The sequence below is a fragment of the Hydrogenophaga sp. RAC07 genome, from assembly GCF_001713375.1.
In the GTDB taxonomy this organism is placed as follows: domain Bacteria; phylum Pseudomonadota; class Gammaproteobacteria; order Burkholderiales; family Burkholderiaceae_C; genus Hydrogenophaga.
This window is the reverse complement of the sequence record NZ_CP016449.1, coordinates 3149651-3206105: the sequence shown is the minus strand read 5'-3', so window position 1 is coordinate 3206105 and position 56455 is coordinate 3149651. Positions and strand designations below refer to the sequence as shown.

The window sequence follows — 56455 nt, the reverse complement described above, 5'->3', positions numbered from 1 at the left end:
AAGACCAGGCCGCACGCTTTCATGGGCAGGTGTCGGCCAAGGACGGTGGCGACGACGAGGCCATGCACTTCGACGCCGACTACATCCGCGCGCTCGAATACGGCATGCCGCCGGCCGGTGGCTGTGGCATCGGCATTGACCGTTTGATGATGTTGCTGACCGACAGCGCCAGCATCCGCGACGTGATCTTGTTCCCCGCGCTGAGACGCGAGCACTGAGCCCCCACGCTCCCCCGCTGCGCGAGGTCCGCTGCCCCCCACGGGGGCTGATTCGCCTTGGGAGCGGCCCGGCGGCGAATCGTCGCACCGATCAGAAGTTGAGCTTCAGGATGGTCCTGCGGCCGTCCTGACGCAGTGCGTCCAGGCCGCTGCCCAGCCAGTCCAGGTGGGCCTGGGCGTTGCTCTCCAGGTCGGCGCCGCTGGCCGCGTCGGGCAGCAGGGCCAGCACCACCTTGAACTTGAGGGTCGTGCCCACCGGCAACTGATTGGAGGGACGAAGCCCCCCCGCCACGATGCTGGTGGCGGCGGCCACCACCTGCGCTTCGCGCACCGGTCCTTCCATCAGAAGTGCCAGCGTGCTGTCGTTGACGCGGCCCGCGGTGTCCACGTCGCGTGCCACCGATCGCAGCAGCGAACCCGTGAGCACCAGGGCCCGGTCGGCCACCTCGCGACCGTGGGTCTCGGCAAACCAGCCGTGGTTGTCCAGGTCGATCAGCAGCAGTGCGCTGTGGTGCTGGTAGCGCTGCGCGCGCACCAGGCTCTCGTGCAGGCGCAGCATGAAGTTGTGGCGGTTGGTCAGGCCGGTGAGCGGTTCGGTCAGTGCCAGTGCGCGTGCCCGTGCCTGAGCCTCGTGCTGCACCGATGAGCGCTGCAGCAGGCCGTAAATCAGCAGTGGCGCTTCGATCGCAGCGGCCAGCACCATGCCGTATTGCGAAAGAAACCCCGAAGACAGCAGACCGAAGTTGCGCAGCACCGGCAGCGTGCCGGCCAGGAGCACCGGCAGGATGCCCAGCGCGATCCAGCGCACCCAGCGATCGCCCGTGCGCCAGGCGGCCCACAGCATCGCGTACACCAGGGCCATGGTCAGCGCCCCGACCACGGTGAGGGCCTGCAGGCTGGTGGCGGTGGGGCGCACCACGTCCCAGGCGGTGAGCGCCAGAAACACGCCGGCCAGGGTGAGTGCCATGCGGTCCAGGCCCCGGCCGATGCGCCGCGGCTGCACCACATGCCGCACGAACAGCAGTCCGGTGACGGCGGTCAGTGGCAGCAACACGAATTCGGCCAGACCGTTCCAACGCGGCCAGCCCGGCCAGATGAACTGCCCGCCGACCCCCAGCGAAGCCGCGAGCGCCAGCGCCAGCACCGTCACATACACCGCATAGGCCGCAAAGCTGGTGTCGCGGAACACAAAGGCGTTGGCCACCGCCGTGGCCACCAGCAGCAAGGCCATGCCGAAATAGGCGCCCAGCAAAAACTGCTGCTGGATGCGCAGCTCGCGCAAGGCGTTGTGGTTGTGCACCAGCAACTCGCCCGAAAACGGCACGCGGGCGTGTTCGATGCGCACCCAGTAGGTCACGGTCTGCCCGGCCTGCGGGTCGAGGGCGAACACCGGGTAACGGTCGGGATAGGCCCAGTCGCGCACAGCGATGCGGTCGCCCGCGTGCTGTGATCGCCAGTTGCCGTCGGCACGGCGGTGGAACAGGCTCACGCGGTCGGTGCCCGAGTGCGTGAGCTCCAGTTCCCACTGCGCGCCGGTGTCTTGTACCCGCGCGTCAAAACGCACCCACAGCACAGCGCCCGGGCTCAACTGCAGGCGGTTGCCCCGGTCGCGCAGCCTGAACGGCAATGCGGCTTGTTGTTTCTCCAGCTGGTCCACGGTCAGCAGTCCAGCCGTGTCGACCCAGTAGCTGCTGCGCCCGGCCAGGCTGAGGGTGCTTTTGCCGCCATCGAGCAACAGAGGGGAGGGCTGCGGCCCGGATTGGGCGTGTGCCCCGTGGAGCGACAACAGCAAAGCGCACAGGGCACAGAGACGGACAAGGAAGGTCACGGGATGGGCGGACAAATGTGCAACAGCGGGATCACGCTATTGTGTCTTGCACGGCTGACAGCTTGGCTGCCGGTGGCCCCAAATCGGTGCGTGACGGGCGGAAAAAAACCCCGGATGCCAAGGCAGCCGGGGTTGGCGCAGACGGTGGCGTCCGCGCTCAAGCGTAAGCGGCCAGCGCCTTGCGCATCTTTTTCATGGCCGCCACTTCGATCTGGCGCACACGCTCGGCGCTCACGCCGTATTCGGCCGCCAGCTCGTGCAGCGTCATGCCACCCGAGCCGTCGTCATTCACCTTGAGCCAGCGCTCGCTCACGATGCGGCGCGAGCGGTCGTCGAGTTCGCTCATGGCCTGGGCCACGCCTTCGGTGGCCAGGGCGTCGCGCTCGGCCGATTCCAGCACCGCGGTGGGTTCGTGGGTGGCGTCGGCCAGGTAGGCGATGGGGCCGAAGGCGTCTTCGCCGTCGTCGCCGGGGCCCGGGTCCAGCACCACGTCGCCGCCGGAGAGCCGCGTCTCCATCTCGCGCACTTCTTCCGGCTTCACGTTGAGTTCTTTGGCCATGATGCCGACTTCAACATCGCTCAGCACCTCGCGGTGGGTGTCGCCGTCCAGCGCGTCGGAGCGGAAACCCTGCTTGCGCGAGCGCAGGTTGAAGAACAGCTTGCGCTGTGCCTTGGTCGTGGCCAGCTTGACCATGCGGCAGTTCTTCAACACGTATTCGTGGATTTCGGCCTTGATCCAGTGCATGGCGTAGCTCACCAGACGCACGCCCTGGTCCGGGTCGAAGCGTTTCACGGCCTTCATCAGGCCCACATTGCCCTCCTGGATCAGGTCGCCGTGGGGCAGGCCGTAGCCCAGGTATTGGCGGGCAATGGACACCACCAGACGCAGGTGCGACATGACCAGCTGGCCGGCGGCCTCCAGGTCGTTGTCGTCGCGCAGGCGGCGCGCGGCCTTCTGCTCTTCGTCCAGCGTCAGCAGCGGCAGGCGGTTGACCGCGGAAATGTAGGCGTCCAGGTTGCCGAGCGGCGGCACCAGCGCCCAGGGATTCGCAACAGCGACCTGGCCACTGGCAGCGGCGGAAATGGGGGCAAGTGAGTGGGACATGAAGAACCTCCTCGGGTAAGTACCAAGAATATTAGCACTCTCTATGAGTGAGTGCTAAGGGCGAAGTTCCATGCCCTTGGCGATTCAAGAACTTGGCAAAACGGACGATGCAGTGACAAGACCGGCGGTACCGCCCGTCGTTTCCAATTCAACCGGTGACCCATGAAACTCAACGACATCAAGGTCGGCAGCCGCCTGGCCATTTCCTTCGGCCTGGTCCTGCTCATCACCGCGCTCATGGCCGGTATCGGCGTCTGGCGCCTGCAGGAGCTTTCCAGCACCACGCGCCAGTTGGCCACCGAAGACAACGAAAAGCTGCAACTGGCCGCGCGCTGGCGCCAGACCATCGATCTCAACTGGGTGCGCACCCGCGCCGCCATCCTGGATTCGGACACCAGCCGCATCGCAGCCTGGCAGGCCGACATGGACAAGACCTCGCAAGTCACGCTGGCTTCGCGCAAACGCATGATCGAATTGGTGCAGTCCGAAGAAGGCAAGCAGTTGCTCGCCGGTATCGATGCTGCGCGTGAGGCCTACCGCACGCCCCGCGCCAACCTGCTCAAGGCGCGCATGGCGGGTGAAGACGTGAGCGCCGCGCTGGATCGCGACCTCCGCCCCCTGGCCGATGCGTACCTGAATTCGATTTCCAAGCTGGAAGAGCGTCAGCAAGGCATTTACGACGCCACGCTGAATGACGCCGAAGTCAAGGCCGCCAACGGCCGCAACATCCTGATGGCGGGCGGCGTGCTGGCGCTGCTGCTGGGCGCTGCTGCTGCTTTCGTGCTGAGCCGCTCCATCACCGTGCCGCTGCGCCAGGCCGCCGAGAGCGCGCGCCAGATAGCCGCCGGCGACCTCACGCAAGCCATCGACACCTCGGGCCGCGACGAAGCTGCACAGCTGCTGCAAGCCCTCAAAGGCATGCAGGACAGCCTGGCCCGCGTGGTCTCCAATGTGCGCGGCAACGCCGAAGGCGTGGCCTCGGCCAGCGCTGAAATTTCGCAAGGCAACAACGACCTGTCGGCCCGCACCGAGCAGCAGGCCAGCGCACTCGAGGAAACCGCCGCCTCCATGGAGCAACTGAGCTCCACCGTGCGCCAGAACGCCGACAACGCCCAGCAGGCCAACCAGCTCGCGCAGAGCGCGTCCACCGTGGCCACCCAGGGCGGCAACGTGGTGGCCCAGGTGGTCGACACCATGAAGGGCATCAACGACAGCAGCAAGAAGATCGCCGACATCATCAGCGTGATCGACGGCATCGCCTTCCAGACCAACATCCTGGCGCTGAACGCGGCCGTGGAAGCCGCGCGCGCCGGCGAACAGGGCCGCGGTTTTGCGGTGGTGGCCGGCGAGGTGCGCAACCTCGCGCAGCGCAGCGCCGAAGCTGCCAAGGAAATCAAGGGCCTGATCAACGCCAGCGTGGACCGCGTGGCGCAAGGCACCGCCCTGGTGGACCGCGCAGGTGTGACCATGGCCGAAGTCGTCAGCTCCATCCAGCGCGTGACAGACATCATGGGCGAGATCAGCTCGGCCAGCGTCGAACAAAGCTCGGGTGTGGCGCAGGTGGGCGAAGCCGTGACGCAGATGGACCAGGCCACGCAGCAAAACGCCGCGCTGGTGGAGGAAAGCGCCGCAGCCGCCTCCAGCCTCAAGGCCCAGGCCGAGCAGATGGTGCACGCCGTGGCGGTGTTCAAGCTGCACCACGCCTGATTCCCCGCGCCGGGCAGCCCGGCGCCCGGGGCGAGTACACCTGCATGCAGCGGTGGGGATCAACACCCACTACAGTTCAGGCCCTCACTCCGGACCGCCCAAGGAACGCCCATGCCCCGCCCCCTGCTCGACGAAACCGCCATCCACCCCGCCATCCGGCAGAAGGTGGCCAACCTCCACGCCGACCTGCTGCGCCAGGCCCAGGCCGAGGTGGCCGGCAACGCCGTGATGGTGTTCGGCATGTCGGGCAACCCCTGGGTGGGCAAGGCCCGCAAGGCACTCGACGCCGCCGGTGTGGCCCACGGTTACCTGGAGATCGGCAGCTACTTTTCGCAGTGGCGCCGGCGCAATGCCTTGAAGATGTGGACCGGCTGGCCCACCTTTCCCATGGTGTTCGTGCGCGGCGTGCTGGTGGGCGGTGCTGAAGACGTGGCCCGGCTCATCGAAACGGGCGAACTGAAAAAGCTGCTGAGCGCATGAAGGCGCAGGCCGAAGTCTGGCGTTGCGACGCGGGTGGCGCCTCGGTGGCGGTCCTCAACATCCCCGGCTCGCTGGAACGCCACCGCACCTTCGACGTGGACGTGACGCTGGTGGTGCGCGTGCCTCAGCCGCTGGCGCTCTCCTGGCATGCGTTGACGGTGGAGCTCGACGGCCAACAGAAATGGACCCGGCGCATCGCCAGCAACAGCCCCGGCCAGACCGACGGGCTGGACTACCACTGCCGCATCGAGCTTCCCACCGGACGGGCCTTGCGCATCCGCGCGGTGGCGGCGGCTTCGGGTTCGGTGGTGCGCCAGCTCGTGGTGGAAGCGCGCGAAGAACTGCCCGGCGCGTGAAGTCCGGCGCCTTGGCCATGTGTTCACAAAGACGGTGACTGTGTGAGCGCTGGTCGAAAGACCTTGCGCCCGGGCCAGGCCACCCCAAAAGGGGGTCGACCAAAGCGACCGAGAGCCTTTATGCTCGCGCCGTTGAGAAATGCCCGAGCGGAGAATTCCTTATGCGTCAAAGCGCTGCCGGGAATTTGATGGCGCACTTTCACCGGTGTGCCTGTCTGCTTCGGGAACGGTCATGAACCCTTTTGCAGGTTTTGAACATGAACAATTCGTCGTGCGCGCCGCGCCGGGGCATCCCTCTGGCGTTGTGGTTTCTTCTTCTGGTGGCCACGTCGTGGCTCGGCGCTTGCGGCGGCCCGGCCGATGCGCAAGGCGGCCCGCCCCAGGCCCCGCCGGTGAGCGTGGCACCTGCGGTGGCCCGCACGGTGTCCGACAGCGAAACCTTCAGTGGCCGGCTGGAAGCGGCCGAGTACGTTGAATTGCGCCCCCGCGTGGGCGGTGTGGTGGACAAGGTCCACTTCACCGATGGCGCGCTGGTGTCCAAAGGCCAGCTGCTTTTCACCATCGACCCGCGTCCCTTCCAGGCCGAGGTGGCCCGGGCCGAGTCTCAACTGGCCGCCGCCCGCTCGCGCGCCGAGCTGGCCACCCTGGAGGTGACCCGCGCGCAAAAGCTGCTCGACGCCAAAGCCGTCTCGCGGCAGGAATTCGACCAGCTCTCGTCGAGCTCGCGCACCACCGACGCCGACATCAAGGCCGCGCAAGCCGCCGTGCGCGTGGCGCAGCTCAACCTGTCTTACACCACCGTGCGCGCGCCCATTGCCGGGCGCGCCTCGCGAGCCAACATCACGGCTGGCAACCTGGTCAACGAACAGAGTGTGCTCACGAGCATTGCCGGTGTGTCGCGCGTGCACGCCTACTTTGACGGCAGCGAACAGACCTTTCTGCGCATCCGTTCGGCCAACGAAAAAACGCCCGCTGTGCGCATGGGCCTGGCCAACGAAGACGGCTTTCCGCACCTGGGCACGCTCGACTTTGTGGACAACCGTCTCAACCCGCAGACCGGTGCCATCCGCCTGCGCGCCACTTTCGACAACAACCAAGGCCAATTCGTGCCAGGCCTCGCCGCGCGCCTGACCATGGCCACCAGCGCGCCTTATGCGGCGGTCCTGGTGCCCGAGCGCGCCATCGGCACCGACCAGAGCAAGAAGTTCGTGGTGGTGGTGGGGGCCGACGGCCAGCCGCAGTTCCGCGGTGTGCAGCTTGGCACCCTGCAGGGCGGCATGCGCGTGGTGGGCGGCGGCCAGATCAAGGCCGGCGAGAACGTGGTGGTGGACGGCCTGCAGCGCATCATTCCGGGTGTGCCGGTGGCGCCGCAGGTGCTGAAGGTGGACGCACAGGGCATGCCCGTTCCGGCCACGCCTGCCCCGCAAGCCCCGGCGCCCGCCAACTGAGCGGAGCGCCACCATGGACATCTCACGCTTCTTCATCGACCGGCCGCGCTTTGCCGGTGTGCTTTCCATCTTCATCTTCCTTGTCGGCACGCTGGCCATCTTCCAGTTGCCGCTCTCGGAATACCCCGAGGTCGCGCCACCCCAGATCGTGGTGCGCGCGCAGTTCCCCGGCGCCAACCCGCGCGTGATCAGCGAGACCGTGGCCACGCCGCTCGAAGAACAGATCAGCGGCATCGAGAACCTGCTGTACTTTGATTCGCAGGCCACCGCCGACGGCGCCATGACGCTCACCGTCACCTTCAAGATCGGCACCAGCCCCGAGGCCGCCGAAACCGCGGTACAGAACCGCATCAACCGCGCACTGCCGCGCCTGCCCGAGATCGTGCGTCAGATCGGCGTGACCACCGAGAAGAGCAGCCCCAACCTGACCATGGTGGTGCACCTGGTGAGCCCGGACAACAGCCGCGACGCGCTCTATTTGCGCAACTACGGCCAGCTCAATGTGCGCGACGATCTGCTGCGCATCCCGGGCATGGGATCGGTGCTGTTGTTTGGCGCGGGCGACTACGCCATGCGCATCTGGCTCGACCCCACCAAGCTCGCCGCGCGCGGCCTCACCACCGCCGAGGTGGTGGCCGCCATCCGCGAGCAGAACGCGCAGGTGGCCGCCGGCACCGTGGGCGCACCGCCCGCGCCCACCGGCACCGAGTTCCAGCTCGCGGTGAACACGCAAGGCCGGCTGACCACCGAAGAGCAGTTCGCCGACATCATCATCCGCGCCGAGCCCGCCACCGGCGGCATGATCCGCATCCGCGACATCGGCCGGGTGGAGCTCTCGGCCGGTAGCTACGCGCTGCGCAGCCTGCTCAACAACAAGGAAGCCGCGGCCATCGCGGTGTTCCAGGCGCCGGGCTCGAACGCGCTGGCCTTGTCGAACAAGGTGCGCGAGACCATGGAGCGGCTGAAGGCGAACTTTCCGCCCGGCATGAGCTACAGCATCGTTTACGACCCCACGCGCTTCGTGCAGACCTCCATTGAAAAAGTGGTGATCACGCTGCTCGAAGCCATTGCGCTCGTGGTGCTGGTGGTCATCATCTTTCTGCAGACCTGGCGCGCGTCCATCATCCCGTTGCTGGCGGTGCCGGTGTCCATCGTCGGGACGTTTGCGTTCCTGTTGCTGCTGGGCTATTCCATCAACACGCTCACGTTGTTCGGCCTGGTGCTGGCCATCGGCATCGTGGTGGACGACGCCATCGTGGTGGTGGAGAACGTGGAGCGCAACATCGAAGGCGGGCTCTCGCCGCACGAGGCCACGGTCAAGGCCATGCAGGAGGTGTCGGGCCCCATCATCGCCATTGCGCTGGTGCTGTGCGCGGTGTTCGTGCCGCTGGCCTTTGTGCCCGGCCTCACCGGGCAGTTTTACAAACAGTTTGCCGTGACCATCGCCATCAGCACGGTGATCTCGGCCTTCAATTCGCTCACGCTCAGCCCCGCGCTCTCGGCCCTGCTGCTGCGCCCGCACGACGCACCCAAAGACTGCCTCATGCGCGGCATGGACAAGGTGCTCGGGGGATTCTTTGCCTGGTTCAACCGCGTGTTCCACCGCGCCAGCGAAGGCTACGGCCAGCGCGTGGGCGGCATGGTGCGGCGCAAGTCGGCCGCGCTCATCGTTTACGCCGTGTTGCTGGGCGTCATGGCGGTGCTGTTTGCGCGCATCCCGGCCGGCTTCGTGCCCGCGCCCGACAAGCAGTACCTCATCGGCATTGCGCAGCTGCCCGCGGGTGCTTCCATCGACCGCACCGACGCGGTGATCCGCGAGATGAGCGACATCGCGCTCAAGGTGCCGGGCATCATCGATTCGGTGGCGTTCCCCGGCCTCTCCATTGCCGGCTTCTCGGCCGCGCCCAACGAAGGCATCGTGTTCTTCGGCCTCGCGCCGTTTGAAGATCGCACCACGCCCGACCTGAGCAAGGGCGCGATCCTCGGGCAGGTGAACGGCGCGATCCAGCAGATCCAGGGTGCGCGCATGTTCGTGGTGCCGCCACCCGCGGTGGACGGCCTGGGCAACGCCGGCGGCTTCAAGCTGCAGGTGCAGGACCGCGGCGGCCTGGGCGAGCAGGCGTTGTATGGCGCGGTGTGGGGCACGCTGGGGCAGGTCTACGGCAACCCGAAGTCGAGCATCGGCACGCCGTATTCGGGCTACGACATCAACGTGCCGCAGCTCTACGCCAACGTGGACCGCACGCGCGCCAAGCAGATGGGCATCAACCTCGCCGACATCTACGACACCATGCAGGTCAACTTGGGCTCGCTCTACGTGAACGACTTCACCCAGTTCGGCAAGACCTACCAGGTGGTGGTGCAGGCCGACGCGCCGTTTCGCAACAACGCCGAAGCCATCACCAACCTGAAGACCCGCAACGCCGCCGGCGAGATGGTGCCGCTGGGTGCGCTCATGACGGTGGAGCCCACCTTCGGCCCCACGCGCGTGACGCGCTACAACGGCTTCCCCTCGGCCGACATCAACGGCGCGGCCAACCCCGGTTTCTCCGCCAGCCAGGCCGAAGGCGAGATCGAAGACCTGCTCAAGAAAACGCTGCCGCGCGGCATGAGCTACGAGTGGACCGAACTCAGCTACCAGGACCGCCTGACGCGCGACATCACATTGCCCGGCACACAGACCCAGGTGCCCATCCTCGCGGCGGTGCTGGCCATTTCGGTGCTGCTCGTCATATTGGTGCTGGCCGCGCAATACGAGAGTTGGAGCCTGCCCATGGTGATCGTGCTCATCGTGCCCATGGGGATCCTGTCGGCGCTGTTTGGTGTGTGGCTCTCCAGCTTTCCGCCGTTCATGCAGCCCGGGGACCTGAACATCTTCACGCAGGTGGCACTCGTCGTGCTGGTCGGGCTGGCGTGCAAGAACGCCATCCTGATCGTGGAGTTTGCAAAAGACCTTGAGGAAGCCGGCGAAGAGATGTTTGCCGCCGTCGTGCACGCCTGCCGCATGCGCCTGCGCCCCATCCTCATGACGTCGATTGCCTTTTGCGCCGGTGTGATCCCGCTTATCCTGGGCAGCGGCGCCGGCAGCGAAATGCGCCGGGCCATGGGCATTGCGGTGTTCTCCGGCATGCTGGGTGTGACGTTGTTCGGCATCTTTCTCACGCCGGTGTTTTATGCGCTCTTGCGCAGCCGCCGCCGAGCGCGCCGCAGCGGAACCGCACCGCAGGTGGCCGTGCAGGGAGTCCGCCATGAATAAGCGTTTTGCCTTCTCTGTGCTGTTCACCGCAGCGCTCGCCGCTTGCAGCGCCGTGGGCCCCGACTACCAGCGCCCCGCCGCCGTGGCAGACGCGCGCTTCATCAGCGCCGGCGCCACCGCCGTGAACACCCAGGCGCCCGCCGCCGACATTGCCACCTTCTGGCGCGGCTTCAACGACGCGCAGCTGAGCGCCCTGATCGAGCGCGCCCTGCAAGCCAACGGCGACGTGCGCATGGCCCAGGCCCGCCTGCAGGAAGCCCGCGCCAACCAGGGCGAGGCCGACGCCGCCGGCCTGCCCGGCGTGGGCATCGACACCAGTGTGGAGCGCTCCGTGCGCCCCATCACCCAGCAGCCCGGCACCACCCGCAGCGCGCGCACCGGCACGGCCTATGACGCAAGCTTTGTCGCCAACTGGGAGATCGACCTCTTTGGTGGCGTGCGCCGCAGCCGCGAAGCCGCCGCCGCGCGCGTGAGCGCCAGCGAGGCCGGGCTGAACGCGGCCCACACCGCGGTGGCCGCCGAGGTGGCGCGTTACTACCTGGAACTGCGCGGCCTGCAAGAGCGCCTGCGCGTGACCGAGGCCAGCCTGGTGAACCAGCGCGACGCGCTGGGCATCACCAACGCCCGCGTGGACAACGGCCGCGGCACCCAGCTCGACCTGGCGCGCGCCCGCGGCCTGGTGGCCAACACCGAAGCCGCCGTGCCCGCGCTGCAGAGCGCTGTTGAGCGCAGCGTGTTCCGCCTGGCCACGCTCACCGCGCAAACACCGCGCAGCCTGTTGGCGGAACTCGCCGCACCCGCGCCGTTGCCCGGCCTGCCCGTGACCGACCTGGCCACGCTGCCCGTGGGCACGACCGAGCAGTGGCTGCAACGCCGCCCCGACCTGATGGCCGCGGAACGCGAACTCGCCGCCGCCACCGCCAACATCGGCGTGGCCACCGCCGCGCTGTACCCGCGCCTCTCGCTCTCGGGCCTGCTCGGCCTGAATGCCGCGCGCATCGGTGATTTGAACGACAGCCAGTCGGCCCGCTACGCATTGGGTGCCGGCATCAGCTGGACCCCGTTCGACTTTGGCGCCATCCGCTCACGCATCCGCGCCAGCGAGGCCCGCGCCCAACAAAGCCTGGCCAGCTTCGAGCAGACCGTGGCGGTGGCGCTGGAAGAAACCGAAGGCGCCTTCAGCAGCTACAGCCGCAGCGCACAACGCGCGGAAAGGTTGGACGTGGCCGTCCGCAACGCCGAAGAAGCCGCCGGCCTGGCCCGGCTGCGTTACGACGCGGGGGTGACCGACTTCCTGGCCGTGCTCGACGCGGAGCGCGAAGTGCTCAACACGCGGGACCAGTTGGTGCAGGCCCAGGTGGGCACAGCGACTGCGTTGGTCACGGTGTACCGGGCCCTGGGCGGCGGGTGGACGCCACCGCCCGCAACGGCCACCACGGTGGGCAAAGCGCCGTGAAAAATGCGCCGGTGCGTGTGGGCGCAAAACCACCCTTTTGCTGCATTACGCAAATGTAATTCTGAGAGTTGGGGGCTCGTTAAAAATCATAGCAACGACTTGCATGGTGCAAGGCATGAGGGCCACAAGCCCTGCATTTTTTCTCGGAGCACCCCCCATGAAAAAGAGCCTTATCGCTCTGGCCGTTCTGGCCACCACCGGCGCCGCATTCGCGCAATCTTCCGTCACCCTCTACGGCCGCATCGACAGCTCGGTCGGCTCGTCCAAAATCGGCGCGCCTGGCCAGGCCACCAGCACCACGCAAATGTTCAGCGGCAGCCTCACATCCACCCGTTGAGGCGTGCGTGGCACCGAAGACCTCGGCGGCGGCCTCAAGGCCATCTTTGCGCTGGAGCAGGGCTTTGACTCCACCGACGGCACCCAGGCCGCCGGCAGCGCGTTCAACCGCATGTCCATCGTTGGCTTGAGCGGCGGTTTCGGCGCGGTCAAGTTCGGCCGCCACGACACCTCGTTCGACGACATCCGCGACCTGAGCGTCAGTGCCAACATCTTCGACTCGGGCACCTTCGCCACCACCGAAGGCGTTGTGGGCACCACGGGCTACCTGGGTGTTGGCCAACTGGCCGACTACGGCGACCGCGCCAGCAACCAGATCCGCTACGAGTCGCCTTCGTTCGCTGGTTTCTCGGCCGGCGTCAGCTACGGTCTGGACGAACAAGCTGCGCCTGTGGACAGCGACGTGACCGCCTTCAACCTGCGCTACAAGGCAGGCAACCTGGACGTGGGCTACGGCTACCAGGAAAACGCCAACCAGCTGGCAGCCAGCAACCTCGAATACAACACCGTGGGCGCCGCCTACAACTTCGGCAGCTTCCGCCTCTCCGGCGGCTGGAACCAGGTCAAGAACGAGGCATCGCGCAAGTCGGACAGCTACAGCATCGGCGCCATCGTGCCGGTCGGCGCATTCGATCTGTCGATGGGCTACAGCACCGCCAAGGCCAAGCAGGGCAGCGCCACCTTTGAAAAGGGTGACGCATTCTCCGCAGCCGTGGCGTACAACCTGTCCAAGCGCACCCGCGTGTACGCAGGCCTGACCACCGGCGACATCGAAGACGCAGCGGGCACCAAAGTGCGCGAGCGCGAGGTGTATGCCCTGGGTCTGGCCCACACCTTCTGATTTCCAAGCCAACTCGAGTCTCCAAGGCTTGTTCATACCCACCGCTCGCAAGGGCGGTGGGTTTTTTTATGGGTGAGACCAAAGCGCCAAGCCGCAGAGGGGCAGGTTGGGGTGGGCGGCGAGGAGTACGCTGTGGACCATTCATTTGTCCATCAGGAATTCATCATGGAAAAGTCATTCCACCGCTTCACGGACCTCTTCGCCCAACTTGGCCTGGCGTCCGACCCCGCGTCCATCGAAGCCTTTCTGCGCAACCACTCACCGCTGCCCGACGACGTGCGCCTGGCCGACGCGCCGTTCTGGACCGCCTCACAAAGCGCGCTGCTGCGCGAGGAGATCCAGGAAGACGCGGATTGGGCGGAGGTGGTGGATCAGTTGAATGCGGCTTTGCGGGGGCCGGTGGCTTGAGTTGGTTCCGATAGCGCGGAGTCGGATCAACTGCGCATGGCTACCCAAACAAGCCCTTAACTTTGAGGAGCTGAACAGCCGCAGTGCAGCGTGAGCCGTCGGACAAGCTCGTGCGTCGAACGTACCCTGTGCGGCACGTTGCAGTCGTTCAGACCCTCGCAATTCGGCACGACTGCTTGCTTGCGGAGGCTCCTCGTGTTCTATGACCAACACTCCAACTGAGCCGAAAACCTGGCGTAGTGAAGTATTGGCAGGCTTAGCGGCGGGAACACCTTGCTGGACCTGTGGCCACTAGGGGTCAATCTTGCTCCAACCGGCAGTGGGACTGCTTGCCGTTGTCTTGTGCAACATCTCCAAGACCTCAGCTCGACTGACTAGCTGCCCCTTTACAACTGGATCTTCTGTAAGGCGGCGAATGAAGTACTGCCTGCCAGACTCACTTAGCGAATAGGTTCCGTCTTTATGTTTGACGAGTCGTTCAGAATCTAGATGCGTTTTGTAGTTAGTAATGAACTTGGAGATATCGAATCGCTCGCCAGCCATGAGCCCAGTTGCCTCCAGAATTGCCTGCATGTATGCACGCATATCTCGCGAGTTCGCAGAAGGTGGGGTAGTCAGCTTGTACAGAACGCGCATCTGTCCTCTCCTTGATATGAGCTGGCTGTACTCTTGAGTCGACAAGAGGTCTTGGCTACCGGCGCGCGTTGGTTGCTTAAGGCTTCCACGTACTACTCGGCAAATGCCAAGCTACGAAACCCCCAGGCAGCACCGCACACTCCCAAGAAGAACAAGAGTAGTGAAGTCCACCCTAGGATCCACGGCACCTTGGCCCGATCGTCGACTACCCCGTTGTCGAGAACGTGAAGGTGGTTCCAGGTAATCTCGCTTCGCCAATACCGGTCCATGTTGAGATTCCAGTTGTCGATCAAGGTCTGCGCCTTGTGAACCATGAAAGCATGGGCGAAGCCTATCAGCACCACCCCTACAACGAACACCCCAAGCACCCAATACGGCCATTGCAGCTTCGCTATGTCTGACCGCGCGCCGATGAAGGCGAGCATGCCAGCGGCAGCACCTCCGTTAACCCCAAGCAAGTAGGACCAGACCGCCGAGCTGTAAGTGTTCAATAGGCCATTGAGCTGATGAAAACGGTCGTCGTAGTGCTTCGAGCGAAGTTGTTGCAACCACTCGGGTGTATCGCGATGCAGATCGCTCATGCCTTGTTCCTTCAATTGTTTTGGTCAACATTTTTTATGGTCATGCGCGCGTCTCGCACACGCCATGATGTGACGGCTGGGGACGACGGATGTCCGTCAGCGCCTGTTCTTCGCTAGTACCGCCTTGCGCCATGTCTCAAGGTCGTTCAAATCGGTTGTCATGTCGGCAGGCTCAGGTATGGGAATGTTGGCCTCCGGCGCCCCGTCGTGCCCGGTGTAGTTCGAGCACTTCGTCATGCCCGCCATCACGGGGGCTACGTCGTCGGGAGCCACTGATACCTTGCCCAGCCCAAGGGTCGATACGCCTCGTTGGAAGCGCTGCACCACCTTGTTGAACAACACCTCCTCAACGCCTCGCTCCCAGGCCATGCGCAGGTCGCTGTAAAAATCGCGAGCATGCAAGGTGTAGCTCTGGTCATTCGCCTTCCTTAGCCGCTCACAATTGACCTGTTTGTTCCGCAGCAGTCCGACGCGGTCTTTGGTGGCCGATCCAGCGAATGGAAGGCTCGCATCGGCCACGCCGAAGCCCTCCGCTGTTTTCGTGAGTGTCAACGCCATCGGAGCCATCCCCGCCACCGCGTTCTCAGCCATCAGCGTGCTCAGGAAGAAGATGTCGTGTGTAAAGCAACCACCTGGCGCTCCTGAGCCTCTAACGCAAGGCGCTTCGCGACGCGCTCGCGCCGAACGTGGTCCAGGGATGAGACGGGGTCGTCGAAAACGATGCCGCCAGAACCTTTTCCAAGCCGAACCTCCGCCAAGAAAGACGCCAGTGCGATAGCGCGCTGCTCGCCCTCGCTGAGCACGTCCGCCGGAGAGCCGCCTCCGTCGGTCTCAAGGACTAGCTTGAAGGTGGTCTTGGCCCTGGCAGAACTGGGCCGCATAGCGACCTTGATGTCTTGGACGCCCAGCGTCCGGAGCTCCGCAGTGAGGGCTTCCGCCACTTCATGACTGGCCATCGTACTGGTCAGGTCGGTCGATTTGCGCGAGATCGCAGTGGTGGCCGTCGCAGCTACACACTGGCCCAGAGTTGCAGCCAGCTTGAATGCTTCGATGGCGTGAAGTACCGCATCCTTGAGGGCGAACAGTTCCTGGCGGGCACGCAACTCAGCGTATTCCTTTTCCATCTCCGCACGTTCTTTCAGAACCATCGACTCTTCGAGCGTCACCGCTTGCTGCCGCAAACGTCCGGCAAGGGTCCGCAAGCCAGCGGTGGGGCTATCGGAGAGCGCGGGCAGGGCATCCCACGGCTGACCTGCGTTTGGAGTCGCCGCCTTGATGATCGCGTCGCGTCTTGCGACCGCAGCGGGCTGCAGATCGCCACACGCCTGGACAAGGCCGGGGAGATCGTCCAGATCGTGTCGAAGGGCTTCGTCGAACAGTAGATCCATGGGCGCGTCCCTGGCCTCCCGGAAGGCGCCCTCCGCTGCCGCGCGCGCGGCGGTGGCCAGGCTCGCGGCTTCACCCTTAACGAAATCATCGAACGCGGCTAGGCGTGCTGCGCCGTCCTTGCCTATAGCGTTTTGGCAGAGCGGACAACGGTCCTCCGCGCCAAGGTGAGGAAAACTGCACACGGGAGGCGAGACCGCGCAGAAGTCGCGTGCCGCTCTGAACATCGCGCCCCATTGCTCGCCGAATGTCCCCTCCAAGGCGTCGAGAGCCTGGAACTTCTTCGCTGCCGCTTCTGCAATTGCCTTGGCGATACCGGAACTCTTGATCAAGGCGCGCAGCGCGAAGGCCTTTTGATCAGATAGCGCCTCCTCCATCTTGGCCGCGCGGTTCGCGAGGCTCTCCACCCGCGACGCCCTTGCGCGCAATTCGGCTGCCCGCTTCTTCGGGTCAGCCTCGGCGAGCGTCTTTGCGAGTAGCTCGGTGCGCTCCGTCTCGTCTTGCGTCATGTCAGCGAGACGATCGACATCTTGCTTGCCAGTCCTGGCCGAGAGCCCGGCGACAAGCCGCCCAGCCTCGGTAGGACTTTGAGCGAGACGCTGGAACGGCAGCAAGTTGGGCTGGTAGGCCTGTAGTTCCTTCGCCGCCCGTTCCTTTAGCGCGCCACAAACCTCGGCAAGGCCGGCCAGGATATCGAGGCCATAGGGCGCATAGGCGAAGTCGCCGTGGTTGTCTACGTAGGCCCGGGCGCAGGCTGAATCGAAGATAGCGATGGAGGAAAGCTCGATCGGCGCTGCGACACCTTCGGCCCAGGCGAACTCGGCGGGCGTGCCGCCCACGAGGGCGTCAAACTTGGCCGAAGGCGCTTCGCGCTTGGCCTTAGGCAGGTAGACGTTGCCGTGAATCTTCTCGGACTGGTCCCTCGCCCGGCACGCCTGCTTCAACACTCGCGAGTAGCCCGACTTGCCGACGCCGTTGTCGCCATAGATGACCGTGAGGCCTGCAGGAGCGATCGGGAGAGTCTTGCCTGCCGCGAGCGCGTTAACGCCGCGCAGATCCCTGATGGCGGTGAGCTGCACAGCGCCAGCCTTTACATGCGGAGCGGCGACTTGCTCGGGAGTGAGGATCCGGGCCTGCCTGTTTTGGGGATCAGCGATACCCTTGCTAGCCTTCAGCAGGGCGTACATATCGTCCAAGTCGGCAGCGGTCGGAGTTGGGCGCTCGTAGAGAACTGCGATGGCATGGCGCTGCCATGCTGGTAGGCCTTCTGACCATTTTTGAATCGCCGCTAGGATCGTCATCGCGAATCTCCTCCGCTCAATAGTTTGGATGGGATGCTACGACACACTGCGGGATTGAGGCGGAAGCGGCTCAGTGCCGTAAGCCGCCATTAACTTGGGTCTGCAAACGGCCGCTATGGGCGCACTACACTCGCCGAATTTCTTCCGCTGACCGGCAGCACTCAGTCTTTTCCAGACGATCAGCTCGAGTATGAATTCGTCAGCATCATTCGACACCTCAAATACGAACGTTCAATGGCGTTTCAAATCTTCTGAATCGTGGCCCCCAACACTCGTTTTGACTCACCGAGCAGAAGATCAAGAGCCACCCCGTGGCAGCCCTTGATCCCCTCAAAACTTAGAACCGAACGCCGTAAGCCAGCGCCACGCCCTGCGCCTTCACGCCGTCTTCCTTGTAGTAGCTCATCCAGTTGGCTTGCACGTACGAGGTCTTGGTCAGGTTCAGGTTCACGCCCAAGCCGTAGGCGGCGCCTGTGTCGCTGTCGCTGACGCTCACGCCGCCTGAAGACAGGGTGAGTTTGGTGCGCAGGTAGCCCAGACGGGCGAACAGTTCAACGTTTTCGGTGACCTTGACGCCGGGCTTCACGAAGACGCCGACGGTGTTGTTGACCTTGGCGTTGATGCCGATGCCCGTGCCGTTGAACTCGATCTCGTCCTTGACGATGCCCAGGCCCAGGAAGCCTTCCACGGCCACGTTGGGGTGCAGCTGGTAGCCGAGCACGCCGGTCAGGGCGCCGGGGCCGGATTTCAGCGTGTTCGCGCCGTCGGTGAAGTCCAGGCCAATGGCTGCGTAGCCGATTTCGGCGTACATCTTGGAGGGGGCCTGGGTTTGGGCCTGGGCGCCTGCGGCAGCAACGGTGAAGACGGCTGCGGCAAGGGCTTTGTGTGCGAAGGTCATGTGAGAAAAAATGTAAAAAATGAATGAACAAAGTTAGGAGAGCGCTGAGAGTAACAAGCCAATAAACCCTATGTTTCAAACGGTGGTGCTTCCACAACGCCAGGGGCAACCATCCCCCATCTGTGGGTTGCGCCCTGGTCGATTGGCTCGAATCACGGCGGGCTGCCAAGTGCCGCGTTGTTGGGGCATGTGCTCGCAGGTTCGCCACCGCACAGACCCGCGCCGCGTTTGTTTCTACCGTGGTGGTTCCACACACCGATGACGAGGACCACCCATGAACATCGAGACCCAGACCACCCCCGAGCTCAAGCACATTGCCGAGCTGATCGAAGACATCGCCACTTCGATGCTCACCACCATCGAAGCCGACGGCTCCTTGTCCAGCCGCCCGATGTATGCGCTGGAAATGGACGCCAGTGGCGCGATCTGGTTTTTCACCGACACGCGTTCGTCCAAGGTCGAACGCCTGGGCGTGGCCAACCTGGCGTTCACCGATCTGGACGACAGCACCTATGTGTCGCTCTCGGGGCATGGCGAGATCGTCACAGACCGCGGTCGTATCGAACGCCTGTGGTCGCCCTTTGCGCGCCCCTGGTTTCCTGATGGGCCGGATTCACCCAACCTGGCCTTGCTGAAGTTTGTGCCGCACTCGGCGGACTATTGGGACGCGCCCAACAGCAAGATGGTGCGTGCCGTGAGCGACCTGGTGTCCATCGTCGCGGGAAAGCCCATCGGCATGGGTGAACACGGTTCACACCAGGGTTTGTCGGGCGGTGCCCTGCCTTCCGGGAGCCGCGCATGAGCCCGCCTGGCCAACCCGCCGTGCCCCCTCAACCCGTTGAGCCCGACACGCCCTTTGAGCTGCCGCCTGCGGAGGAAGACACGCCTTTGAAGTTGCCGCACGAGCGCGACGAAGACACGGACATGACCGACGACCAGCCGGACCCGAAGATCCTGCAGGCCTGGAAAGACCTGAAACAAGGCCAGGTGGACACCGACATGCGCGCCACGCCGGGCCAGGATGCGGCGAAGCGCGGCCAGCATGTGCCGGGCGCGGGCGGGCAGCAGCTGCCCAAAGAAGAGAACAGCGTTCCTCGCAAGTAGCGGGCGCTGTGGCAGGGCTCGGGGGCCCTGCCACACAAGGGTGGCAGAATCCGCGCTCCCCATGGACCGGCGCTCCCGCTCGTGCCTCGGGGGCCAACTCCCTTCTGCTCCCCATGACTCCTCCGCTCCACGGCACGCTCGGCATTGATTTCGGCACTTCCAATTCGGCCATGGCCTGGGCCGATGTGCGCGGCACGGCACACCTGATTCCGCTGGAGGGCGCAGCGGTTTCCATGCCCACGGCGGTGTTCTACAACTCCGAAGACAGCACCACCCACTTTGGCCGCGACGCGGTGGCGCAATACCTCGCCGGCACCGAAGGCCGCTTGATGCGCTCGCTCAAGAGCCTGCTGGGCAGCCCGCTGCTGCTGGAGACCACGGTGGTCAACCACCAGCAGATCAGTTTTCAGGAGATCGTGGCCACCTTTCTGGCCGCGCTGCGCGAGCGCGCGGCGCAAACGCTGGGCGTGGCGCCCACCAAGGTGGTGATGGGCCGTCCGGTGCATTTTGTGGACGACGACCTGGAGCGCGACGCGCTCGCACAAGACTCCTTGCTGCAGGCCGCGCAGGCCGTGGGTTTTCGCCAGGTGTCGTTCCAGCTGGAGCCGATTGCCGCCGCGCTGGACTACGAGCGCCGGCTGGACCGCGAGAGCGTGGTGCTGGTGGTCGACCTGGGTGGCGGCACGTCCGACTTCACCGTGGTGCGCCTGGGCCCGCAGCGCATGAAGCTCGCCAACCGCGCGGGCGATGTGCTGGCCACCACGGGGGTGCACATCGGCGGCACCGACTTCGACCACAAGCTCAGCCTGGAACAGGTCATGCCCCTGCTGGGCTACAAGCACCTCGGCCCGCAGCAGCGCGAGGTGCCCAGCCGCGTGTTTTTTGACCTCTCCACCTGGCACCTGATCCAGTGGCTCTACCAGCCGCGCGCGCTCAGCCAGGCGCAGCAGCTGCGCGTGAACTACAGCAACGTGGCGCTGCATGAGCGCCTGATGAAGGTGCTCAAGCACCGCGACGGCCACCGCATCGCCCACGAAGTGGAGCAGGCCAAGATCCGCTGCTCCAACGAAGACGGCGCCACGCAGGTGGATTTGTCGGAAGTGGAGCGCGGCCTGGGCGCCGACATGCACGCCGACGCCATGCGCGACCAACTGGGCAACCTGCTCGCGCGCACCGTGGCCTGCGCGCGCGAATGCGTGCAACGCGCCGGCCTCACCGACAGCACGCTGGACGCGATCTACCTCACCGGCGGCTCGTCCGCGCTGCGGCCGTTCCAGCGCGCCCTGCAGGCCGAGTTTCCGGGTGTGGCCATGGTCGAGGGTGACCTGTTTGGCGGTGTGGCCTCGGGCCTGGCCTACAGCCGGTCTTGAACTTGGTGGCGAACGCGTCCTCCAAATGCCACCCATTGAACACAGGAGATCGAACCATGCGCATCGTGTTGTCCTTGCTCACCGCTGCGGCGGTGTTGTCGGCGTGCAGCGGTTACGCGCCGCCCGCCCAGCTCACCGGCGCCACCCGGGACGAGGTGGTTGCCCGCATGGGGCCGCCGGAGACGCAGCGCCAGGTGGACGGCGGCACCCGGCTGGAGTTTCCGCGCGGGCCGTATGGCCGCCACACGTACTTTGTGTACCTCGACGGTGCCGGGCGCGTGACCCGCTCCGAGCAGGTGCTCAACGAGGCGAACTTCCTGCAGATCAACCCCGGCATGACCCAGGACGAGGTGCGCCAGCGGCTGGGGCGCCCCGGTGAGGTGCGGGGGCTGGCCCGTTCGCGCGGGGTGGTGTGGAGTTACCGCTACGAAAACCCGTTCTGCCAATGGTTCCAGGTGGAGATTGCGCAAGACCAGGTGGTGCGGTCCGCCGGCTACGGCGAGCCGCCCGAGTGCAACAAGCGGGAAGAGCCTTTCATCCTCTGACCGGGCGGGTGGATCCCGCCAGGAATCAGGTCACGCCGAAGCGGTACACCGTGGTTCCCCGGTAAGGCCGTCCCGGTGCCACCAGGTTCTGCGGCAGCGCGGGGCAGTTGGGCGCGTTGGGAAACCACTGCGGCTCCAGGCACACGGCGCAGCGCGGCCGGTGCCGCACACCCTGTTTGCCCGCATCGGGCTTCTCCGCCACCCCCAGCTGGCCCGCGGTGTACACCTGCAGCAAAGGCTCGGTGGTCCACACATCGAGCGTGCGACCGCTGGCTTCGCTGCGCAGTTGTGCGCACAGGCGCGCTTCGCTGCGGCTGTCGGTGCCCAGCGGATAACTCAAGTCGATGTCGGGCACGGTGCCCAGCGTGGTGGCGCTGCGCAGATCGTGCACATGGCCGTTCAGCGACACACGACCGCCGGTGGCGATGCCGTCCACCCCGGTGGCCAGCACGTCGTTGGCGTCTGGCACCTGCAGCACATGGCCGTTGATGTTGGCGCCTTCGCTCACGCCGTCGAGGTTGAAGTAGATGTGGCTGGTGAAGCTGGCCGGACCGGGCTCGTCCAGCGCGGTGGCCAGGTGTTCGATCACCAGCGCGTTGTCGTCGCTCAGCCGGTAGGTGAGCTGCAGGTCCAGCGTGCCGGGGAAGTCGTCTTCGGCGGTCAGAAAGCGGTGGCGCAGCTCCAGGGTTTGCGCGTCGGGCTGCACCGCGTCAAACGCGCGGTGGCGCGCGCCGCGGGGCCCGCCGTGGATGCAGTGGGCGCCCGAGTTCGGCGTGAGCCGGTGTTCGCGCCCGTCCTGCGTGAAGTGCGCGCCGCCAATGCGCCCGGCATAGCGGCCCACAAACGCGCCCATCGACGGTGAGCCGCCGAGCACGGCGTCCAGGCTGTCGTAGCCCAGCGCCACGTCGTCCAGCACGCCCTGCCGGTCGGGCACCACGATCTGCAGCACCTTGGCGCCGAGGTTGGTGATGGCCACGACCATGCCGCGTGCGTTGCGCAGAAAGAAGAGGGCGGTGGGCCGGCCGTCCACCTCGCCCTGGAAGCGGGCGGGGTCGAGCAGGTGGGGGAACGGTGTGGGCGTGGGCGTCATGCGCCTTATTGTGGGCCGAGCGCTGTGATCAAACGACCAAGTGCTTCCATCTCGGCGGGCTTGAGGTCGGTCAACGGTGCGCGCACCCGGCCGGCGCCGTGGCCCACGAGCTGGGCACCCGCCTTCACGATGCTCACCGCGTAGCCCTGGCCCTTGTTGCGGATGTCGAGGTAGGGCATGAAGAAGTCCTTGAGCAACCGGTGCTGCGTGGCGTGATCGTCGGTGCGCACGGCTTCGTAGAACTGCATCGCGGTCTTCGGGATGAAGTTGAACACCGCCGACGAATACACCGGCGTGCCCAGTGCCTTGTAGGCCGCCGCGTACACCTCGGCCGTGGGCAGGCCGCCCAGGTATGAGAAGCGCTCACCCATCTTGAGGTAGATCGACATCATCATTTCGATGTCGCCCACACCGTCCTTGAAACCGATGAGGTTGGGGCAGCGGTCGGCCAGGATGGCGAGCGATTCGGGCGTGAGCTTGCAGACGTTGCGGTTGTAGACAATCACGCCGAATTTCACGCTCTTGCACACCTGCTCCACATGCGCGATCAGGCCTTCCTGGCCGGCTTCGGTCAGGTAGTGCGGCAGCAGCAACACGCCGTGTGCGCCCATGCGTTCGGCTTCCTGCGCGTGCGCGATGGCGGTGCGGGTGGGACCACCGGCGCCGGCAATGATGGGCACCTTGCCGCGGCAGGTGTCCACCGCGGTCTTGATGATCTGGCCGTACTCGGCGCCCGAGAGCGAGAAGTACTCGCCCGTGCCGCCCGCGGCGAACAGGGCACTGGCGCCATACGGTGCCAGCCACTCCAGCCGCTCAGCGTAGCCCTTGGCGTTGAAGTCGCCGTGGCCGTCGAAATCGGTGATGGGGAACGACAGCAGTCCGCTGCTGACGATGGTCTTGAGATCCTGGGGGTTCACGGAAACGTCCTCTGCTTGAAAAATCGGCGGATGAGAAATCAGTCGAGCTTGATGTTGGCTTCGGCCACCACCTCGCCCCAGCGCTTGCGCTCGCGCTCAAAGAAGGTGTCTTGCTCGGTGGGCTGCATCGTGATCACCTCGGCGCCCTGGCCGGTCAGGCGGGCGCGCACGTCGGGGCTGCGGATGATCTTGATGAGTTCGGTGTTCAGGCGCGCGATGATGGCTGGCGGCGTGCCGTTGGCCACCAGCACCCCCTGCCAGGTGCCGGACTCGAACCCGGTGACGCCTTGTTCGGCCAGTGTGGGGACGTTGCCCACCAGCGGCATGCGTGTTTTCTTGGAGATGCCCAGCACCTTGAGGCGCCCGCTCTGCACGTGTGGCAGCGTGGCCAGCATGCCGTTCATGATCACCTGCGTCTGCCCTGCCACGGTGTCGGTCACGGCTTGTGAGCCGCCCTTGTAGGGCACGTAGATCCACTTGGCGCCGGTGGCGCGCTGCACCGCCACGCCGGCCACGTGCGGCGCGCTACCCACCGCGGTCACCGCAAAGTTCAGGTCGGAGGTCTTGGACAACTCGACCAGTTCCTTGAGGTTGTTGGCCTTCACCGAGGGGTGTACCGCGAGCATGTGCGGCGAGTACGCGAGCATGGTCACGCCGCGCAAGTCTTTGCTGGGGTTGAAGGCCAGCTTGGTGTAGACCGAAGGGCTGATGGCGAGTGCGCCCACATCGCACAGCAGCATCGTGTGGCCGTCGGGTGCGGACTTGGCCACCAGGTCGGCGCCGATGTTGCCGTTGGCACCCGCCCGGTTTTCCACCACCACGGGCTGGCCCATGCTCTCCGAGAGCAGCTGGCTGATGGCGCGCGCGATGATGTCGGACGAGCCGCCCGGTGGGTAGGGAACGATGAGACGGATGGGCTTGTTGGGAAAGCTCTGCGCGTGGGCCGGCAGTCCCACGGCGGCGATGGCGGCAGAGGCAGCGATCAGCTGCCGGCGGTTCAAGGACATGGACATTTCCTGGAGGTGTGGAGAAAAAGAGGCGCGCTGCTGCAGCGCTCAGAAGCGCGGCTGCGCGCCGGTGAACGAGGGGTCGTACTTCTGCATCTGCGCGAGGTCGTTGCGGTTGCGGATCCCGCAGTGCAGGTAGTTGTCGTGCAGGCGGGCCAGCGCCTCCCGGTCGATCTGCACACCCAGGCCGGGCGTGGTGGGCACCCGCAGGCTGCCGGCATCGAACCGCAGCCGCCCGCCTTGCACCACCTCGTCGTCCTGCCAGGGGTAGTGCGTGTCGCATGCGTAAGAGAGGTGCGGCACCGAAGCGGCCAGGTGCGTCATGGCCGTGAGGCTGATGCCCAGGTGCGAATTCGAATGCATCGACAGGCCCAGGCCGAAGGTCTCGCACATCAGCGAGAGCCGCTGCGTGGCGCGCAGACCGCCCCAGTAATGGTGGTCGCTCAGCACGATCTTCACCGGGCAACCCATCTCGGCGTTGCGGCGGAATTCCTTGAGGTCGGTGACCACCATGTTGGTGGCCAGCGGCACCTCGCAGGCCTGGGCCACAGCGGCCATGCCGTCCAGGCCGGGGGCCGGGTCCTCGTAGTACTCCAGCACGCCGCGCAACTGCTCCACCACCTTCAGGCTGGTGGGCACGGTCCAGTTGCCGTTGGGGTCGATGCGCAGCGGCGCGCCGGGGAAGGCCCTGGCCAGCGCCAGCAGGCCCGCCACCTCTTGCCCGGGCGGCAGCGCGCCGGCCTTGAGCTTGATGCTCTTGAAGCCGTACTGGCCGATCATGCGGCGCGCCTGCGCCACCAGCTGTTCGGGCGTGATGGCTTCGCCCCAGGGGTCGGCTGCGTAGGGCTTCTCGATGTGTTCGGCGTACTTGTAGAACAGGTAGGCGCTGAAGGGTACGCTCGCGCGCGCCGCGCCACCGAGCAGGTCCACCACCGGCGCATTGGCCAGCTGGCCCTGCAAATCCATCATGGCGACTTCAAAGGCGCTGATCACCTTGGCCACCGTCTTGGACACGTGGGTGCCTGGTGCCAGCGAGACCTGGGTGCCGAGGAACTCGGAGGCCGTCTGCTTCGGCGTGACCAGGGCGGCCACGCGCGTTTCCATGTCGTTCAGCGCCCAGGGCGAGAGACCGGTGAGCGCCGGCGCGGCCTTGGCCATGGCTTCGAGCATGGGCAGGTCGCCGTAGCTCTCGTTGATGCCGACCAGGCCCGAGTCGGTTTCGATCTCGATGATCGAGCGCAGGGCCCAAGGCTCGTGGATGCCGGCGGCGTTGAGCAGCGGTGGATCGCGGAAAGCGATCGGCGTGACACGGACGTGTCGGATGGCGTGGGATGTCATGGAAGGCGACGAAAAGGATCGGAGGGGCTCAGCGCGCGAGCACGGTCTGCGGCAGCCACAGCGAGATGGCGGGCAGGTAGGTCACGGCCATGAGCACGGCGAACAGCGCCACGTAGAAGGGCAGCAGGGCCTTGACCACGGTCTCCATCGGCAGTTTGGCGATCGCACTGCCCACGAACAGCACCCCGCCCACGGGCGGTGTGATCAGCCCCATGCCGAGGTTGACCATCATGATCATCCCGAAGTGCACCGGGTCCACGCCCAGCGAAGTGACCACCGGCAGCAGGATGGGCGTGAGGATCAGGATCAGCGGCGCCATGTCCATCAGCGTGCCCAGGGCCAGCAGCAGCACGTTGATCATCATCAGGATCACGTAGCGGTTGTCCGACAGCGTGGTGAACATCGTCGTGATCTTCAGCGGGATCTGCATCAGCGTCATGATGTAGCCGAAGCTCGCGGCGAACGCGATCAGGATCATGACGATCGCCAGCGTCTTCACCGTGCGGTGCACCAGCTTGGGCAGCTCGTGCCACTTGTAGTCGCGGTAGACAAACATGGTCACGCCGAAGGCCCAGAGCACGGCGATGGAGGCCGATTCGGTGGCGGTGAACACGCCGGTGAGGATGCCGCCCAGGATGATCACCATGGTCATCAGGCCCCACAGCGCATCGGCGCAGATCTTCAGCGCCTGGCGCAGCGGGATCACGTCGCCCTTGGGGTAGTTCTTGCGCCTGGCGATCACCAGGCACATGGTGGCCAGCGTCATGCCGAGCATCAACCCCGGCAACACACCGGCCAGGAACAACGCGGCAATCGACACCGAGCCGCCGGCCGCGAGCGAATAGATCACCGCGTTGTGGCTGGGCGGAATCAGGATGGCCTGCACCGAGCCACTGACGGTGACAGCCGTGGCGAACTCGCGCGGGTAGCCCTTCTTCTCCATCTCGGGAATCAACACCGCACCGACCGAGGCCGTGTCGGCCATGGACGAGCCGGAGATCGCGCCGAAGAAGGTGGAGGCCAGGATGTTGACCAGCGAGAGGCCGCCGCGGATGAAGCCCACCAGCACGTTGGCAAACGCGACCAGCCGGCGTGCCATGCCGCCCTCGGCCATGATGGCGCCGGCCAACACAAAGAAGGGAATGGCGAGCAGCGAGAACTTGTTGACGCCGCTGCTGATGGCGATCATCACCGCGTCCAGCGGGATGTCGATCCACCACGCGCCGATGAGCGCCGCGATGCCGAGCGCATAGGCCACAGGTGTGCCGATGATCATCAGCACAAAGAAGCTGCCGAGCAGGATGAGCGCGTCCATCAGGCGGCCTTTTCTTCAGAGTCGGAAATGAGGTCGAACTGGACCACGGTGCGCTGGCTCTGGTCTCCGTAGACCAGGAACTCGAGCACAAAGAGCAGGGTGACGAAGCCACCCAGCGGCACCGGCACATAGGTCAGGCCCACGGGCAACCAGGGCAGTTCGGGGATGGACTGGCCCCAGGTGCCCATGCACAGCTTGATGCCGTAGAACACCATGAAGGCGCTCACGCCCACCATCAGCAGGTTGACCGCGAAGGCCATGACGCCGCGCACGCCGGCCGACATGCGCTCGGTGAGCATGACCACCGCGATGTGGGCACCGGCGCGGTAGGCCGCCGCAGCACCCAGGAAGGTGAAGATCACCATGAGCAGGATCGAGATCGGCTCGGGCCACTGCGACCCGGTGCCCAGCACGTAGCGCGCGAAGATGCCCCAGGGAATGAATATCGACATCAGAAAGACGCAGGCTCCGGCCACCCAGATGCAGGCCAGGTAGACGGCGTCGAGCGCGCGGTGGATCGTTTCAGCCATGGTGGTGAAGGAGGTGAATCAGAAAGGGAGCGAAGAAGCGCAGGCGGTGCACGTGCCCCACCCAGGGCGCCCGTGGATCCGGCTGTGCCGGTCCACAGGGCGCGTCCCCCCACCGGGGGGAAGCCGCCAAGCGGCGCAGGGGGGGTAACGCTTACTGAACGGCGCCGATGCGCTGCATCAGGTCCGCGTTGCGCGCGCCGTACTTGGCACGCACAGGGGCGGTGGCGTCAAAGAAGGGCTTGTTGTCGAGTTCGATGAACTCCACACCGGCTGCCTTGAGCTTGGCCGAGTACTCGGTCACGCTCTTGTCCCACAGCGCGCGCTGTTCCATCTGGGCTTCACGCGCCAGTTTCTTCACCAGCGCCTGGTCGGCCGGGGTCAGCTTGTCCCAGGTCACCTTGGACATCACCAGGATCTCGGGAATGATCAGGTGGTTGGTCTGGCTGTAGTACTTGGCACCGGTGGTGAAGTGGTTGCTGGTGAACATGCTGGGTGGGTTGTTTTCCGCACCGTCGATCACGCCGGTCTGCAGCGAGGTGAACACCTCGCCGTAGGCCATGGAGATGCCGTTGCCGCCCATGGCGTTCATGGTGTCCACGAACACGGGGTTGCCCATCATGCGAATCTTCTGGCCCTTGAGGTCGGCCGGGCTGCGCACCGGCTTCTTGGTGTAGAGGCTGCGCGAGCCGCCGTCCATCCAGCCCAGGCCGACCAGGCGTGCCGGGCTGGCCGTGACCTTGGCCAGCAGTTCGTCACCCACGGCGCCGTCGATCACCTTGCGCATGTGCGTGATGTCGCGGAACACGAAGGGCATGTTGAACACGTCCACCTCGGGCACCACGGGGCCGATCACACCCAGCGAGATGCGGGCGAGCTGGATGGCGCCGAGCTGGGTTTGTTCCACGGCTTCTTTTTCCTGGCCGAGCACGGCGCCAGCGAACATCTGCACCTTGATGCGGCCGTTGGTGGCGGCATCCAGCTTTTTGCCCATGCTCTCCACGGCGGCCACGGTGGGGTAGCCGGCGGGGTGGGTGTCGTGGGCCTTGAGCACGATGTTTTGCGCATAGGCGCTCAAGGGCATCAGGCTGGCCATGGCCAGGCTCAGGATCAGTCGGCGTTGGGTTTTCATGTTGTCTCCGTTGGGTTGATGTGACGAGGTGAAAAAATGCCGCGATGTCTCAGACCACGCAGCGCGGCTCGTCCAGGCCCCTCACGCCTGGACGCAGTGCAAAAACGCCACCGGCCAGCGGCTGGTCGGACAGATCGCCGCCGGGCCGGATGGAGGTGACGAACAAGGTGTCGAAGCCGCTGCCGCCGAAGGCGCACATGGCCGGTTTTTTAACCGGTACAGCGAGCGATCGGTCCAGCCGGCCGTCGGGTGTGAAGCGGTGCACCAGGCCGGCGTCGTTGCCGCAGATCCAGTAGCCTCCGTCTTCGTCCATCGCAGCGCCGTCGGGCCGACCGGGCAGCGGCTTCATGTCGATGAACACGCGTTGACGGCTCGGTGTGCCGCTGTCCACGTCGTAGTCGAAGGCCCACACGGTCTGCACGTTCGGGTGCGAGTCCGAGAGGTACATGGTCTTGCCATCGGGGCTGAAAGCCATGCCGTTGGGGGTGATGAGGCAGCCGTGCAAGGCGCGAGCCCGCGAGCCTTCCAGCGCGTACACGCTGCCGGCGGCCGAGGCCAGCGACATGTCCATCACCATGGTGCCGGCGCGCAGCCGGCCCTGGCGGTCGCAGCGGCCGTCGTTGAAGCGCATGCCGCCCTGTGGGTGCTGCACGGAGGTGATGGTCGCCCACGTGAGGGTGCCGTCGGCGTGGGGCGTGAGCAGCGCCACGCCGGTTTCCATGGCGGCGACCCAGCGGCCGTGCGCCGTGGCTTCGCTGCCCGCAGCCAGCGCGATGCAGCCGGGCATTTCGGGTGTGGGCCACTGGCGCGCCTGGCCGGTGCCGGCGTTCCAGCACCACAGCGCGCGACCCGGGATGTCGACCCAGAACAGGCACTGGCGCTGCGCGTCCCAGACGGGGCTTTCGCCCACGCCGTTGCGTGCGTCGAACAGCAGTTCGGCTTGTTCGCTCATGGCGATCAAAACGGACCGGCCTTCACGAAGCCACCACCCTGGTAGATGGCAACCGGGTCGTTGAGGTCGGGCGCGCTGGTGCGGGCGAAGACGGCTTCACGGAACACGTCGGAGCTGTCCTTGGCGACGAAGCCCACGTGGCGCGCGCGGCTGTTGTCCCACCAGGTCACGGCGTTGTTGGACATGCCGAACACGATGCTGTGGCCCAGCACCGGGGTGCTCAGGCAGGCGGTGATGAGGCGATGCAGGTCGTCAAAGCTCAGCCACGTGGCGAGCATGCGGCGGTCTTTGGGTTCGGGGAACGAGGAGCCGATGCGCACGCACGCGGTCTCGATGCCGTGGCGATCGAAGTAGAGGCGGGCAAGGTCTTCGCCGAAGGCCTTGCTCAGGCCGTAGAACCCATCCGGCCGCGCGGGGTGTTCGGCGTGGATGGTTTCGCTTTGTTTGTAGAAACCGGTCACGTGGTTGGAGCTGGCGAACACCACGCGCTTCACGCCGTGCTGGCGCGCCGCTTCATAGAGGTTGTAAGCGCCGACGATGTTGGCCTGCAGGATGGACGCGAACGGTGCCTCCACCGAGATGCCGCCCATGTGCACGATGGCGTTGCAGCCGGCGACCATGGCGTCGACCTCGGCCGCGTTGGACAGGTCGGCCAGCACGATCTCTTCGCCGGCCTTGGCATCGCCCAGACCCGCTTTGTCGGACAGGCGCAGCACCTCGCAGTTGCCCTTGAGGCGTTCGCGCAGTGCGGTGCCCAGGCCGCCGGCGGCGCCGGTCAGCAACAGGCGGTGGTGGGTTTTCAAGGTGTTTTCCATGGAACTCGTGCGGTCTCGGCTGAAGATTTCGGAAGCATTTGTCGAAGCGCTTGGACATATCGCAAGTGCTTTGCTACAGTCCGCACATCTTGTGTTGTCTGTTGTCGGTTGTCAGACAACTGGGCGAATTGTGTGAACCCCGAGGTGGGGTGTCAAGGAAAAAACGATGCTCTCCGTGAAAACCCTAGGTGCCGAATCGGGCCCGGTCGAGGCCGTGCTGACACGCCCGCGCCGACCCCGTGGCCTGGTGCCCGAGATCGTCGACACGCTCGCCGCCGACATGCGCGAAGGCCGGTTGCAGACCGGCGACAAGCTGCCCACCGAGTCCGAGCTGATGGGCCGTTTCGAGGTCAGCCGCACGGTGGTGCGCGAGGCCATCTCGCGCCTGCAGGCCTCGGGCCTGGTGGAAACGCGCCACGGCATCGGCACCTTTGTGATGGCGCCGCAGGAGCAGAGCAACTTCCGCATTGCGCCCGAAGACTTCGCCACCGTGGCCGACGTGATCTCGCTGCTGGAACTGCGCATCAGCCTGGAGAGCGAGGCCGCGAGCCTGGCCGCGCAGCGCCGCGACGACAGCCACCTGCACAACATGGCCAGCGCACTCGCGGCCTTTGAAGCGTCGATCGCCGAGTCGTCCGACGCCGTGCCGTCGGACTTCCAGTTCCACATGGAGGTGGCGCGCGCCACGGGCAACCGACACTTCGCCGACCTCATGACCTACCTGGGCACCATGATCATTCCGCGCACCCGGATCAACACCGCCAGCAGCGCGCCCGAAGGCCGGCTGGCCTACCTGCGGCGCGTGCACACCGAGCACCAGAACATCTACAACGCCATTCGTCAGCGCGACGCTGACACCGCACGCACGGCCATGCGCACCCATCTCTCCAACAGCCGCGAGCGTCTGCGCCGCGCACAGCCCGACTCCCCCACATGAACGACCTGCAATCCTTTGACGCGCGCTCCGGCGCCGCGCACGGCGAACCCCTGCGCGCTTCCACCCCTGAATCCATCGATGCGGCCGTGCTGGCCGCTGCGGCTGCGTTCGACACCTGGGGCAGCAGCACCGGTGCGCAGCGCGCCGCCTTGCTGGAGGCGCTGGCCGCTGCACTCGAAGCCGACCGCGAGGCCCTGGTGGCGCTGGCCGACACCGAAACGGCCCTGGGCACTGCGCGCCTGAACGGCGAACTCGACCGCACCGCATTCCAGTTGCGCCGCTTCGCCGCCATCGCCACACGCGGTGTGCCGTTCGAACGGCTGGACGATCCGGCCGTGGCCGGCGCGCCGCCCGTTGGCCACCCGGCCATGGTGTTGCAGCGCGTGCCGCTGGGCCCGGTGGCCATGTTCGCCGCGAGCAACTTTCCCTTCGCGTTTTCGGTGCTCGGTGGCGACACCGCGTCGGCCCTGGCCGCGGGCTGCCCGGTGGTGGTGAAGGCGCACCCGGGCCACCCGCTGCTGTCGCTGCGCGTGTTCGGTCTCATACAGACCGTGTTGCAGGCGCAAGACCTGCCCGTCGGGCTGGTGAGCATGGTGCAGGGAGCCGGTGTGGAGGTGGGTGTGGCGCTGGTGCGCCACCCGCTGATCGCCGCCGGGGCCTTCACCGGCTCCACGCGCGGTGGTGCGGCGCTGCAGGCCGAGGCCAACGCCCGCGCGCGCCCGATCCCGTTTTACGGCGAGCTGGGTTCCATCAATCCGGTGGTGGCCTTGCCCGCCGCGCTGCAAGCCAGGGGCGGTGAGCTCGCCACCCTGTTGGCCGGCTCCATCGTGCAGGGCTGCGGCCAGTTCTGCACCAACCCCGGTTTGATCGTGCTGATCGACGGGTCCGAGGCCGATGCTTTTGTGGCGCAACTCGCCACCGCGCTCGCGGCCCAGACGCCCCACGCCATGCTCACCAGCGGCATGCGCCGCGCGTTCGACGCGGGCGTGGCGCGCTTCCTCGAACACGGCGCGCAAGCCCTGGTGCAGCAACCCGGCAGCGCGCAGGCGCCCGGTCCGCAACTCTTGCAAGTGAGCGGCGCGCAGTTCCTGCAACAGAGCGCGCTGCACGACGAGGTGTTCGGTCCGTCCAGCCTGATCGTGCGCGCGGCATCAAACGCCGAGGCGCTGGCGGTGCTGGCCGCTGTGGGTGGCAGCCTCACCGTGACCCTCTGGGGTGCGGACACCGAGTCGGACGACACCCGCGCGCTGGTGCGCGGCGCCATGGCCATTGCGGGTCGTGTGCTGTTTGCCAGCGTGCCCACGGGAGTGGCCGTCACGGCCGCGCAGCAGCACGGCGGTCCCTGGCCCGCGTCCACCGCGCCCATGACCACCTCGGTCGGTGACGCGGCACTGGATCGATTCCTGCGCCCGGTGAGCCTGCAAGACGCGCCGGGCTGGCTGCTCGCGCGCCAGGGTCGGCCGTGCTGACCGGCAGCAGCAGCGCCGCCTTCTTCACCCGCCCGCGCAACGTGGTCCTCCTGGCCACGCTGTGTTGCCTGCTCTGGGGCAGCGCTTACCCGGCCATCAAGAGCGGCTACGCGTTGCTCGCCATTGGCCGCGACGACACCGCCTCGCAGCTGGTGTTTGCCGGTTTCCGATTTGTGCTGGCGGGTGTGTTGCTGCTGGGCATGGCGCGCGCCATGGGCCGACCGGTGCTCGCGCTCTCGCGTGCCGACCTGGGCCGCGTGGGTCTCTTGGGCCTGGCGCAGACGGCGCTGCAGTACGTGTTTTTTTACGTCGGCCTGGCCCACACCACCGGCGTGAGGGCGTCAATCTTCAACGCCACCGGCACCTTTTTCAGCGTGCTGCTGGCCCACTTCATCTACACCAACGACCGCCTCAACCGGCGCAAGACCATCGGTTGCCTGGTGGGTTTTGCCGGTGTGATGGCGGTGAACCTGCGCGGCGCGAACGAGCTGGACGCGCAGTTCACGCTGCTGGGCGACGGCTTCATCGTGATCGCCGCCTTCGTGCTCTCGGCGGCCAGCATTCTGGGCAAGCGCCTGTCGCAGCAGATCGACGCCATGGTCATGACCGGGTACCAGCTCGCCATGGGTGGCCTGGTGCTGACGTTGCTGGGCCATGCCCTGGGCGGTGAGCAGCGAGGCATGGGCGTGGCGGCCGCGTCGCTGCTGCTCTACATGGCCATCCTCTCGGCCGTGGCGTTTGCGCTGTGGGCTGCGCTGCTCAAGCACAACCGCGTGGGCATGGTGTCGGTGTTCAACTTTTTGATTCCGGTGTTCGGCGCCTTGCTCTCCGCGCTGTTCCTGGGCGAAGCGATCCTGGCGTGGCGCAACGCCGTGGCTTTGCTGCTGGTCTGCGGCGGCATCTGGCTCGTGACCACCACGGCGCGCACGCACCCCGCGACCGCTTGACCCCGCCGGGTGCGGGCGGGCGCCATCGGGGCTACAGTGCCGCCATGCGTGCGGATGGCCGGATAGTCCACCACCGACCGCGCAAGGAGTGCCCTCATGCTGTTGCTGATTCTGGGGCTGGTCCTGTTCCTGGGCATCCACTCGGTGTCCATCGTGTCGCCCGACGGGCGCAACCGCCTGGCGAAGCAGATGGGCGAAGGGCCGTGGAAGGGCCTGTATTCCCTGGTGTCGCTGGCGGGATTCGCGCTCATCGTCGTGGGCTACGGCGCGGCGCGTGAAGCGCCGGTGGTGCTCTACACCTTGCCCAATGGCTTTCGCCATCTCGCCGCGTTGCTGATGCTGCCGGTGTTCGTGTTGCTGCTTGCCGCGTACCTGCCCGGGCGCATCCAGCGCGCGGCCAAACACCCCATGCTGCTCGCGGTGAAGCTGTGGGCGCTGGCCCACCTGCTGGCCAACGGCACGCTGGCCGATGTGTTGCTCTTCGGGGGCTTCCTGGCCTGGGCGGTGGCGGACCGCATCTCGGTGAAGAAACGTGCCGCCAAAGGTTTGACGCGCGCGGCCCCGGCGCTGCCGGGCAGCAAAGCCAACGATGCCATCGCCGTGGTGGGGGGCCTGGGCCTGTATGTGCTGTTCGTGGTGTGGGCGCACGCCTTCCTCTTCGGCGTGCGGCCGTTTGGTTGAGCGGCCTGGGGGAACCCTGGCGCCCACAGGTGCACCAACCGGGTCGACCCTGTGAAACGACAACTGAGATGCCCTTGATGAAACGCCCGATCTCCCTTTCCATCGCTCTGGCCCTGGGTGGCCTTACGTCAACACTGACCCACGCCCAGACCACCGAGGTCGTGGCCAGCGGTCTGCAGAACCCCTGGGGCGTGGCCTTCATCGGCGACGGCCGCATGCTCGTGACCGAGCGGCCCGGGCGCATGCGCGTGGTGGGTGCAGACGGCCGGCTGGGCGCACCGCTGGCCGGGCTGCCAACCATTGAAGCCGGTGGCCAAGGCGGCCTGCTCGACGTGATCACCGACCGCGATTTCGCCACCAACCGCACGCTGTATTTCTGCTTCTCCGAGCCGGCGCCCCGAGGCGGTGGCAATTCCACCGCCATGGCCTCGGCCCGACTGTCTGCCGACGCCACGCGGCTCGATGACGTGAAGGTGATCTTCAGCCAGTCGCCGAAAGTGAGCAGCCGCTCGCACTTTGGCTGCCGCATCGTGCAGGCCACCGACGGCAGCCTGTTCCTCACGTTGGGTGACCGCTACTCGCGCATGAACGACGCGCAGACGCTGGACAACCACCACGGCAAGGTGGTGCGCGTGAAAGCCACCGGCGGTGCCCACCCGGACAACCCCTTTGTGGGCCGCACCGGCGCATTGCCCGAGATCTGGAGCTTCGGCCACCGCAACGTGCAAGGTGCGGCGCTCGCGCCCGACGGTCGCCTCTGGACCTCGGAGCACGGCCCGCAGGGCGGTGACGAAATCAACCGACCCCAGGCCGGCAAGAACCACGGCTGGCCCGTGATCACGTATGGCGAGAACTACGGCGGCGGCGCCATCGGCGAGGGCATCACCAGCAAGCCTGGGCTGGAACAGCCGCTGCACCAATGGACCCCGTCGATCGCACCGTCGGGCCTGGCCTTCGTCACCAGCGACCGTTATGGCGCGGCATGGAAGGGCAGCCTGCTGGCCGGATCGCTCAAGTTCCGTTACCTTTCGCGTCTGGTCGTCGAAGGCGACCGTGTGGTGCGCGAAGAAAAACTGCTGCCCAACCTCAACCAGCGCGTGCGCGACGTGCGCCAAGGCCCCGACGGCTTCATCTACCTGCTGACCGACGACCGCGATGGTCAGCTGCTGCGCCTGCTGCCCGGGCGCTGAAAGGCCCCCATGCGACACGACTCCCCCCAGCCCGACACGGGTTCTCGCCTCGATGCGGATCGCGCACATCTGGCCCGGCGCTACCAGGCGGTGCGCGGCCAGACGCGTGCGCTCGCCGCACCCCTCTCGCCCGAGGACTGCCAGGCCCAGTCGATGGCGGACGCGAGTCCGGCCAAATGGCACCTCGCCCACGTGACGTGGTTTTTCGAGACCTTCGTGCTGGAGCCTTTCGAACCCGACTTCAAGCCCTTCAACCCCGCCTTTCGGGTGCTCTACAACAGCTACTACAACGGCGTGGGCGAGCAGTTTTCGCGGCCGCAGCGCGGGCTGGTCACGCGGCCCGATCTGGCCGAGGTGTGGCGCTGGCGCGAGCAGGTGGACGAACGCATCACACAACTGATCGCGCACACCGACAGCGCGGATGCGCTGCGCCTGATCGCGATGGGCCTGCACCATGAGCAGCAGCACCAGGAACTGCTGCTCACCGACATCAAACACCTGCTCTCCATCAACCCGCTGAACCCGGCCTACCAGCGCGCCTGGCCGTTGGTGTCGGTGGCGCCCGTGCCCACGCGCTGGGTCGAGCGCGACGGTGGTCTGGTCGAGATCGGTCACGCGGGTGAGGGCTTTGCGTTCGACAACGAGTCCCCGCGCCACCGCCAGTGGCTGGAGCCACACGCGCTCATGAACCGCCTGGTGACCCACGGCGAGTGGCTGGACTTCGTGCGCGACGGCGGCTACACCGACCCACGCTGGTGGCTCGCCGCCGGCTGGGACTGGGTGCGCACGCAAGGCATTCGCGCACCGCTCTACTGGACACTCCCCCGGGATCCCCAGGCCTTGCCCACCGTGTTCACCCTGAACGGCGCCGTGCCGCTGGACCCGCACACACCGGTGGTGCACGTGAGCTACTTCGAGGCCGACGCGTTTGCGCGCTGGACCGCGGCCACCCACGCCGACCAGGCCGGTGCCCGCCTGCCCACCGAAGCCGAATGGGAAGCCGCCGCGGCCTCGTTGCCGGTGCAGGGCAACCTGCAGGAGGCGGGCGCCTTGCACCCCATGCCCGCGCGCGCGGGCGGCGGATTGCTGCAGATGTTTGGCGACGTGTGGGAATGGACGGCGAGCAGCTACAGCCCCTACCCGGGCTACCAGGTGGCCGAGGGCGCGGTGGGCGAATACAACGGCAAGTTCATGGTCAACCAGACCGTGCTGCGCGGCGGCTCGTGCGCCACGCCGGCCTCGCACCTGCGCGCGAGCTACCGCAACTTTTTCCCGACCGATGCGCGCTGGCAGTTCAGCGGGCTGAGACTCGCCAAGACACTCATCTCGTGAGCAACCGCCGCGCGCCATGGCTGGACGCGTCCACCACCGCCACCATGAGCAGCATGGCGCCGAGGATGGTGGCGGTCTTGTTCATCTGGAACAGGCCCATGTGAAAGGCCAGCAGCTGCCCCAGGCCGCCCGCGCCCACCACGCCGAGCACGGCGGCGGCGCGGATGTTGTTTTCCCAGCGGTACAGCGTGTAGCTCATGAGCTGCGGCAACACCTGGGGCAGCGTGGCGTAGAGGAACACGCGGCCGTTGCCCACACCTTGCACGCGCAGCGCGTCGCCGGGGCCGGGCGGTGCGTTTTCAATCGCTTCGGCGAACAGGCGGCCCAGCACGCCGGTGGTGTGAAAAGCCAGCGCCAGCGTGCCGGCGAACGGACCCAGACCGGCCGAGATGAGCAGGAGTGCTGCCCACACCAGCTCGGGAATGCTGCGCAGCGCGTTGAGCACCCAGCGGGTGGGGGTTCGACCCCACGCGGCGTCGGCCGAGTGCAGGCGGCTCGCGGGGAGCGCCAACGCCAGGCCGGCCGCGGCGGCCAGCGCGGTGCCCAGCGCCGACATGGCCAGCGTTTCCCAGGTGCCGATGGCGACCTTCTTCACGAACACCGGCGAGAGATCGGGCGGGAAAAACTCCGCCACGAAGCGGCCCATGCTGCGCGCGGCGTCCAGCGAGAGGAATTGCGCCCACTGCAGATCGAGCGAAGCGAAGCTGGCAACCACCAGCACGAACAGACCGGCGACAAACCAGCAGGCCTTGCAACGCGCGTCGAACAGGCGCGGCGGCAGCTTGTAGGGTGGGTTGGCGGCCACGGCTTTTTTCATCGCGTCAACCCAGCGATTTCCTGAGCCACGAACTCACCCGGTCCGCCAGTGCCACCAGCAACACAAACACCAGCAGCATGGTGGCCACTTCACCGCCGTTGAACATCTTCATGGAGTTGTCGAGCTGCTGGCCCAGGCCACCGGCGCCCACAAAACCGAGCACCACCGACGAGCGGATCGCGCATTCCCAGCGGTACACGGTGTAGCTGGTGAGCTCGGCCGCGTTGGTCGGCAGCAGGCCGTAAAAGAAGGCCTGCAGGCGGCCACTGCCGTTGCGCAGCAGGGTTTCGGTGGCGTGCGACTCACCGCTCTCCAGGATCTCGCCGTACACCTTGCCCAGCATGCCGCCGTAGGTGAGTGCGATCGCCAGCACGCCGGCGGTGGGGCCCAGGCCGACCACGCGCACGAACACCAGCGCCCACACCAGCTCGGGCACGCTGCGCAGCACGATGAGCAACCAGCGAACGAGTTGGCGGAACCAGAACGGCCCGCGCGCCATGCGGCCCGAGAGCGCCGACACCGAGAGCAGGCGCACCGACATCAGCGCCAGCGGGATCGCCACCACCAACGCGAGCGTGACCCCGGCGGTGGCCATGGCCACGGTGCGCCAGGTCTCGCGCGCCACCATGCCCATGAACTCCGCGTTGACCACCAGCGGCCAGAAAGTGGCGATGAACTGGCGGCTGACCTTGAGGTTGTCGGGCTCCAGGAATATCCAGGGCTTGAACTCGGTGGCCACCATCAGCGGCCACAGCAGCACCACGCCCAGGCCGAGCCAGAACACGCGGCCGGTCCACGCGGGGTCGCGCGCGGGGGCGCTGCGCACAGAGGGGGCGACGGCGCTCATGCTCAGCGGCAGTGCATCACCGCGGGCTGGGGTGGGGCCGTTGGCTCGGCCACCACCACCGGCATCTCCCCGCGCAGCTCGTGTTCGAACTGGTCGTACAGGCGCGAAAGGCGTTCCTGCGTGACCTCGGCGGCGGGCAGGTCAAAGGCCAGCTGGCCGTCCCTCAACCCGACGATGCGCGGGAAGTGGGCCAGCGCCACGTCCACCTGGTGCAGCGTGGCCACCAGCGTCACACCGCGTTCGCGGGCGCCGTCCTGCAGCGCGGCCACGGCCTGTTTCGAGCGCGTGGGGTCCAGCGCCGACAAGGGTTCGTCGATCAGCCAGAGCCGGGCCGGTGCGAGCAACGCGCGCGCCAGGCCCACGCGCTGGCGCTCACCGCCGGAGAGTCGGTCGACCCGCTCGAAGAGTTTGTCGGCCAGGTCAAAGTGGTCCAGCGCGTCAAAGGCCGCCGGAATGTCCCGGGGGTAGAAGAGCGAGCGCAGGCTGGCCAACAAACCCATGGCCGGCAGCCTGGCCGCGAGCACCGAGGTGACCACACGCTGGCGCGGCGGCAGCGGCGGCACCTGCGGGGCCAGAAACAACTGGCCGCGCTGGCGCTGCAGTGCGCTGCGTGGCAGCGTCCAGGGGTTGCGGCCGTCGAGTGTGAACTCGCCGCCGGTGGGCGGCAGCGCGCAGGCCATGACCTGCAGCAGCGTGGTCTTGCCGGCGCCCGACGGCCCGATCACCGCGACCTGCTCGCCCGAGGCGATCTTCAGGTCGAGCGAGCGCAGCGCAGGGGCGTGACCCGCGCGCGCTGCGGGGTGGCGTGCAAAGACGCCTTGCAGGGTGATGTTCAACCGACCGCCTGGCGAATCAGAGCAGGCCGGCGCTGCGCGCAGCGGCTTCCAGGCCCTTGTAGTTCTCGGGCTTGGTTTCGATGTAGCGCGTGGCGCGGTTGAGCTTGAGGATCTCGGCGTGCTCGGGGTTGGCGGGCGACAGGCCGATGAGTGCAGCCTTGATCTTCTGCTGCATCGCCACCGGGGTGTCGGCGTGCACCGACCAGTTGTAGTTGAAGTAACCGGGCGTGGTGAAGAACACGTCGACGGCCTTGGTGTCGACCTTGTTTTCGGCGACGAATTTTTTCCAGACCGTGATGTCGAGCGCGGCGGCGTCGACCTTGCCGCTCACCACCGAGGCGATGGTGGCGTCGTGTGCGCCGCTGTAGGCGATGCGGCGGAAGTCCTTTTCAGGTTCGATGTTGGCGGCCAGCAGGAAGCTGCGCGGCATCAGGTGGCCCGAGGTGCTGCTCTGCGAGCCGAACGAGACCTGCTTGCCCTTCATGTCGGCCAGGGTCTTGATGCCCGAATCGGTCTTGGCAATGAAGACCGACTGGAACTTGGTGTCTTCCTCGCGCTGCGCCAGCGGCACGACCTTGCCACCCGAGCGGATGTTGGCCTGCACAAAGGTGAAACCGCCGAACCACACCAGATCAACCTTCTTGTTGACCAGCGCTTCCACGGCGGCCGGGTAGTCGCTCACCGGGGTGAACTCGACCTTCACGCCCAGTTGCTTTTCGAGGTAGGAGGCCAGCGGCGTGAACTTGCGGATCTGCTCGGTGGCGGCTTCTTCGGGGATGGTGGTGACGCGGAACACGGCTTGTGCGTGGGCAGCGGCAGAGACGGCGAGCACGGCGCAGGTGAAGAGTGCGCGCAGGGTGCGGGGGGTGTTTGTGAGCATGTTGAATCCGGGTAAGAGGGATTGGGGAGGGCGTATTAGACCCGACATGCTTCAACCCGGCGGGCCGCCGGGGCAGTGCCAGTCAGCTTTGCAAGACCCTGTAAGAAAGTGGGCCACCCCACCGACGGTGAAACACAGCTCCGCTATAAAGACCCTTCCAGAAAGTGCCCATGACCATTCAGACCTCTGCACCGCCCTTCATCCAGTTGCACCACGAGGACCAGGCTGCCTTGCGTGCCGAGCTGGTGGCCGGGCTGCTGCACACGCCCGCGAACATTTCGCCCAAGTTTTTGTACGACGCACTCGGCTCGCGCCTGTTCGACGCCATCACTGAGCTGCCCGAGTACTACCCCACGCGCACCGAAACATCGATCTTCCAGCGGCATGGCGCCGACATGGCCCGCGTGGTGCCCGGCGGATCGATCCTGCTCGACCTGGGCGCGGGCAGCTGCGCCAAGGCCGCGCGCCTGTTCCCGGTGCTGCGGCCGTCGGCCTACGTGGCCATCGACATTTCGGTGGAGTACTTGCGCGACACCTTGCAGCAGCTGCAGCAGCAGCATCCTTCGCTGGCCATGCTGGGCCTGGGCATGGATTTTTCAAGCCGCTTCGCGCTCGGCGCCGAGGTGGCCGACTGGCTGGCCGATGGACCGGGCGCACAGGCGCCGCGCGTGGTCTTCTACCCCGGCTCCAGCATCGGCAACTTCAACCCCGCCGAGGCGCTGGTTCTGCTCAGGCAGGCGCACGCGGTGTGCCGCTCGGGCGGAGAGGGCGGCGGCCTGTTGATCGGTGTGGATCGTGTCAAACCGCGCGCCGTGCTGGAGCCTGCCTACGACGACGCGCTGGGTGTCACGGCCGCCTTCAACCGCAACCTGCTGCTCAATGTGAACCGTGTGCTGGGGGCCGACTTCGCACCCGCCGCGTGGCAGCACGTGGGGTTGTTCAACACGGCGCGCTCGCGAATTGAAATGCACCTGGAAGCCGGCACGGAGCAGACCGTGCGCTGGCCCGGCGGACAGCGCGTGTTTGCCGCCGGCGAACGCCTGCACACCGAGAGTTCGTACAAGTGGGAGCCCGAGGACTTTGAAGCGGTGCTGCAGGACGCCGGCTTCGGCCCCGCGCGCCACTGGAGCGACCCGAAGGGTTGGTTCAGCGTGTTCTGGGCACCGGCCTGAAAGGCCTCAAGTCTTCAAGACCGTGTCGATCAGCCGGAGCATCACGTCGGCGGTGTAGGGCTTGGGCAGAAAGTGGTGCAGGCCTGCGCCCGTGGCCCGCGCCACCTGACCGTTTTGCGAGATGCCGCTGGCTCCGATGAGTTTGACCAGGGGGTTGATCTGCCGCAACGCCCGCACGGTCGCCGGCCCGTCCATCACCGGCATCATCATGTCGGTCATCACCAGCGCGATTCCCTGCACGTTCTGCGCATACAGTGCCACGGCCTCGGCGCCGTTGGCGGCCACCACCACCCGGTAACCGTAGGCCTCCAGTGTCTGGCGGGTCACCTCCCGGATGGCCGCCTCGTCGTCCACCACCATGATGAGTTCGCCGTTGCCCCGCGGCACGGAGCTGGGCGCCGGGCTGCTCTGCGCGCCCTCGGCCTGGGGATCGGCGGGCAGGTAGATGCGAAAGCGTGTGCCCTTGTCGACCTCGCTGTACAGGCGCACAAAGCCGCCGTGGCTCTTGACGATGGCCAGGGTGGTGGCCAGCCCCAGGCCGGTGCCTTCGCCCACCGGCTTGGTGGTGAAGAACGGGTCGAACACGCGGTCCTGGATGTCGGGCGGGATGCCCGCGCCGTTGTCTTCCACCTCGATCTTCACGTAGGCGCCCACGCGGGCTTCGATGTTCATGGCCGCGTAGTGCGCGTCCACCGCCAGGTTGTCTGCCGAGATGGTGATGCGCCCGCCGCCCGGCATCGCGTCCCGGGCATTCACGCACAGGTTCATCAGCACCTGCTGCAATTGGGTCGGGTCGGCCTGCACCTGCCAGAGGTCGGGCGCCACACTGGAGACGATGGAGATGTTCTTGGGGATGGTCTCGCTCAGGATCTGGTCGAGATCGCGCAACACGTCGGTGATGCGCACCTCGTGCCGTTTGCCCTCGACCCCCCGCGCGAACGAGAGCACCTGCTTGATCATGTCGGCGCCGCGCCGGGCACTCACCGCGATGGTCTTGAGCACCGCCTGGTCGTCCGGGTCGGGCAGTGAGCCCTTGAGCAGTTCGATCGACATCATGATCGGCGCCAGCACGTTGTTCAGGTCGTGCGCAATGCCGCCGGCCAGCGTGCCGATGCTCTCCATGCGCTGCGCACGCAGGAATTGCTGTTCCAGCAGCTTCTGGTGCGTGATGTCGGTGTTGATGGCCAGGATAGAGCGCGGTTGTCCCGCTTCGTCCCGCACCAGCGTCCAGCGCGACACCAGCAGGAGGTGCTTGCCGTCCTGCGTCTTGTGCTCGATCTCGCCCACCCATTCGCCCTGTTCCATCACCGTCTGCTGGCAGCGGTCGAACACGCTGGGGTTGTTGAACAGCAGCTCGCGCGCGCCGCGGTGGCGCACCTCCTCCACCGTCCAGCCGTAGATGCGTTCGGCGCTGCGGTTCCAGAACGCCACCGTTCCGTCCAGGTTGAGCACCCAGATGGCGTCTTGCGCCTTGTCCAGCAGCGCAGCCTGTTCGCGCAGGCGTTCTTCCACCTGCTTCATCACCGTCGTGTCCTGCAGCGCGCCGTGTACGCCGCTCACGTGGCCCGCTTCGGTCAGCGCGGGCTCTGCGACTGCGCGCACCCATTTCAGCTCGCCGGCGCATGTGGTGATCTGGAACTCGCGGTCGAAGCCCGTGCCGAGCGTCGCACACGTGTTCAACGCTCCCTTGAATGCCGCTCGTGAACCGGAAGAAAAGACCGCGAGGAACTCGCCCAGCGTGGGTGGCGAGGCGCGGGGCCAGTCCAGCATGGCGTAGATCTCGTCGGACCACTCCACCGCGTTGGTGGTGGGCAGGGCGGTCCAGCCGCCGATCTTGCCGACGCGGCCTCCCACCTTGAGCAGGTTCTCCTTCTGGCGCAGCGCATCGGCCGCACGCTTGCGTTCGGTGATGTTGCGTTCGATCGAAATCCAGTGCGTGTACCGGCCCTCGGCATCGGTGATGGGAACGATGTCCAGTTCCAGCCAGATCTCGTCGCCGTTCTTGGTGTAGTTGAGCACCTCTTCCCGCACCGGCTCCCAGCGCTCCAGGTGGGTGCGGATGCGGTCCAGCACATCGCGCTGCGTGCGCGGGCCCTGCAGCAGGCGCGGGGTCTTGCCGATGATCTCGTGCGGCTGGTAGCCGGTGTGCCGCTCGAAGGCTTCGTTCACGTAGAGCACCCGGGGCCACAAGCCGTCCACCGGCTCGGCTTCGGTGACCACGATGATGTCGTTCATGCGCTCCACACAGGCCTGCAGCAGGCGCAGCTGTTCCTCGTCCTGGCGCTTTTGCGTCACGTCCTGGAAGTACACCGCCACGCCGTCCTCGGTGGGGTGCGTGCGCAACTCGAACCACTTGCCCAGTGGCTTGTAAAACCCGACTTCGTTGGACACCCGTCCGGTGTCCACGGCGCGCTGGAAGCTTCGGTGGAACAGGCCGTTTTCCGTGCCGGGGAAGACATCCCACATGCGTTGGTGCAGCATGTCCTCGCGCTTGCGGTTCACCGCGCGTGTCATCTCTTCATTGACGAAGGTGATGCGCCATTCGCGGTCCAGCGTGAAGAAGGCGTCGGACATGTTGTGCAGCGTGGCGCTGAGCTTGGTGGCCAGCGCATGGCGTTCGATCTCGTGGGCGCGCTGTGTCGTGATGTCCTGCAGGGCGCCCTGGAGGCCCGTGACCGATCCACTGGCGTCGCGCACCGGTTCACCGATGGCGCGCACCCAGATGCGCCGCTGGTCCGCCGTGTCCATCTCGGCTTCGAGATCAAACGGCGTGCCATCGACCAGGCACCGGCTCACCAGGGCTGCGATGGCGGCGCGGTAGGCCGGCGCGTAGCAGGCAATGCCTTCGGCCAGTGTCGGCTGGTATCCGCCGGGGAGGCCGTGGATCTCACAGGTTTCGTCCGACCAGGTCAGCACCTCGGAGCCGGCGTCAAAGCTCCACCCGCCCAGCCGCGCCGCCCGGCCCGCCATTTTCAGCAACAGCTGGTTCTTGTGAAGTTGTTCTTCTGCGTCGCTGCTGGACTGTGCTGGTTGCATGGCCCCATTTCGGACGCCATTGGGGGGAATGTCAAGGAGCGGACAAACCCGACCCCCAGCGCCGCCACAGCTGGCCCAGCCAGGCGTGACCGCTCACCAGCACCACGCCGGCCAGCACCAGCAGGGCGCCGGCGAGGAAGCTGGACTCGATGGGCTCGCTCAGCAGCCAGGCTCCCAGCACCACGCCGAACAAGGGCGTGAGGAAGGTCAGCACGCCCAGGCGGGACGCGAGGTAGCGGCCCATGAGCCAGAACCAGACCAGGAAGCTGACGAAGGCCACCACCACCGACTGGAACGCCAGACTGGCCCAGATCAGGGGGCTGGGGTTGAAGGTGGTGTGCCCCATCAGCAAGGCCGCCGGCATGAGCAGCACGAAGGCGCCAAGCAGCTGGTAGAGCAGCGTCTGCGTGGCCGGCAGGCTGCTCAGCCGCGTGGTGCGGATCACCACGGTGGTGGCGCCCCAGGACGCACCGCCCAGCAGACCCAGCAGGTCGCCCCACAGCACGCGCGACCAGTCCTGGTGGCCCGAGGTGTCGCGCAGCAGGAAGGCAATGGCGATGCCGGTGAACGCCATGAAGATGCCCAGCCACTGCAGCGGTGCCAGCCGCTCGGATGGCAGCTTCCATTGCAGTCCGAGCGCCGCGAAGATGGGCGCGGTGTAGAGAAACACCACCATGTGCGCGGCCGAGGTGTGGCCCAGCCCTTCGCCCACCAGCAAGAATTCCAGCCCGAACAGGGCGCCCGCCACTGCGCCGGGTTTCCAGGCGCCGTCGGCCAGCAACGAGCCTTCGCCCCGCCGCCACATGAGCAGGCCCACCAGCGCGGCGGCAATGCCGGATCGCACGGCGATTTGCAGGATGGGCGAGAAGTCGGCCGCGGTGGCCTTCAGCGCGATCTGCTGCAGGCTCCAGGTGAGGCAGAGCAGGACCATGAGCCCGATGGCGCGGGTGTCGAGGGCTTGGCGGGTGTCCACAGAGGCGTTCGTTGAGGGTTGGGTGGACATTGTCCCTTTGACCGATCTGCGGCAGATAACGAAAATCAGACAAACCCCTTCCCCAGACCGTCAAACTTTCCTGGACCGTCAACATGCCGCGCGCCCCTGCCCGCAAGCCCGTCAAACACCTGCAGACCGCGCCGTTCACCGACGCATTGCCGGGCGACATCGTGTTCCGCGCGGCGCAGATGCCGGCCGACGCGGCCTACCCGCACCACCGCCACCACTGGGGTGAGTTCGTCTACGCCTTCAGCGGCGTGATGGAGGTGCAGCTCGCCACCGCGCACTACCTGATCCCGCCGCAATACGGCCTGTGGCTGCCACCCGACGTGGACCACACCGGCATGAACCGGCAGGAGGCCTCGTTCTGCTCGGTGTATGTGGTGCCGAAGCGCGCAGTGCGTTTGCCGCAGCAGGTGTGCGCGCTCACGGTGAGCCCCTTGCTGCACGGCCTGCTGGAGCACCTGCGGCAGACACCGCCCGCGCAAGCGCAGGGCGCGCCGCACGACCGGCTGCTGCAGGTGGTGCTGGATCAGCTCGAGGCCGCGCCGGTCACCGGCAGTTATCTGCCCACGTCCCAAGACCCGCTGCTCGCACCCGTGTTGCAGGCGCTGGAAGCCACGCCGGGTGATGCGCGTTCGGTGGGCGATTGGGCGGCGCTGGTGCACACCACCGAGCGCACGCTCATGCGGCGTTGCCAGAGCCAGCTGGGCATGACGCTGGCCGAATGGCGCCAGCGCCTGCGCACGGTGAAAGCCATGGCCTTGCTGGAAGCCGGCGGGAAGGTGGAGCACATCGCGCAAGACCTGGGCTATGCGTCCACCTCGGCCTTCATCGGCATGTTTCGCCGGCTGACCGGCACCACGCCCGACGGTTACCGCAAGCGCCGCTGAGGCTCAGGCCCGAATGCTGCGAAAGCCGGCAAAGATGTCCGTGCGCGCCGCCGGAAAGTAGTTGCGGTACTTCGGGTGGCGCATGCGCGGGTGGGTCGCGCTGCTGGCGCCCTTGAGCACCGGGCGGCCGTCGAACCAGGGTTGTGAGTAGTCCAGGTAAGGGTGGGGCTTGAAGCCGGGGAAGGGCGCGAAAGCACTTGCGGTCCATTCCCACACCGCGCCCCAGGCGAAGCCCGGTGCGGTGTGTGCCGCCACTTCCCACTCGGCTTCGGTCGGCAGGCGCCGGCCGGCCCAGCGGCACCAGGCTTGTGCCTCGGTGGCGCTGAGGTGGCAGGCCGGGGTCTGCAGGTCCAGCGTTTGCCAGGCGCCGGAATGTTGCACCTGCCAGTCACCGGCGGTGCGTCGCAAGTAGCGCGGCACAGCGGCCAGGCCGGCGTCCACCAGCGGCAGGTAGCGCGACCATGTCACGGGGTTGGCGTCGATCTCGAAGGCCGCCACGTCCACGGAGTGGGTGCCGAGTTCGTTGTCGAAGGCGAAGCCGGGGCCGCTCCAGCCCAGCGTCCAGCGGGTGGCCGGCACATGGGTGTCGGCAGGCTCCGTGCGAACCGTGGCGCTTCGATGACCCACGTCGATGCCCAACGCCTGCGCCATGTAAACCCCCGCTTCGGCGTGCATGTCTTCGTGGAACAGGGCGAGACGGAAAAAGTAGAGGCCGGTGTCGTCGTCGGGCGCCTCGCGCAGCAGCGCCAGCGTCTGCTCCAGACCCGCAGCGAGGTCGGCGCGCGTGGCCTGCGCGTCGGGCAGGTCCAGCTGCCAGCGCCGGTCGTGCGCGATGGCGCTGGAGTCGTACAAGGCATCCGCGTCGACGCCGCGCGCGGCCTGGCGCGCCGGGCTTCGAGGTGCAAGGGGGTCGGCCTGCAGGCCCCGGCTGAGCTGCGGGTTGCGGGCGATCCACCAGTCGGCAAACCAGCCGATGTGGCCCAGCTCCCACAGCGGCGGGTTGAGCTCGGGCGTGCAGGGCACGCTCAGCCGCGGGCCGAGCGCGGACTCGAAGGCCGTGAACTGCCGCAAGGTGCGCGCGCGTGCGTCCACCAGCGCGCTGGCCAGCGTTGTCCTGCCGGCGTGCCGGGCCATGTCGGCCACAAGCCACTGGCCCGAAGGTGCATCGCCCACAATCGCTGACCCGCTCATGCCCATGAAAAAACCTTCTCTCTCTGTAGTCACACCGGCGCTGGCCGATGCCAACAACGGCAACTGGCAGACCGCCCGCCGCTGGGCGCGTCTGCTCTCGGGCCATTATCGGGTGAGGGTGGTGCGCGAATGGTTGCCGGGTGAAGAGGGCGACCTGCTGCTGGCCCTGCACGCGCGCCGTTCGGCCCCCTCGGTGGCTGCGTGGGCGAAAGCGCATCCGGACCGCCCGCTGGTGCTCGCGCTCACCGGCACCGACCTCTACCGCGACATCGCCACCGATGCGAATGCCCAGCGTTCGTTGGCGCTCGCGCACCGCCTCGTCGTGCTGCAAGAGCAAGGGCCGCTGGCCCTGCCCGAGGCGTTGCGCAACAAATGCCGCGTGGTGTTCCAGTCGGGCACGCCCCGCCAGACGCTGGCCAAGACCACCACCCACCTGCGGGCGGTGATGGTGGGTCACCTGCGCGACGAAAAATGGCCGCAGACCCTGTTTGAAGCGGCGCGCCTGTTGCGCCCCGACGAGGGCATCCGCATCGACCACATCGGCGCTGCGCTCGACCCTGCGCTGGGTGAGGCCGCGCAAGCCACCGCACGGGCCTGCCCGCACTACCGCTGGCTCGGTGGTCTGCCGCACGCGGCCACGCGCGCGCGCATCCAGCGCGCGCACGTGCTGGTGCACACCAGCCGCATGGAGGGCGGCGCCCATGTGTTGATGGAAGCCGTGCTGTGCGGCACGCCGGTGCTGGCATCAAACATCGGCGGCAACATGGGCATGCTCGGCGCCGGGTACGGCGGCTACTTTGCTCCGGGTGATGCACCCGCGCTGGTGCAGGCCTTGCGCGACTGCCGTGCGGGCTTGGGCGATCCCGCTGGCAGGCTCGCCACCCTGCAAGCACAATGTGAAGCCCGCGCGCCCTTGTTCGATCGGCGCACCGAGCAGGCCGCCCTGCTGGCCCTGCTGCACGAACTGCGCTGAACCCGCGCCACCGAATTCATTTCTCACGGAGACCCCATGAACGCACCCACCCCCACCGCCGCCACCCAGCCCCGCCTCACCAGCCTCTCGCACGGTGGCGGCTGCGGCTGCAAGATCGCGCCCGGCGTGCTCAGCGAGATCCTGAAGGGCACGGCCGCCATGGTCATTCCCAAGGAGCTTCTGGTCGGCATCGAGACCGCCGACGACGCAGCCGTGTACCAGCTCAACGACGAGCAGGCGCTGATCGCCACCACCGACTTTTTCATGCCCATCGTGGACGACCCGTACGACTTCGGCCGCATCGCCGCCACCAACGCCATCAGCGACGTGTACGCCATGGGCGGCACACCCATCATGGCGCTGGCCCTGGTCGGCATGCCCATCAACGTGTTGTCCACCGAGACCATCGGCAAGATCCTTCAGGGCGGGCAGGACGTGTGCCGCGCCGCCGGCATCCCGATCGCGGGCGGCCACACCATCGACTCGGTCGAACCCATTTACGGACTCGTGGCCCTGGGCCTGGTGCACCCCAAGCGCGTGAAGCGCAACGCCGACGCCAAGGTGGGTGACCGCCTCATCCTGGGCAAGCCGATCGGCGTGGGCGTGCTTTCGGCCGCATTGAAGAAGGACGCGCTGAGCACCGAGGGCTACGCGCAGATGATCGCCAACACCACCAAGCTCAACACCCCCGGCCCCGATCTCGCGGCGCTGGACGGCGTGCACGCGCTGACCGACATCACCGGCTTTGGTCTCGCCGGCCACGTGATGGAAATGGCGCGCGGCGCCAACACCACGGTGCGCATCGAGATGGCGCGCGTGCCGCTCATTGGCGGCGTGCGCGAACTCGCGGCAGCCGGCATGGTCACCGGTGCTTCGGGCCGCAACTGGGCGGCCTATGGCCATGAAGTTCGACTGGCCAGCACCCTGCAGCCGGTGGATCAGGCCCTGCTGTCCGATCCGCAAACCAGCGGCGGCCTGCTGGTGGCCTGCGCGCCCGAGGCGGTGGACGCGGTGCTGGCGGTCTTCGAGAAGCACGGCTTTGCCGGCGCGGCCGACATCGGCGAGATCGTGGCACCGGCCGATGGTGTGCGGCTTGAGGTGAACTGAGCCATGGAGCGCAGGCGCATCAGCTCCGGCTCGCCATTCGAGCGGCAGATCGGTTATTCACGCGCCGTGGTCGCGGGCGACTGGGTGTTCGTCTCGGGCACCACGGGGTTCGACTACACCACCATGACCATCTCCGAGAGCGTGGTGGAGCAGGCCGAACATTGCCTGCAGAACATCGCCGCCGCGCTCAAACAGGCCGGCGCCAGCCTGGACGACGTGGTGCGTGTGAACTACGTGCTGCCCGATGGCGCCGACTTCGAAGCCTGCTGGCCGGTGTTGCGCAAGCACCTGGGCACCGCCCGCCCGGCTGCCATGATGATCACGGCGGGTCTGCTCGATCCGCGCATGAAGATCGAGATCGAGGTCACGGCACTCAAACAGCGCTGAACCCCATGACCTCCACCCCCATCCTCGCCTTCGACATCTTCGGCACCGTGGTCGACTGGCACGGCAGCATCCAGCGCGAAGTCGTCGCGCTCTATCCGCAGGTGGACGCCGATGCGTTTGCACTGGCCTGGCGTGCGGGTTACCAGCCGGCCATGGAGCGCGTGCGTTCGGGCGAACTGGGCTGGACGCTGATCGACGATCTGCACCGGCTCATCCTGGACGAACTGTTGCCGAAGTTCGGGCTGACCGGGCTCACCGAAGCGCAGAAACAGCACCTCAACAAGGTCTGGCACCGGCTCGATCCGTGGCCCGACACGGTGGCCGGGCTCACGCGCCTGAAAACACGCCACACCATCTGCAGCCTGTCCAACGGCAACATCGGCCTGCTCACCAACATGGCCAAGCGCGCGGGACTGCTATGGGACTGCGTGCTGTCGGCCGAGGTGTTCCGTGCCTACAAACCCGACCCCGCAACCTACCTCGGTGTGGCCCGGGTGTTTGACGTGGCACCCGGCGACGTGATGCTGGTGGCTGCCCATCAGGACGATCTGGCGGCGGCGCGGGCCTGCGGTTTGCGCACCGCCTACATCGAGCGCCCGCTGGAGTTCGGTGCGCAGCACCCCAAGGACGTGTCACCCGATGCGGCCAACACCTTCCATGCGAAGAGCCTGGTGCACCTGGCCGAACAGCTCGGCTGCTGACAGCCGCTCAACCCGGTAGCGTCACTCCACGCGCACGGTCGCGCGCGCGGGCTCGATCAGCGTTTTGCCGGGGTTCATGTTGTCCATCAGATCGAGCTGCAGGGCGTAGTTGCCGGCGGGCGGTGCCAGCCACACCTCGGTCTGGCCTTCGGGGAAGTCCAACACCGCGGGTGCACCCCGTTCGGGAGTGGCCGTCAGGCGGAAGTGGCCGGTGTTGGCAATGCCTTGTTCGCGGTGCGCCACGTCCAGCGCCGACGCATGAAACTGCACACGAAACGGATTTTTCTGGGTGGCACCGTCCAGCCTGATGAACAGGCCCTTGGCCGACAGCGTCTTGGGGTCAACGTCGCTCTTGCGCGTCACCGTGATGCGCGTTGGTTTGCTGAACACAAAGTGCGGCAGGTGCTTCTGGTCGGCCAGCAACATGCGCAGGGTGTAGGTGCCTGGCTCCAGCGTGAGCACGGTTTCCATCTGGCCTTTGCCGAAGTGGATGTACTGCTCGTTGAAGGGCAGGGCCTGTTTGAAGTTCAGCGGCAGGTCGCGGTTGACCAGCAGGTGGTGGTGGCCGCTGCGTGCGCGCCCTGGCTGGGCAATGGGGGCGAGGCCCCAACCACCCGAGAGCCCGAACTTCACGAGGTAGGGCGTCTCGATCTGGTCGCCGTCCTGGAGGTTGGTGAAGTAAGCCTCGGCCGTGAGGCGAGGCGCGGCGGCCTGCCAGGGGTGCAGGCGCGGTGGCGATGCGTCGGTCTGCGCGAATGCGCCGGCAGAGATGAACACGACGCATGCCGCGATGAGCCGCGCGAGCGCTGCGAAGGTGTGATGGGCTTTCATGGAGTTCTGGCTGGATGACACCGGCGGAGTCTACCCAGTGGGGTACCCGAATCAAGTGATTTGGTAACGCTCGATGAACGAACGGTCGATCCGGTCTTTCCAGCGCCAGGCCCAGGCGCCCTCCAGACTCAGCGGGCCGTAGCTGGCAATGGCATGGCCGGTGCCGCATGACAGCAGGTTGAGTGTGTGCTTCGGCGGCTGGTGGGGCTTCAACGGTTTGCGCTGGTGAAACGCCAGGAGGTTATGCGCCAGCGGCGGGCCGGCGCGCACGGCATACACGCCGCTGCGCGCGTGCGGCACATCGGCACGGCTGGCCACGTCGCCCGCGGCAAACACCTGGGGGTGGCTGGTGCTTTGCTGGAACGCGTTGACCAGCACATGCCCGGTGTCCGAGAGGGCCAGACCGCTGCCCTGCAGCCACGGCGGCGCGTGGGTGCCGATGGCCAGCAGCGGCACGTCACAGGCCAGGCGTGCGCCGTTGCCCAGCAGCACTTCGCCCGCGGCCATGCCCACGCAGGCTTCGCGCAGCACCGTGATGCCGCGCCGCTTGAGCTGGCGCAGCACCTTGCGTTGCACCGCGGGGCGGTAGCCGTCGGCCACCTCGGGTCCTCCGGTGACGAGCGTGAAACGCGCCCCGGGCTTGCCTTGAAGGCGAATGGCCTGCTCGGCCGCAAACACCAGTTCAATGCCGGCAGCGCCCGCGCCCACCACCGCGAGCGACACCGGCTTCTGTTGCGCCAGTTCCATCACTTGCGGCCAGAGTTGGGCAAAGGCTTCGATGGGACGCACGGCGAGTGCGTGGGTGGCCGCACCCGGCATGTCGGCTTCGAGCCGCGCGCGGTCGATCACAGCGCCGGTGTCGATGGACAGCTCGTCAAATCCCAGCTCGGCCGGCACACCTTGCGCACCGCCCGCGGCCGTGACGCTCACGGTGTTGCCCACCGGGTCGATGCCATTGCAGCGGCCCTGCACCCAGCGCGCGCCGGCCGCGCGCACCAGCGGCTCCAACGCGATGCGGCAGTCGGCTTCGGCGTAGTGGCCGGCCACAAAGCCGGGTGTCATGCCGCTGTAGGTCTGGTACGCAAACGGCGTGAGCACCGTCACATCCAGATCGGCGGGTCGGTGCTGCGCCAGGCTGGCCAGCACATGCACGTGGGCATGACCGGCGCCGAGCAGGAGGAGTTTCTTGATGCCGTGGTGCATGGGCTCCGATGGTACGTGCCGTGTCAAGGCACGCTGTTGCCCCACCGGAGATCGGCGACCCAGCCGCTGCTGGTGCTGGCGGTGTTGTCGCTGTCGGCGCCGATCAGCACGCGGGTGATGCGCGGTGCCGCAGCACCTGCGGTCAGCTCGTCCGCGAACAGCGTGGCGAAGTCCGCCGCCAGGTCGCGCGACTCTGTCACCCAACGTGCAATCGGTGCACCCACGCCTTGCAGGCTGATGAAGCGCACCCGCCGGGTGTAGGGGTTGGGGCCTTGTGTGAGGGCGGGGTGGGTGCTGTCCCACACGTAGCAGACGGTGGCCGCCGGCAAGGACTCGCCGCTCACGCTGCGCGCGATGCGCAGCACCGTGCGTTCCACGAAGGGCACGCGGTCCAGCGCGTGGTCGAACATCACGCAGACCTTCAGGGCCGCGTCGTCGCCGGCCTTGGTCAGGATGTCGGGCGCGCGCTGGCCGCCCGACAGCGGCGCATCCAGCCGCCAGCGCCACTGCAAACGTGCCGGAGGGGGGCCGCTCCAGTCCTGCACCAGCGTGCCGTAGCTCGACGCCGTGACCACCTGCACCGCCGGCACGCCATCGATGCGGCCGGCTTCAAAACGCGTGAAAGGGATGTCGGCCTTGGCCTTGGGGAAACCCACAAACCGCCAGGCGGGGTTCAGTGCGCCATCGGCTTGCACCAGCGCGGGCAGAGGTGTCTGGGCCAGGGCGTTCAGGCTGGTGGCGAGCAGGACCGCCGCCAGTGCGCGGGCCGGCGCCATCATCCGCGCCGCCAGTCATGAAACCGGCCCACCCAGGCCAGCAGCTGCTGCGGCGCGTGCGCGCGTTTCCACTCACCTGCCGCGTACTTGTTGGCCTCGGCCAGCGTGGGGTAGGTGTGGATGGTGCCCAGGATCTTGTTCAGGCCCAGGCCGTGTTTCATGGCCAGCACGTACTCGGCCAGCAAATCCGCCGCGTGGGTGCCGACGATGGTCACACCCAGGATGGTGTCCTTGCCCGGCACGGTGAGCACCTTCACGAAGCCGTGCGCTTCGCTGTCGGCAATCGCGCGGTCGAGGTCGTCGATGCCGTACTTCGTCACCTTCACCGCGATGCCCTTTTCTTTCGCCTCCTGCTCGTTCAGTCCCACGCGCGCCACCTCGGGGTCGATGAAGGTGGCCCAGGGGATCACGCGGTAGTCGGCCTTGAACTTCTTGAAGTCGCCAAACAGCGCGTTGACCGCCGCGTACCAGGCCTGGTGCGCCGCCACGTGGGTGAACTGGTAGGGCCCGGCCACGTCGCCCGCGGCGTAGATGTTGGGGTAGAGCGTCTGCAGGTACTCGTTGGTCTCCACCGTCTTGTTCGTCGGGATGCCCAGCTCTTCCAGGCCGTAGCCGGTGAGGCGCGCGCTGCGGCCCACGGCGCAGAGCAGTTCGTCGAATTCGATGCGCTGCTCGGCGCCGGCGTGTTCCACCACCAAGGCTTTCACACCTCCCGAGTTGTCCACCCGCAGCGCCTTGTGGCCGGTGCGCACATCCACACCGTCTTTCATGAGCGCCTGGCGCGCCAGCTCGCTCACCTCTTCGTCTTCACGCGCCATCACGCGCGGCGCCATTTCCACCTGCGTCACCTGCGAGCCCAGGCGCGCAAAGCTCTGTGCAAGTTCGCAGCCGATCGGGCCTCCGCCCAGCACCACGAGGCGTTTCGGCACCTCGTCGAGTTCGCCGAACTTGTCCCACATGGTGTCGCTGGTCACGTAGCCGCTGTCTTCCAGGCCGGGCAGGGGCGGCACAAACGGCCGGGCACCGGCGGCGATCACGATGCTGCGGGTGGTGAGCGTTTGTCTGCTGCCGTCGTTCAGCGTGATCTCCACCGTCCACGGGTTCAGCAGCTTCGCGTAACCCTGCAGCACCTCCACGCCCAGCCCGGTGTAGCGCTCCACGCTGTCGTGCGGTTCGATGGCGCGCACGATGGCCTGGATGCGCTGCATCACCGCCTTGAAGCTGAAGGTGGGCGGCGTGCTGTGCAGACCATAGGTGTCGCCGTGGCGCATCTGGTGCGCCAGCTTTGCGCTCTTGATGAGCGCCTTGCTCGGCACACAGCCGTAGTTCAGGCAGTCACCGCCCATCTTGTGCGCCTCGACCAGCGTGACCTTGGCCTTCACCACCGCCGCGATGTAGGCCGACACCAGGCCGCCCGCGCCGGCGCCGATCACGATCAGGTTGCGGTCAAAGCGTTTGGGTTTCACGCCGGCCCAGCGCGCGTACACCTTGCGCTTCTGAAGCAGTCCCACGATTCCTTTTGCGATCAAGGGAAACACGCCCAGCAACACAAACGAGCCCAGCAGCGCCGGGCTCAGGATGCCCTGCAGCGACTCGATCTGCGCCAGCTGCGTGCCCGCGTTCACATACACCAGCGTGCCGGCCAGCATGCCGACCTGGCTCACCGCGTAGAAGGTCAGCGCCTTCATCTTGGTGAGGCCCATCACCAGGTTGATCACGAAGAACGGCACCACCGGGATCAGCCGCAGTGTGAAGAGGTAGAACGCGCCGTCTTTCTCGATGCCGCGGTTGATCTCGGCCAGGCGGTTGCCGAACTTCGCCTCGATGCTGTCGCGCAGCACGAAGCGCGAGACCAGAAACGCCAGCGTGGCGCCCAGGCTGGAGGCGAACGACACCAGCAGCGTTCCCCACCACAAGCCGAAGATGGCGCCACCGGCCAGCGTGATGATGGCCGCTCCCGGGAACGAGAGGGCGGTGGCCACCACGTAGAGGGCGAAGTACGCCAGCGACACGGTCAGCGGCTCGGCCGCGTAGAGTGCCTCGAAGCGGGCCTGGCTCTGTTTGAGGTAGTCCAGGCTCAGAAAGCGGCCCAGATCAAAAAAGAAAAAGGCCGCGAGTCCCAGAACGACCACAGCCAGCAGAAAGATTTTTCGAAAGCTCACGACAATTCCAGTGTGGGTTTGCAACCTGTCGGTCGCCGGGGCCGATGCATTCTTACACCTTCGCTCCCTTCAACGCCGTCTTCTCCGAGGTACCCCGGCTTGCCGCATCACACCGACACCGTCCAACGCTTGCGCGCCGCCTTGCAGGCGGCCGGCCACCCTGCCGCCGGACGGCCCTTGGTGCCGCTGCCCGACAAGGGCCTCGCGCACGACCACGTTCGCCTGCAAGGCACCGCCTGGCTCGCCCGCATCCCCAAGCAGAGCCAACTGGGATTGACCGCGCAAGGCAACCTGGACTACCAGCGCGCCTGTTTCGAGCGCGCCGCGGCCAGTGGCCACACGCCCGCATTGCACGGCGTGCTGCCGCCCTCGGAGCACCTGCCGCGTGGCGCCCTGCTGGTGCAGACCATCGAAGGCCGCCCGGCCCGCCTGCCACACGACCTGCCTGCGTTGGCCGTGGCACTCGCGGCCCTGCACGCGCTGCCCTTGCGCGAAACCGCGGCACGCGTACCGCTGCTCAACGCGGCCGACCCCTTGCTGGCGCTGGTGCGCGAGATTGACGCACAGGCGGCCCACCTGGCCGCGGCTGGACTCTCGGTCCCGGTGTTGACGGCCATCGAAGGCGAGCGCCAGCGGCTGCTGGCCTGCGTGAACGGCACCGAACGGCCCGCACGCTGCCTTGTTGCCTTCGACGCCCACCCGGGCAACTTCATCGTGCAGCCGGATGGCCGCGCCGTGCT

Annotated in this window: 51 protein-coding genes and 1 pseudogene (2 of these 52 cut by a window edge); 26 read left to right on the top strand and 26 right to left on the bottom strand. The window is 66.8% G+C overall.

Annotation, left to right across the window (positions count from 1 at the left end; genetic code table 11):
* Positions 1-218, top strand: the 3' portion of a protein-coding gene (gene lysS / locus BSY239_RS14995; RefSeq protein ID WP_069047497.1) for a lysine--tRNA ligase. It extends 1336 nt beyond the left edge of the window; the window shows 218 of its 1554 coding nt (coding positions 1337-1554); its start codon lies off the left edge, out of view; the stop codon is at positions 216-218.
* 91 nt (positions 219-309) lie between these two features.
* On the opposite strand, the gene BSY239_RS14990 is transcribed toward lysS, so the two are convergent.
* Positions 310-2046: a 7TM diverse intracellular signaling domain-containing protein gene (locus BSY239_RS14990; protein WP_172823116.1), complete on the bottom strand. Its 1737-nt coding sequence runs from the start codon at positions 2044-2046 to the stop codon at positions 310-312.
* Positions 2047-2203: 157 nt separating this feature from the next.
* Complete coding sequence (gene rpoH, locus BSY239_RS14985) at positions 2204-3151, bottom strand: RNA polymerase sigma factor RpoH (protein WP_069047495.1); 948 nt, start codon at positions 3149-3151, stop codon at positions 2204-2206.
* 162 nt (positions 3152-3313) lie between these two features.
* Between rpoH and BSY239_RS14980 the strand changes: the two genes are divergently transcribed.
* The 8 genes and pseudogenes from BSY239_RS14980 to BSY239_RS14940 all read left to right on the top strand — a co-directional run bounded on the left by BSY239_RS14980 (position 3314) and on the right by BSY239_RS14940 (position 13439).
* Complete coding sequence (locus tag BSY239_RS14980; RefSeq protein WP_069047494.1) at positions 3314-4858, top strand: methyl-accepting chemotaxis protein; 1545 nt, start codon at positions 3314-3316, stop codon at positions 4856-4858.
* 111 nt (positions 4859-4969) lie between these two features.
* Positions 4970-5338, top strand: coding sequence for a glutaredoxin domain-containing protein (locus BSY239_RS14975; RefSeq protein ID WP_069047493.1), 369 nt, complete (start codon positions 4970-4972; stop codon positions 5336-5338).
* A complete protein-coding gene (locus BSY239_RS14970) occupies positions 5335-5694 on the top strand; it encodes a hypothetical protein (RefSeq protein ID WP_069047492.1) in 360 nt (119 codons plus the stop codon). Before BSY239_RS14975 ends, BSY239_RS14970 begins: the two co-directional genes overlap by 4 nt.
* 257 nt (positions 5695-5951) lie before the next feature.
* Complete coding sequence (locus BSY239_RS14965; protein WP_069047491.1) at positions 5952-7142, top strand: efflux RND transporter periplasmic adaptor subunit; 1191 nt, start codon at positions 5952-5954, stop codon at positions 7140-7142.
* 13 nt (positions 7143-7155) lie between these two features.
* Positions 7156-10398 carry an efflux RND transporter permease subunit gene (locus tag BSY239_RS14960; protein ID WP_069047490.1) on the top strand — a complete coding sequence of 1081 codons (3243 nt, stop codon included), beginning with the start codon at positions 7156-7158 and terminating at the stop codon, positions 10396-10398.
* Entirely contained in the window at positions 10391-11854 is a 1464-nt protein-coding gene (locus BSY239_RS14955; protein WP_069047489.1) for an efflux transporter outer membrane subunit, read from the top strand. Before BSY239_RS14960 ends, BSY239_RS14955 begins: the two co-directional genes overlap by 8 nt.
* Positions 11855-11957: 103 nt before the next feature.
* Positions 11958-13031: pseudogene (locus BSY239_RS14945) on the top strand (porin).
* 165 nt (positions 13032-13196) lie between these two features.
* The gene (locus BSY239_RS14940) at positions 13197-13439 is read left to right on the top strand and encodes a DUF2789 domain-containing protein (RefSeq protein ID WP_069049008.1); all 243 of its coding nucleotides are present in this window, start codon (positions 13197-13199) and stop codon (positions 13437-13439) included.
* A 728-nt stretch (positions 13440-14167) separates the two neighbouring features.
* On the opposite strand, the gene BSY239_RS14935 is transcribed toward BSY239_RS14940, so the two are convergent.
* The 4 genes from BSY239_RS14935 to BSY239_RS14925 all read right to left on the bottom strand — a co-directional run bounded on the left by BSY239_RS14935 (position 14168) and on the right by BSY239_RS14925 (position 18241).
* A complete protein-coding gene (locus tag BSY239_RS14935; RefSeq protein WP_069047486.1) occupies positions 14168-14656 on the bottom strand; it encodes a hypothetical protein in 489 nt (162 codons plus the stop codon).
* Between the two features lie 96 nt (positions 14657-14752).
* A complete protein-coding gene (locus BSY239_RS22160) occupies positions 14753-15247 on the bottom strand; it encodes a hypothetical protein (RefSeq protein ID WP_083240001.1) in 495 nt (164 codons plus the stop codon).
* An 8-nt stretch (positions 15248-15255) separates the two neighbouring features.
* Positions 15256-17343: an AAA family ATPase gene (locus BSY239_RS14930; RefSeq protein ID WP_083240000.1), complete on the bottom strand. Its 2088-nt coding sequence runs from the start codon at positions 17341-17343 to the stop codon at positions 15256-15258.
* Between the two features lie 337 nt (positions 17344-17680).
* Positions 17681-18241 carry an outer membrane beta-barrel protein gene (locus BSY239_RS14925; RefSeq protein WP_069047485.1) on the bottom strand — a complete coding sequence of 187 codons (561 nt, stop codon included), beginning with the start codon at positions 18239-18241 and terminating at the stop codon, positions 17681-17683.
* Between the two features lie 274 nt (positions 18242-18515).
* On the opposite strand from BSY239_RS14925, the gene BSY239_RS14920 reads away from it, so the two are divergent.
* The 4 genes from BSY239_RS14920 to BSY239_RS14905 all read left to right on the top strand — a co-directional run bounded on the left by BSY239_RS14920 (position 18516) and on the right by BSY239_RS14905 (position 21260).
* Positions 18516-19043 (top strand): pyridoxamine 5'-phosphate oxidase family protein, encoded by a 528-nt coding sequence (locus tag BSY239_RS14920; RefSeq protein WP_069047484.1) that lies wholly within the window; start codon positions 18516-18518, stop codon positions 19041-19043.
* Entirely contained in the window at positions 19040-19345 is a 306-nt protein-coding gene (locus BSY239_RS14915; RefSeq protein ID WP_069047483.1) for a hypothetical protein, read from the top strand. Before BSY239_RS14920 ends, BSY239_RS14915 begins: the two co-directional genes overlap by 4 nt.
* Before the next feature lie 113 nt (positions 19346-19458).
* Complete coding sequence (locus BSY239_RS14910; protein WP_069047482.1) at positions 19459-20715, top strand: Hsp70 family protein; 1257 nt, start codon at positions 19459-19461, stop codon at positions 20713-20715.
* A 56-nt stretch (positions 20716-20771) separates the two neighbouring features.
* Entirely contained in the window at positions 20772-21260 is a 489-nt protein-coding gene (locus tag BSY239_RS14905; protein ID WP_069047481.1) for a hypothetical protein, read from the top strand.
* 25 nt (positions 21261-21285) lie between these two features.
* Here BSY239_RS14905 and BSY239_RS14900 read toward each other — a convergent pair whose 3' ends face one another.
* From BSY239_RS14900 to BSY239_RS14860, 9 genes are all read right to left on the bottom strand, one after another.
* Positions 21286-22350 carry an aldose epimerase family protein gene (locus BSY239_RS14900; protein WP_069047480.1) on the bottom strand — a complete coding sequence of 355 codons (1065 nt, stop codon included), beginning with the start codon at positions 22348-22350 and terminating at the stop codon, positions 21286-21288.
* Positions 22351-22355: 5 nt separating this feature from the next.
* On the bottom strand, positions 22356-23267 hold the full coding sequence (gene kdgD, locus BSY239_RS14895; protein ID WP_069047479.1) for a 5-dehydro-4-deoxyglucarate dehydratase: 912 nt from the start codon (positions 23265-23267) through the stop codon (positions 22356-22358).
* Positions 23268-23305: 38 nt separating this feature from the next.
* On the bottom strand, positions 23306-24274 hold the full coding sequence (locus BSY239_RS14890; RefSeq protein WP_069047478.1) for a Bug family tripartite tricarboxylate transporter substrate binding protein: 969 nt from the start codon (positions 24272-24274) through the stop codon (positions 23306-23308).
* Positions 24275-24322: 48 nt separating this feature from the next.
* Positions 24323-25612, bottom strand: a complete 1290-nt coding sequence (locus BSY239_RS14885) for a glucarate dehydratase family protein (protein ID WP_069047477.1) — start codon at positions 25610-25612, stop codon at positions 24323-24325.
* A gap of 28 nt (positions 25613-25640) precedes the next feature.
* On the bottom strand, positions 25641-26927 hold the full coding sequence (locus BSY239_RS14880; RefSeq protein ID WP_069047476.1) for a TRAP transporter large permease: 1287 nt from the start codon (positions 26925-26927) through the stop codon (positions 25641-25643).
* Positions 26927-27457 carry a TRAP transporter small permease gene (locus tag BSY239_RS14875; protein ID WP_069047475.1) on the bottom strand — a complete coding sequence of 177 codons (531 nt, stop codon included), beginning with the start codon at positions 27455-27457 and terminating at the stop codon, positions 26927-26929. Before BSY239_RS14875 ends, BSY239_RS14880 begins: the two co-directional genes overlap by 1 nt.
* Before the next feature lie 151 nt (positions 27458-27608).
* Positions 27609-28586 (bottom strand): TRAP transporter substrate-binding protein, encoded by a 978-nt coding sequence (locus tag BSY239_RS14870; protein WP_069047474.1) that lies wholly within the window; start codon positions 28584-28586, stop codon positions 27609-27611.
* Between the two features lie 49 nt (positions 28587-28635).
* The gene (locus tag BSY239_RS14865; RefSeq protein WP_069047473.1) at positions 28636-29538 is read right to left on the bottom strand and encodes an SMP-30/gluconolactonase/LRE family protein; all 903 of its coding nucleotides are present in this window, start codon (positions 29536-29538) and stop codon (positions 28636-28638) included.
* A gap of 5 nt (positions 29539-29543) precedes the next feature.
* Positions 29544-30353: an NAD-dependent epimerase/dehydratase family protein gene (locus BSY239_RS14860; RefSeq protein WP_069047472.1), complete on the bottom strand. Its 810-nt coding sequence runs from the start codon at positions 30351-30353 to the stop codon at positions 29544-29546.
* A 166-nt stretch (positions 30354-30519) separates the two neighbouring features.
* Here BSY239_RS14860 and BSY239_RS14855 point away from each other — a divergent pair, with 166 nt between their 5' ends.
* The 6 genes from BSY239_RS14855 to egtB all read left to right on the top strand — a co-directional run bounded on the left by BSY239_RS14855 (position 30520) and on the right by egtB (position 36909).
* Positions 30520-31290: a FadR/GntR family transcriptional regulator gene (locus BSY239_RS14855; RefSeq protein ID WP_069047471.1), complete on the top strand. Its 771-nt coding sequence runs from the start codon at positions 30520-30522 to the stop codon at positions 31288-31290.
* Positions 31287-32759: an aldehyde dehydrogenase (NADP(+)) gene (locus BSY239_RS14850; RefSeq protein WP_069047470.1), complete on the top strand. Its 1473-nt coding sequence runs from the start codon at positions 31287-31289 to the stop codon at positions 32757-32759. Before BSY239_RS14855 ends, BSY239_RS14850 begins: the two co-directional genes overlap by 4 nt.
* Positions 32753-33706: a DMT family transporter gene (locus BSY239_RS14845; protein ID WP_069047469.1), complete on the top strand. Its 954-nt coding sequence runs from the start codon at positions 32753-32755 to the stop codon at positions 33704-33706. The genes BSY239_RS14850 and BSY239_RS14845 overlap by 7 nt, the downstream gene beginning before the upstream one ends.
* A 96-nt stretch (positions 33707-33802) precedes the next feature.
* Complete coding sequence (locus tag BSY239_RS14840) at positions 33803-34387, top strand: NnrU family protein (protein WP_069047468.1); 585 nt, start codon at positions 33803-33805, stop codon at positions 34385-34387.
* A 68-nt stretch (positions 34388-34455) separates the two neighbouring features.
* On the top strand, positions 34456-35577 hold the full coding sequence (locus BSY239_RS14835) for a PQQ-dependent sugar dehydrogenase (RefSeq protein ID WP_069047467.1): 1122 nt from the start codon (positions 34456-34458) through the stop codon (positions 35575-35577).
* A gap of 9 nt (positions 35578-35586) precedes the next feature.
* The gene (egtB, locus tag BSY239_RS14830; protein ID WP_069047466.1) at positions 35587-36909 is read left to right on the top strand and encodes an ergothioneine biosynthesis protein EgtB; all 1323 of its coding nucleotides are present in this window, start codon (positions 35587-35589) and stop codon (positions 36907-36909) included.
* Here the strand turns inward: egtB and phnE are convergent.
* From phnE to BSY239_RS14810, 4 genes are read right to left on the bottom strand one after another with little or no spacing between them, the layout of a single operon-like run.
* Entirely contained in the window at positions 36899-37726 is an 828-nt protein-coding gene (gene phnE, locus BSY239_RS14825; protein ID WP_069047465.1) for a phosphonate ABC transporter, permease protein PhnE, read from the bottom strand. The two genes, egtB and phnE, sit on opposite strands and share 11 nt — an antisense overlap.
* 4 nt (positions 37727-37730) lie before the next feature.
* Positions 37731-38573, bottom strand: coding sequence for a PhnE/PtxC family ABC transporter permease (locus BSY239_RS14820; protein WP_069047464.1), 843 nt, complete (start codon positions 38571-38573; stop codon positions 37731-37733).
* Positions 38574-38575: 2 nt separating this feature from the next.
* Positions 38576-39409 carry a phosphonate ABC transporter ATP-binding protein gene (locus tag BSY239_RS14815; RefSeq protein ID WP_069047463.1) on the bottom strand — a complete coding sequence of 278 codons (834 nt, stop codon included), beginning with the start codon at positions 39407-39409 and terminating at the stop codon, positions 38576-38578.
* Positions 39410-39425: 16 nt separating this feature from the next.
* Positions 39426-40289, bottom strand: a complete 864-nt coding sequence (locus BSY239_RS14810) for a putative selenate ABC transporter substrate-binding protein (protein ID WP_069047462.1) — start codon at positions 40287-40289, stop codon at positions 39426-39428.
* A gap of 170 nt (positions 40290-40459) precedes the next feature.
* Between BSY239_RS14810 and egtD the strand changes: the two genes are divergently transcribed.
* Positions 40460-41461: an L-histidine N(alpha)-methyltransferase gene (gene egtD / locus BSY239_RS14805; protein ID WP_069047461.1), complete on the top strand. Its 1002-nt coding sequence runs from the start codon at positions 40460-40462 to the stop codon at positions 41459-41461.
* A gap of 6 nt (positions 41462-41467) precedes the next feature.
* On the opposite strand, the gene BSY239_RS14800 is transcribed toward egtD, so the two are convergent.
* Positions 41468-44497, bottom strand: coding sequence for a PAS domain-containing hybrid sensor histidine kinase/response regulator (locus tag BSY239_RS14800; protein WP_069047460.1), 3030 nt, complete (start codon positions 44495-44497; stop codon positions 41468-41470).
* A 31-nt stretch (positions 44498-44528) separates the two neighbouring features.
* A complete protein-coding gene (locus BSY239_RS14795) occupies positions 44529-45470 on the bottom strand; it encodes a DMT family transporter (protein WP_069047459.1) in 942 nt (313 codons plus the stop codon).
* Positions 45471-45583: 113 nt separating this feature from the next.
* Here BSY239_RS14795 and BSY239_RS14790 point away from each other — a divergent pair, with 113 nt between their 5' ends.
* Positions 45584-46384, top strand: a complete 801-nt coding sequence (locus BSY239_RS14790) for an AraC family transcriptional regulator (RefSeq protein ID WP_069047458.1) — start codon at positions 45584-45586, stop codon at positions 46382-46384.
* A 3-nt stretch (positions 46385-46387) separates the two neighbouring features.
* Here BSY239_RS14790 and senA read toward each other — a convergent pair whose 3' ends face one another.
* Positions 46388-47575 (bottom strand): selenoneine synthase SenA, encoded by a 1188-nt coding sequence (senA, locus tag BSY239_RS14785; protein WP_083239998.1) that lies wholly within the window; start codon positions 47573-47575, stop codon positions 46388-46390.
* Positions 47576-47579: 4 nt separating this feature from the next.
* On the opposite strand from senA, the gene senB reads away from it, so the two are divergent.
* From senB to BSY239_RS14765, 4 genes are read left to right on the top strand one after another with little or no spacing between them, the layout of a single operon-like run.
* Positions 47580-48548, top strand: a complete 969-nt coding sequence (gene senB, locus BSY239_RS14780) for a selenoneine biosynthesis selenosugar synthase SenB (RefSeq protein ID WP_069049006.1) — start codon at positions 47580-47582, stop codon at positions 48546-48548.
* A 36-nt stretch (positions 48549-48584) separates the two neighbouring features.
* Positions 48585-49655 carry a selenide, water dikinase SelD gene (gene selD / locus BSY239_RS14775; RefSeq protein WP_069047457.1) on the top strand — a complete coding sequence of 357 codons (1071 nt, stop codon included), beginning with the start codon at positions 48585-48587 and terminating at the stop codon, positions 49653-49655.
* A gap of 3 nt (positions 49656-49658) precedes the next feature.
* Positions 49659-50042 carry a RidA family protein gene (locus BSY239_RS14770; protein WP_069047456.1) on the top strand — a complete coding sequence of 128 codons (384 nt, stop codon included), beginning with the start codon at positions 49659-49661 and terminating at the stop codon, positions 50040-50042.
* Positions 50043-50047: 5 nt separating this feature from the next.
* Positions 50048-50743, top strand: coding sequence for a haloacid dehalogenase type II (locus BSY239_RS14765; RefSeq protein WP_069047455.1), 696 nt, complete (start codon positions 50048-50050; stop codon positions 50741-50743).
* A gap of 21 nt (positions 50744-50764) precedes the next feature.
* On the opposite strand, the gene BSY239_RS14760 is transcribed toward BSY239_RS14765, so the two are convergent.
* From BSY239_RS14760 to BSY239_RS14745, 4 genes are read right to left on the bottom strand one after another with little or no spacing between them, the layout of a single operon-like run.
* Positions 50765-51574, bottom strand: coding sequence for a DUF4399 domain-containing protein (locus tag BSY239_RS14760; RefSeq protein WP_083239997.1), 810 nt, complete (start codon positions 51572-51574; stop codon positions 50765-50767).
* Positions 51575-51625: 51 nt separating this feature from the next.
* Positions 51626-52777: an FAD-dependent oxidoreductase gene (locus BSY239_RS14755; RefSeq protein ID WP_083239996.1), complete on the bottom strand. Its 1152-nt coding sequence runs from the start codon at positions 52775-52777 to the stop codon at positions 51626-51628.
* A 23-nt stretch (positions 52778-52800) separates the two neighbouring features.
* Positions 52801-53556, bottom strand: a complete 756-nt coding sequence (locus BSY239_RS14750) for a DUF3047 domain-containing protein (protein ID WP_069047454.1) — start codon at positions 53554-53556, stop codon at positions 52801-52803.
* A complete protein-coding gene (locus tag BSY239_RS14745; protein ID WP_069047453.1) occupies positions 53553-55715 on the bottom strand; it encodes an FAD-dependent oxidoreductase in 2163 nt (720 codons plus the stop codon). The genes BSY239_RS14750 and BSY239_RS14745 overlap by 4 nt, the downstream gene beginning before the upstream one ends.
* Before the next feature lie 99 nt (positions 55716-55814).
* Here BSY239_RS14745 and BSY239_RS14740 point away from each other — a divergent pair, with 99 nt between their 5' ends.
* Positions 55815-56455, top strand: the 5' portion of a protein-coding gene (locus BSY239_RS14740) for a hypothetical protein (protein WP_069047452.1). Its footprint extends 418 nt past the window's final position; only the first 641 of its 1059 coding nucleotides appear in the window; its start codon is at positions 55815-55817; its stop codon lies beyond the right edge, outside the window.

What these genes read in the sequence shown, in the direction of transcription:
- rpoH (WP_069047495.1), bottom strand. Translation starts at nt 3,151, where the DNA reads ATGTCCCACTCACTTGCCCCCATTTCCGCCGCTGCCAGTGGCCAGGTC.
- BSY239_RS14980 (WP_069047494.1), top strand. Translation starts at nt 3,314, where the DNA reads ATGAAACTCAACGACATCAAGGTCGGCAGCCGCCTGGCCATTTCCTTC.
- BSY239_RS14975 (WP_069047493.1), top strand. Translation starts at nt 4,970, where the DNA reads ATGCCCCGCCCCCTGCTCGACGAAACCGCCATCCACCCCGCCATCCGG.
- BSY239_RS14970 (WP_069047492.1), top strand. Translation starts at nt 5,335, where the DNA reads ATGAAGGCGCAGGCCGAAGTCTGGCGTTGCGACGCGGGTGGCGCCTCG.
- BSY239_RS14965 (WP_069047491.1), top strand. Translation starts at nt 5,952, where the DNA reads ATGAACAATTCGTCGTGCGCGCCGCGCCGGGGCATCCCTCTGGCGTTG.
- BSY239_RS14960 (WP_069047490.1), top strand. Translation starts at nt 7,156, where the DNA reads ATGGACATCTCACGCTTCTTCATCGACCGGCCGCGCTTTGCCGGTGTG.
- BSY239_RS14955 (WP_069047489.1), top strand. Translation starts at nt 10,391, where the DNA reads ATGAATAAGCGTTTTGCCTTCTCTGTGCTGTTCACCGCAGCGCTCGCC.
- BSY239_RS14940 (WP_069049008.1), top strand. Translation starts at nt 13,197, where the DNA reads ATGGAAAAGTCATTCCACCGCTTCACGGACCTCTTCGCCCAACTTGGC.
- BSY239_RS14935 (WP_069047486.1), bottom strand. Translation starts at nt 14,656, where the DNA reads ATGAGCGATCTGCATCGCGATACACCCGAGTGGTTGCAACAACTTCGC.
- BSY239_RS22160 (WP_083240001.1), bottom strand. Translation starts at nt 15,247, where the DNA reads ATGGCTGAGAACGCGGTGGCGGGGATGGCTCCGATGGCGTTGACACTC.
- BSY239_RS14930 (WP_083240000.1), bottom strand. Translation starts at nt 17,343, where the DNA reads ATGACGATCCTAGCGGCGATTCAAAAATGGTCAGAAGGCCTACCAGCA.
- BSY239_RS14925 (WP_069047485.1), bottom strand. Translation starts at nt 18,241, where the DNA reads ATGACCTTCGCACACAAAGCCCTTGCCGCAGCCGTCTTCACCGTTGCT.
- BSY239_RS14920 (WP_069047484.1), top strand. Translation starts at nt 18,516, where the DNA reads ATGAACATCGAGACCCAGACCACCCCCGAGCTCAAGCACATTGCCGAG.
- BSY239_RS14915 (WP_069047483.1), top strand. Translation starts at nt 19,040, where the DNA reads ATGAGCCCGCCTGGCCAACCCGCCGTGCCCCCTCAACCCGTTGAGCCC.
- BSY239_RS14910 (WP_069047482.1), top strand. Translation starts at nt 19,459, where the DNA reads ATGACTCCTCCGCTCCACGGCACGCTCGGCATTGATTTCGGCACTTCC.
- BSY239_RS14905 (WP_069047481.1), top strand. Translation starts at nt 20,772, where the DNA reads ATGCGCATCGTGTTGTCCTTGCTCACCGCTGCGGCGGTGTTGTCGGCG.
- BSY239_RS14900 (WP_069047480.1), bottom strand. Translation starts at nt 22,350, where the DNA reads ATGACGCCCACGCCCACACCGTTCCCCCACCTGCTCGACCCCGCCCGC.
- BSY239_RS14890 (WP_069047478.1), bottom strand. Translation starts at nt 24,274, where the DNA reads ATGTCCTTGAACCGCCGGCAGCTGATCGCTGCCTCTGCCGCCATCGCC.
- BSY239_RS14885 (WP_069047477.1), bottom strand. Translation starts at nt 25,612, where the DNA reads ATGACATCCCACGCCATCCGACACGTCCGTGTCACGCCGATCGCTTTC.
- BSY239_RS14880 (WP_069047476.1), bottom strand. Translation starts at nt 26,927, where the DNA reads ATGGACGCGCTCATCCTGCTCGGCAGCTTCTTTGTGCTGATGATCATC.
- BSY239_RS14875 (WP_069047475.1), bottom strand. Translation starts at nt 27,457, where the DNA reads ATGGCTGAAACGATCCACCGCGCGCTCGACGCCGTCTACCTGGCCTGC.
- BSY239_RS14870 (WP_069047474.1), bottom strand. Translation starts at nt 28,586, where the DNA reads ATGAAAACCCAACGCCGACTGATCCTGAGCCTGGCCATGGCCAGCCTG.
- BSY239_RS14865 (WP_069047473.1), bottom strand. Translation starts at nt 29,538, where the DNA reads ATGAGCGAACAAGCCGAACTGCTGTTCGACGCACGCAACGGCGTGGGC.
- BSY239_RS14860 (WP_069047472.1), bottom strand. Translation starts at nt 30,353, where the DNA reads ATGGAAAACACCTTGAAAACCCACCACCGCCTGTTGCTGACCGGCGCC.
- BSY239_RS14855 (WP_069047471.1), top strand. Translation starts at nt 30,520, where the DNA reads ATGCTCTCCGTGAAAACCCTAGGTGCCGAATCGGGCCCGGTCGAGGCC.
- BSY239_RS14850 (WP_069047470.1), top strand. Translation starts at nt 31,287, where the DNA reads ATGAACGACCTGCAATCCTTTGACGCGCGCTCCGGCGCCGCGCACGGC.
- BSY239_RS14840 (WP_069047468.1), top strand. Translation starts at nt 33,803, where the DNA reads ATGCTGTTGCTGATTCTGGGGCTGGTCCTGTTCCTGGGCATCCACTCG.
- BSY239_RS14835 (WP_069047467.1), top strand. Translation starts at nt 34,456, where the DNA reads ATGCCCTTGATGAAACGCCCGATCTCCCTTTCCATCGCTCTGGCCCTG.
- egtB (WP_069047466.1), top strand. Translation starts at nt 35,587, where the DNA reads ATGCGACACGACTCCCCCCAGCCCGACACGGGTTCTCGCCTCGATGCG.
- phnE (WP_069047465.1), bottom strand. Translation starts at nt 37,726, where the DNA reads ATGAAAAAAGCCGTGGCCGCCAACCCACCCTACAAGCTGCCGCCGCGC.
- BSY239_RS14820 (WP_069047464.1), bottom strand. Translation starts at nt 38,573, where the DNA reads ATGAGCGCCGTCGCCCCCTCTGTGCGCAGCGCCCCCGCGCGCGACCCC.
- BSY239_RS14810 (WP_069047462.1), bottom strand. Translation starts at nt 40,289, where the DNA reads ATGCTCACAAACACCCCCCGCACCCTGCGCGCACTCTTCACCTGCGCC.
- egtD (WP_069047461.1), top strand. Translation starts at nt 40,460, where the DNA reads ATGACCATTCAGACCTCTGCACCGCCCTTCATCCAGTTGCACCACGAG.
- BSY239_RS14800 (WP_069047460.1), bottom strand. Translation starts at nt 44,497, where the DNA reads ATGCAACCAGCACAGTCCAGCAGCGACGCAGAAGAACAACTTCACAAG.
- BSY239_RS14790 (WP_069047458.1), top strand. Translation starts at nt 45,584, where the DNA reads ATGCCGCGCGCCCCTGCCCGCAAGCCCGTCAAACACCTGCAGACCGCG.
- senA (WP_083239998.1), bottom strand. Translation starts at nt 47,575, where the DNA reads ATGAGCGGGTCAGCGATTGTGGGCGATGCACCTTCGGGCCAGTGGCTT.
- senB (WP_069049006.1), top strand. Translation starts at nt 47,580, where the DNA reads ATGAAAAAACCTTCTCTCTCTGTAGTCACACCGGCGCTGGCCGATGCC.
- selD (WP_069047457.1), top strand. Translation starts at nt 48,585, where the DNA reads ATGAACGCACCCACCCCCACCGCCGCCACCCAGCCCCGCCTCACCAGC.
- BSY239_RS14770 (WP_069047456.1), top strand. Translation starts at nt 49,659, where the DNA reads ATGGAGCGCAGGCGCATCAGCTCCGGCTCGCCATTCGAGCGGCAGATC.
- BSY239_RS14765 (WP_069047455.1), top strand. Translation starts at nt 50,048, where the DNA reads ATGACCTCCACCCCCATCCTCGCCTTCGACATCTTCGGCACCGTGGTC.
- BSY239_RS14760 (WP_083239997.1), bottom strand. Translation starts at nt 51,574, where the DNA reads ATGAAAGCCCATCACACCTTCGCAGCGCTCGCGCGGCTCATCGCGGCA.
- BSY239_RS14755 (WP_083239996.1), bottom strand. Translation starts at nt 52,777, where the DNA reads ATGCACCACGGCATCAAGAAACTCCTCCTGCTCGGCGCCGGTCATGCC.
- BSY239_RS14750 (WP_069047454.1), bottom strand. Translation starts at nt 53,556, where the DNA reads ATGATGGCGCCGGCCCGCGCACTGGCGGCGGTCCTGCTCGCCACCAGC.